This window comes from Pseudarthrobacter sp. MEB009 (genome assembly GCF_030208875.1).
Lineage (GTDB): Bacteria > Actinomycetota > Actinomycetes > Actinomycetales > Micrococcaceae > Arthrobacter.
This window is the reverse complement of sequence record NZ_JARVTC010000014.1, coordinates 113,251-170,921: the sequence shown is the minus strand read 5'-3', so window position 1 is coordinate 170,921 and position 57,671 is coordinate 113,251. Positions and strand designations below refer to the sequence as shown.

Genomic DNA, 57,671 nt, shown 5'->3' with positions numbered 1-57,671 from the left:
GCCGGCAGAGAAGGCCGCGCCTGTTGCGGCTTCGACGTCCGGCATCGCAGCCATCGCCTACACGGGCATCGGCCGTCCCTACGTCTGGGGCGGCACCAGCCCCAATGGCTGGGACTGCTCCGGATTCACCCAGTGGGTCTACGCCCAGGCCGGCATCAGCATTCCCCGCACGAATGCCTGGAACGCCATGACGCCCACGTCCAACCCGCAGCCGGGTGACCTGGTCATGCAGAATGGCGGCGCGCACGTTGGTATCTACGTCGGCAACGGCATGATGATCAGCGCGCTCAACCCCTCCCAGGGCACCCTGCTCCACGCAGTGGCAGCCACGGGCTCCTCCTCGTTCTACACGCTCGGCAAGTAGTTCCTGGGGCTTCGGCCCCGGGAACTTTTTCTTTGCTCGAAACCGCTTCACGCCAATCACCAAATCCCCGTTCTGGACGCGCCGGAATACCCCCAAGATGCCGGCGCGGCCAACGCCCCGGGCCTGCCCACCAGCAGGGCCCGGGACAACGAAAGAGAGAACTGATGACTACTCGTGCAATCGCACGGCATCGCGCCGAGGTCACCAAAACCAACTCGATCACCGTCATTGCCAAGGCTGTCGGCAGCAACGCCGGAGTCTTCGGACGCCAGGCTGCCGTCATCGCCGCAGCTTCCGGCCTGGTCCTCACCAGCGGAATCGCAGCCAACGCTGCAGACGCCAGCACCCAGCGTGAATCAGCGCCGCTGTCCGGCCTGGAAGTTGAATCGACGGTTGACGCCCCCATCTCCGCCGCTTCGACCATCGCCATCACCTTCGAGAAACCGGCCGTGACCACCACGCCGGCTCCCGTTGTTGAGCCCGAGCCCGAAGTTACCGTCCAGGAAGCCGAGCCCGCAGCGCCCGCCGCCGCAGCCCCTGCTGCGCAGCCTGCTGCGGCACCGAAGGTCACGGCCACCGTTGCCTCGGCTCCCGCTCCGGCGGCTGCACCCGCAGCCCAGGCCCCCGCCAGCGGCAAGGGCGCGGCTATCCTCTCCGCCGCCTACGCCCAGCTGGGTGTGGTCCAGGACTGCACCATGCTGGTCACCAACTCCCTCGCAGCAGTGGGCATCAACTTCCACGACTGGCCTGCAGGCTACCTCTCCCTGGGCCGCACCGTGAGTGCCGCCGAGGCTCAGCCCGGTGACCTGATCTACTACGCCAACGGCGGCTCGGGCATGGCCCACATCGCTGTCTACGCAGGCAACGGCCAGGCAGTTCACGGCGGCTTCAACGGCAACCAGACCATCGTGTTCAGTGCCAACGTGGGCTCCGGCCCCGTGTTTATCCGCGTCAGCTGATTCCAGCGGGTTCCCGGGAACCCCAGGCCCGGCCGGGGTCAACCGCCCAAAGGCCACACTCCGAAGGACCTCCGCACCACGGTGCGGGGGTCCTTCGTGCATCCGCCGCCAGGCCCTGCCATGTGATGCCGCCCCGCAGGGAGCTGCCGCAACGACACGGAACCGGTGAACTCCGGAATTAGTTGATAGCGCGTTTCGTTGTTTACTCTTGTCATGTCGATCCATAGCCCGGACACGCCGGGGGCAGCCGGCCCTCGTGCCCCTGACGGGTGCGGCCGGAGGTACGTGCATGCGCACTCTCGTTCTGAATGCTGGATATGAACCGCTGGCGGTTATCACCTTCCGCCGGGCGCTGGTGCTTGTGCTCACGGGCAAGGCAAGCGTTGTGGCCGAAGGCGACGATCCCGTCGTGGGTCCGCAGGAGATCCTGGGCAGGCCTTCCGTTATCCTGCTGAACCGCTACATCCGTCCCCGGTATAACCAGTCAACAGCGGTAAGCCGCCGGGGGGTGCTGCGCCGGGATGGACATGCCTGCGGTTACTGCGGCAAGGCAGCGCACACCATAGACCACATCCAGCCCAAATCACGCGGCGGAGCCGACTCGTGGGAGAACCTGGTGGCGGCCTGCCTGCGCTGCAACAACGTCAAGGGTGACCACACGCCCGGCGAAATGGGTTGGAAACTGCGGTTTGTGCCTGCCCCGCCCCGCGGCGCCATCTGGCAGATCAAGGAACTCGAAAAGCCGACCCCCGCCTGGGACCCCTTCCTGTTGCCGGAGCGCGCTGCCTGACCGCTGCCACGGCAGCACATACCGGCTGTGCGGGCGGAGCCGTCCGTGGCTAGGCTGGGGGAGTGGACGGTACCCCGGTTGAATTTGATGCTGTAATCCTTGCCGGCGGCAGGTCATCCCGGCTGGGCGGAACCCCCAAACAGGACCTGGTTCTTGGCGCTGCCAGCCTCCTGGACCGTGCCCTCGAAGCAGCCTCCGGCGCGGCCCGCAGGGTGGTGGTGGGGCCGGACCCCGGAACCCTGCCGGACGGTGTGCAGTCCTGCCGGGAGGAGCCGGCCTTTGCCGGGCCGGCAGCTGCCATCGCGGCCGGACTGGACGCCCTGGCCGGGTTGGAAGCCTTGGCCGGACCGCACGCACACGCCCCGGCCGCTTTTGTCCTGGTGCTTGCCTGCGATATGCCGCACGCCGCGGAAGCCGTTCGGGTGCTGTGCGCGGCGCTCCCCGATGCGGCGGACGCGGGAAAGCAGGGGGTGATCGCCCGGGCAGCCGACGGCACCAACCAGCCGCTGGCCGGCCTTTACAGCACAGATGGGCTAAAAAAGGCGGCCGCTGCCTTGGCCGCCGATGGCCGCCTGACGAACGGCTCGGTCCGGTCCCTCCTTGCTAGTCTTGACGTGCAGCCCGTCACCGTCCCGGCCGGCTCCACAGCAGATGTGGATACGTGGGACGACGCCGCCGCACTAGGAATTGCCGCTGAAGGTCAGGAACCACATACGGGCCCTGACGCCCGCGGCCGCAGCTACCTTGGAGGCAGCACGTGAAAAGCCAGGAAGAGACCCTCGAGGAATGGTGCCGGGCACTGTTGCAGGCTTACGAACTTGAGGGCTTCCACGTGGATGTGAACGCCGTCCTCTCGCTCGCCGGCGTAGCAGCGCACTCGGTGGTCCGCCCGGCCGCGCCCCTGACAACGTTTATTGCCGGTTACGCCGCAGGCCTGGCGTCGGCACCCGGCCAGGTCCAGGATCCGGCAGCCATGGACGCCGTCCTGGCCGTGGCCCGGGGGTTGGCCGTCGCCTATGCCGAGGACGCCGCCGGGACAGCCGGCGAATGACCGAAGCCCACCAGGAAACGCAGGAGCCCGAGCAAACGGAGCCGCCAACACGCCTTGCCCACACGTGGGAAGAGGCGCGGCAGGCCGCCTTCGACGCAGCCACACCGATTCCGGCCGGACCGGTGGCGCTGGACCTCGCCCTGGGCAGGCGCCTGGAACAGGACATTGTGGCCTTGCAGGACATGCCGCACTACGCCTCCTCGGCCATGGATGGCTGGGCGGTCAACGGCAGCGGGCCGTGGATCCTGGCGGAGCAAGGCACCCGGCTGGCGCCCCACCAGGCAAGCCCCATCGCCACGGGCGGACTCATCCCGCCCGGAGCCAAGGCAATCCTGCGCACCGAGGCCGCCGTGCTGACCAGCGACGAGGACGGCCTGCCCGTCCTCACCAGCGGCCGTGCGGCCCGGCCCGGCGAACCCCGGAACGGCCAGCACATCCGCAAGGCCGGTGAGGAAGCGCTGACCGGAGACGTCCTGGTGAAGGCCGGTGTGACACTGAACCCCGCGCACATCGCCCTGGCGGCCCTCGCCGGCCACGATACCCTGCAGGTGCAGGGCAAACCGCTGGTCAGGCTGCTCCTGACCGGGGGTGAGGTGGTCCACAACGGCGTGCCCGGACCGGGCAAGGTCCGCGACACTTTCGGCCCGCAACTGTCCGGGGCGGTGGCCATGCTCGGCGGCATGGACGGCGGCCGGCAACGGATCGGCGATGCCTACGACGACTGGCTGGGCGCCCTGGAGGACGACGTTCCGGAGGTGGCCGGTGCGGCGGACCTGCCGGCCGACGTCGTGATCACCACCGGAGGAACCGGGCTCTCCGGCACCGACCACCTCCGCAAAGCCGTTGCCGGGCTGGGCGGCCGGCTGCTGATCGACGGCATCGCGATGCGGCCCGGGCACCCGGTGGTGCTCGCCGAACTGCCCGACGGCCGCTTTATCCTGGGGCTGCCCGGCAACCCCCTGGCCGCCATGCTGGCGCTGTCCACCGTGGGCGGGCCGTTGCTGGCTGCGCTGGGGCACGCGCCGCTGCCGCCGGTGCAGGAGGTGCCGTGCGGAACCATGATCGAACCCGAGCCCGGGCGCACCCGGCTGATGCCGTTCCGGCTCGTATATGGGATGGCCTCACCCGCGCAGCACACCGGGCCCGGCATGATGCGCGGCCTCGCCGCCGCCGACGGCGTGCTGGTGGTGCCGCCGCACGGGGTCCAACTGGGCGAACCGGTCCCGGCCTTCGCCCTGCCCTGGGGTCCGGACCTGCCGGCCCCCGCCGACCCGGCCGCCAAGGCCAAAGCCAAACCCAGGACTGCCACCCGGCCAGCCAGGCCGGCGGCAAAACCAGCTGCGGCCGGCCCGGTGGACTGGAGCGCACTCCTTGGTTGAGCGCCGGCCGCCACGTTGGGATGATGGATCGATGAGCAGGACGGAGCAGACATGGGCAGGGTGACACAGCGCCGCAAGGTGCACAGGTATGTCCTGGACGGCTCAGCGGCTGCCCTCGAGTTCCCGGTGCGGCACAAGGAGGACATCCTGGCGGTGGAGGAACCGCTGGAGATCCGGCTGGGCGGCCTGAGCCACTCGGTCACCATGCGCACGCCGGGCGATGATTTTGACCTCGTGGCTGGTTTCCTGGTCTCCGAGGGCATCATCTGGGAGCCCGGACAGCTGCCGTCCCTGCGTTTCTGCGCCGGCGAAGACGAAAACGGTGTCCAGACCTTCAACGTGGTCGAAGCCCAGCTCCGCCCGGACGTCACCGTCCCGGACCACGGACGCCGGTCCTATACCTCCAGCGCCTGCGGAATCTGCGGCACCGACTCGGTGGATGCGGTGACCAGGTCCTCGCACTACAGCCCCGCCGGCGATCCGCTCACCGTGGCCGCGGAAGTCCTGGCGTCCCTGCCGGACCAGTTGAGGAAAGGGCAGGCCGTCTTCGAACGCACCGGCGGTGTGCACGCCGCCGGACTGTTCACCATAGACGGCGACGGCGGCGCCCGGCTGCTGTGCGTCCGGGAGGACGTGGGCCGGCACAACGCCGTGGACAAGGTGGTGGGGTGGGCCCTCCGGGAAGGCCTCCTTCCGCTGCGCGGGACGGTCCTGCAGGTCTCCGGCCGCGCCTCCTTTGAACTGGTCCAGAAAGCGGCCCTGGCAGGTATCCCGGTGCTGTCCGCCGTCAGTGCGCCGTCGTCCCTGGCAGTGGAGCTCGCGGAATCCAGCGGGCTGACCCTGGCCGGCTTCAGCCGGGGCACCAGCTTTAACGTCTATGCCGGGGCCGGCCGCATTGCCCCACCCGGCGCTGCTGTTCAGCCATCCTGAGGGCCCGGGAGCTGCAGCCCGGGCTACCCGCGGCCCGTGTGCCGGGGTAGCTATCACCGAAAGCACCCGGTAGATTTATCCATCGAATGGACATCTTGGTCCACTTCCCAGCGCTAAAGAGGACCCAGATTGCATGACGACCGCCGGATCACGGAAGTCCGCCTTGAGAGGTTCCTGCGTGAGCGCATCAACCCCGCCGTATACAGCCGCAGCCTGCCGCTGACGCTGACCAGCTGGGAGGTTCCGGACGAGCCGGTCCCCGCGCTGGAGGCCATGCGCCAGGAATTCCTTCCACAGGAGCACAACGCCGCCTGGGGCAAGCCGTGGGGGACCACCTGGCTGCGCGTGCAGGGCGAGGTCCCCGAAACGTGGGGCACCGGGCCTGGTACCGCCGTCGAGGTGGTGGTTGACCTTGGCTTCACCACCGAGGTGCCGGGGTTCCAGTGCGAGGGCATCGCCTGGCGGGCAGACGGCAGCATCATCAAGGCCATCTCGCCCCGCAACCAGTACATCCCGTTGAAGCTGCTGGGCAGCGGCATGGCGGTGGACTTCTACGTGGAGGCTGCAGCCAACCCCGATGTGGCGCAAGGGTGGACGTTTGCGGCCACTCCTTACGGCGACAAGGCGACGGCCGGAACGGCTCCGCAGTACCGGCTGGGACGCATCGCGATCGCCGAACTGCAGCAGGAGGTCTGGGAGCTGCAGCAGGACATCTTGACCCTGGCGGGCCTGATGGCGCAGCTGCCCCTTGAGCTTCCCCGCCGGCACGAAATACTCCGCGCCCTGGAACGCATGCTCGATCTGATGGATCCGGACGACATCGCCGGGACTGCCGCCGCCGGACGGGAGGTCCTGGCCAGGGTCCTGGCCCGGCCCGCGTACGGATCCGCGCACCAGCTGGTGGCCACCGGGCACGCGCACATCGATTCGGCCTGGCTGTGGCCGGTGCGGGAAACCATCCGCAAGTGTGCCAGGACGTTCTCCAACGTGGTGGCCCTGATGGACGAGGATCCGGACTTTGTGTTTGCGTGCTCCTCCGCCCAGCAGCTTTCCTGGATCAAGGAGTTCTACCCTGAACTTTTCGCCCGCATCCGGGAGAAGGTCCGTACGGGCCAGTTCGTTCCCGTGGGCGGCATGTGGGTGGAGTCGGACACCAACATGCCCGGCGGCGAGGCCATGGCCCGCCAGTTCCTCGAGGGCAAGAGCTTTTTCCTGGCCGAGTTCGGCGTCGAATGCCGGGAGGCCTGGCTGCCCGATTCCTTCGGCTACTCAGCCGCCCTGCCGCAGATCGTCAAGGAGGCAGGCAGCCGCTGGTTCCTGACCCAGAAAATTTCCTGGAACCAGACCAACAAGATGCCGCACCACACGTTCAACTGGGAGGGCATCGACGGCACCCGCTTGTTCACCCACTTCCCGCCGGTGGACACCTACAATTCCGAACTCAGCGGAGCGGACCTGGCCCACGCGGAACGCAATTACCGCGACCACGGCCGCGGCTCAGTCTCGCTGGTGCCGTTCGGCTACGGTGACGGCGGCGGCGGACCCACCCGGGAGATGCTTGCAGCCGCTGCCCGCACCGCTGACCTCGAAGGGTCCCCGAAGGTACGCCTGGGATCCGCGGAGAGCTTCTTCCAGCAGGCCGAGGACGACTACCAGGGCCTGCCCGTCTGGGTGGGGGAAATGTACCTTGAACTGCACCGCGGCACCTACACCAGCCAGGCCAACACCAAAAAAGGCAACCGGCGCAGTGAACACCTGCTGCGCGAAGCGGAACTCTGGTGCGCCACCGCAACGGTCCGGACCCATGGCGGCTTCGAGTATCCCGCAGCCGAGCTCAAGCGCCTCTGGCGCCTGGTGCTGCTGCAGCAGTTCCACGACATTCTGCCCGGCAGCTCGATCGCCTGGGTGCACCAGGATGCCGAACGCAACTACGCCGCCGTCGCGGCCGGGCTGGAGGCCGTCATCGCCGCAGCCGCTGCTGCGATGCTGGGCCAGGGCGGCCGGCAGTTCCTGCTGAACGCAGCACCGCACGCCAGGGACGGTGTGCCGGCCCTGGGCGCGGCCGAACGGTCGATCGTGCCCGTGCCGGCGACGGCCCAGGCCCAGGGCGGCAGTTACGTCCTGGATAACGGCGTTATCAGGGCAGAGCTGGACGGGGCGGGGTTACTGGTCTCCCTGGTGGACCATGCCAGCGGCCGTGAGGCCATCGCCCCCGGCCAGCCGGGTAACCTCCTGGAGCTGCACCGGGACACCCCCAATGAATGGGACGCCTGGGACATCGATGAGTTCTACCGCCGCAATGTCACACCGCTGACGGCTGCGGCGTCCGTCCGGGTGTCCACCCACGGGCCGGACGCCGGCGTGGTGGTGGAGCGGCTGGCCGGCACGTCCCCGGTAACGCAGCACATCACCCTTGCCCCGGGCAGCCCCGCGCTGTCCATCACCACCACGGTCGACTGGCAGGAGCGGGAGAAGCTGCTCAAACTCGGCTTCGGCCTGGACGTCCGGGCGGACCGTTCCGCCGCGGAGACGCAGTTCGGTCACGTTTTCCGGCCGACGCACACCAATACGTCCTGGGAAGCAGCGAAGTTTGAAGTCTGCGCCCACCGGTGGATCCACGTTGCCGAACCCGGCTACGGGGTGGCGGTCTCCAATTCGTCCACCTACGGCCACGACGTCACCAGGAACGTCAGGGCCGACGGCGGGACCACCACCACCGTCCGGCTGTCCCTGGTGCGGGCTCCGAAGTTCCCCGATCCCGAAGCGGACCGCGGCCGCCACGAGTTCACCGTCACCATCCGGCCCGGTGCCGCAATCGCCGACGCCGTCCAGGAAGGCTACCGGACCAACCTGGTGCCCCGGCTGGTCAGCGGGGCGGCGCCGGTGGAGCCGCTGGTGGCCGTGAGCAACGACGCTGTGGTGGTCGAAGCCGTGAAGCTTGCCGAGGACGGCTCAGGCGACGTGGTGGTGCGGCTGTACGAGTCGCTGGGCCGGCGCTCCACGGCCAGGATCACGGCAGGCTTCCCCTGCACCACGGTGCAGGCCGTCGATCTGTTGGAACGCCCCGTTGAGGCTCCCGGCGTGGATGCGGGCTCCGACGGCGCCGGCCTCCGGCTGCGGCCCTTCCAGCTGGTGACGCTGCGGTTCGTCCGGCAGCAGCTGCCCGCGTCCTGACTTTTTGCCTTGCCGCGCAGCCAACCGGAAGCGCGGCAAGGCAAAACAGCCTTAAACAGGCTGAGTGGGGGCGGTCCCCAACGGCCGCCACCACTCATCCCCCCAATGTGTGCGAAGGCCCCCGGGGCGAACGACGCTAAAGAAATTTATCCCCGTTCAGAAACGCGCTGCGCCCCACCTTCACACATTCATGATTGTTTCACATTCTAATGATTTTGTGAAAGGTCGGGAGATTACTTTTCGGTATATTTCCTGCGTCGGCAGCTTTTTCGCCGGGTCCAGACCTTTGCCGCCCAGATCAGCGCGAGGCCAAGAACGAAGCACAGGATGGCTGTGTAGTTGACCACAAAGGCCACGGCGTCGGAATTCGGCGGCAGGAACGGGAACAGCAGGGACAGCGCAGTGGCGATGGCGCCAAGGCCCAGGAGTGCAGCCGCAAAGCGCACCGGAACGGGCAGCCGGCCCAGCGCCGCCCGGACCATGGCCGGAAGCAGGACCAGGGCAACAAACGCGGGATAGGCCCGTCCTGCCGCCCCGTAGTACTCGGCCAGCATGGCGTGCCGCGCGTCCCTGTCGGAGACTGCCGAGAGACCCGCCGAGGAACCGGTGGTATCCATCAGCAGGAACACGCCCACCACCGCTACGGAGATGACCAGCAGGGCCGCCATCCCCACCCGGCCGGTCAAAAGCCGGTAGGCACCATCGGCGCCGAACCCACGGGTGGTCCGTACGCCGATAAAAAACACGGCTCCGAAAATGATGAAGCGCAGCGCCAGGTTGGTGAGGTTGATGCCGCCCAGGGCCGCATCAATCCACACGTATGGTGCTTCGATGCTGAGCAGGATGGCAAGGGTCATCAGCGCAAAGATGGAAAACAGCGACCTGTTTTCCCCCCGGAGGGCGCTGGGGATCCGGGCCAGGGCCACCAGCCCGCACACGGCCAGCGTTGTCCACTGAAGAATATCGATCATCCCAGGTTCTCCCAGATCTTTTCTGCCTGCTCGTGGTCCTGCTCCTGGCGCCGCAGCACCTTGCCGAGGGCCTGCAGCCGCTCGCCCGCCAAAACGGTCAGGTCGGCGTCGGACATGCCCTCCAGTGCTGCCTGCCGCGCCCCGGGTGGCCAGCCGGCCTCCTCCTCCGTAACCAGGCCCGTGGCAACCAGCCCCCCTGCCGGCCCCACCCCGGCCGCCTGTGAAGTGGCCAGGGCCAGCTCCGGCGTCAACCGGTTGGCGGTCAGCTGGGCTGAGTAGTTCTGCGGGGCGATGCCGGTGGCGGCTGAAACGCGGTGCCGCACCTCGCCGTCGTCAATGGCATCAACCCAGTTTTTAACCGAGGTGGCGTGCGGGGCCGGGCTGAGCGCCGGTGGCAGTCCGGCTGCTGCGCCCTCAGGCTCCACCGCGGTCCGCGACAGCACGGCCCGCAGCAGGTCGGGGGTGGAAATCTGGCTGACCAGTTCGCCCCGGGTGGGCAGCCGGGGCGGGCCGGCCAGCTCGCGGTACGCCTCGAAATCCGCGAGGGCCGCGACCGGGCCGATGTTGTAGGCGCGGCTGATGCTGACAAGGGTGCTTTCCGATACCTTGCCCCGGACCAGCTGCTGGGCGAGGGTGGTCCGCTTGATTCCGGAAACCCTGCAGACGTCGGCGGTGCTGGCGTTGGGCGCGATGCCTTGCAGCCAGCGCTGGAACGCCTTGGCGGGGAGTGGCATGGACAGCTCTCTGCAGAACGGACGGTGTACCCATTTTAGCCTGCCGGAATCTTCGGATTTTACGCAGGCCTCCGCTTCGACTATGCTTGAACGTCGAGCCCGCTGGTCCGTACACCCCCCAAGTCCGGACCAGCGGGTTCTTTTATGTCCTGCGGCCGCAATGCCTGAACCGCATGGCTTTTGCCGGCAGCTGCCAGGCAGGAATCCGGTTGCGGATGCGCCGGCGAAAGGACACACGGATGACTGCCACCCTGGTTGCCAAGGATGTTGCCGGCGGGCATGACCACCGCCAACTTTTCGCCAATCTTTCCTTGACCGTTGCCCCGGGAGATGTGGTGGGCGTGGTGGGTGCCAACGGCGCCGGGAAGTCCACCCTGCTGCGGCTCCTCGCCGGTGTGGACAAGCCGCAGGAGGGGACCGTCAGCCTGGCCCCCGCTGACGCCTTTGTGGGCTGGCTTCCCCAGGAACACGAACGGGTGTCCGGCGAAACAGTGGCAGGCTACATCGCGCGCCGGACAGGCTGCGCGCAGGCCACCATCGAGATGGAATCCACTGCCGAGGCCCTGGGTGCCGGCGCGCCCGGCGCCGACGATGACTACGCGCGCGCCTTCGACCGCTGGATGGCATCCGGTGCCGCGGACCTCGACGACCGCATTCCAGGGGTCCTGGCCGACCTTGGACTGACCGCTGGTGCTGACTCGGCCATGACCGGGCTGTCCGGCGGCCAGGCCGCACGGGTGGCGCTCGCCGCCCTGTTGCTGAGCCGCTTCGACGTCGTCCTTCTGGACGAGCCCACCAACGACCTGGACCTCGCAGGCCTGGCCAAGCTTGAGGCCTTCGTGACCGGCCTGCGCGGCGGAGTGGTCCTGGTCAGCCACGACCGCGAATTCCTGGCCCGCTGCGTCACCACCGTGGTGGAACTGGATCTGGCCCAGAACTCCGTGGCCGTCTACGACGGCGGCTACGACGCCTTCCTGGAGGAACGCGCGGTGGCCAAGCGCCACGCCCGCGAAAAGTACGAGGAATTCGCTGCCACCAAGGCCGATCTGGTGTCCCGGGCCCGGACCCAGCGCGAATGGAGCTCCCAAGGCGTCCGGAACGCCATGAAAAAGAGCCCCGACAACGACAAGATCCGCCGTGCGGCCAGCGTGGAGTCCTCGGAGAAGCAGGCCCAGAAGGTGCGGCAGATGGAATCCCGGATCGCCCGGCTGGACACCGTGGAGGAGCCGCGCAAGGAATGGCAGCTGCAGTTCACCATCGGCCAGGCCCCCCGGTCCAGCGCCGTTGTGGCGACCCTCCGCGACGCCGTGGTCCGACAGGGCAGCTTCACCCTGGGGCCCGTGAACCTCCAGCTCAACGCGGGGGAGCGGATCGGCATCACCGGACCCAACGGGGCTGGCAAGTCCACGCTCCTGCGCCTGCTCCTTGGCAGTATCGAACCGGACTCCGGCAACGCAGCCATGGGCGCCTCGGTGGCCGTGGGCGAAATTGACCAGGCCCGCGGCCTGCTGGCCGGGCACCTGCCCCTGGCAGACGCCGTCGAATCCGTCCTGGTGGACCTGACCGCCGCGGAGGTCCGCACCCTGCTGGCCAAGTTCGGGCTGAAGGCGGACCACACGGCACGTCCCGTGGACTCCCTCTCGCCCGGCGAACGGACCCGGGCGGCCCTGGCCCTGCTCCAGGCGCGCGGGGTGAACCTGCTGGTCCTGGACGAACCCACCAACCACCTTGACCTGCCGGCCATCGAGCAGCTCGAAGATGCCCTGGACAGCTACGACGGCGCCCTGCTGCTGGTGACGCACGACAGGCGGCTGCTGGAGAACGTCCGGTTGGATGTACGTTGGGACGTGGACAGCGGCAAGGTCACCGAGCAGCACACCGGCAGCAGTTCCTGAAACTGAAGCACCCCGGGGGAACCACCACCAATCTAGGCGCGGAGCAGCAACCATGAGCATGGAACGGGTAGCCTGGGGCTCCCTTTACAACATCACCCGGGCCAAGAGCGGTTCCCAGCCGTTCTCCAAGGCCACCCTGAAGCGGGTCCTCGCGTTTGCCCGGCCCTACCGCGGCAAGCTGCTGGCCTTTGTGCTGCTGTCCGTGGCCATGGCCTTCCTGGCCGTCGCCACCCCCGTCCTGGCAGGGCAGGTGGTGGACACCATCGTGGCCAAGGCCGGCATTGACGAGGTCATCCGGCTGGCCGTGCTGATCGCCGTCGTGGCAGTCGCGGAGGCAGGCCTGGGCCTGGTGACCCGCTGGCTGTCCTCGGTGATCGGTGAAGGCGTCATTGTTGACCTGCGCACCAGGGTCTTTGACCACGTGCAGAAGATGCCCATCGCGTTCTTTACCCGGACCCGGACCGGAGCCCTGGTCAGCCGCCTGAACAATGACGTGATCGGCGCCCAGTCCGCCTTCGCCGGAACCCTGTCCGGGGTGGTCAGCAACGTGGTGGCGCTCATCCTTACCCTCATCGTGATGCTGGGCACCTCCTGGCAGGTGACGGTGCTGGCCATGATCCTGCTGCCCATCTTCCTGGTCCCGGCCCGCCGGATGGGCTCGCGCCTTGCCGACCTGCGCCGGGAAGCGGCGGAGCACAACGCCGCGATGGGCACGCAGATGACCGAACGGTTCTCGGCCCCCGGCGCCACCCTGGTCAAGCTTTTTGGCCGGCCTGCCGACGAGTCCCGCGAGTTCGCCGTCCGCGCCGGCAGGGTGCGGGACATCGGCATCCGGACCGCCATGCTGCAGTTCACGTTTGTGACCGCCCTGACCCTGGTCTCGGCGCTGGCGCTGGCCCTGGTCTACGGAATGGGTGGCTGGCTGGCCATCGCTGGCCAGCTGGCACCCGGCGACGTGGTGGTGCTCGCGCTGCTCCTCACCCGGCTGTACGCCCCGCTGACGTCCCTGTCCAACGCACGGGTGGAGATCATGAGCGCGCTGGTCAGCTTCGAGCGGGTCTTCGAGATCCTGGACCTCAAGCCGTTGATCGCCGAGAAACCGGACGCCGCGGCGCTTCCCGCCGGTCCGGTGGCCGTGGAATTCGACGACGTCCGCTTCGCCTACCCGTCCGCCGACAAGGTCTCGCTGGCCTCCCTCGAAGAGGTTGCCACCCTGGACACCCGCGGCGGCGAGGAGGTCCTGCACGGCATCAGCTTCCGGGTGGAACCCGGCCAGACCGTTGCCCTGGTGGGCTCCTCCGGTGCCGGCAAGTCCACCATCGCCCAGTTGCTGACCAGGCTGTACGACGTGGATTCCGGCGCCGTCAGGCTGGGCGGCGGGGCAGCCGGCTCCGGGCTGGACGTCCGCGATGCCACCTTCGACTCGCTCCGGGACACCCTTGGCATGGTCACGCAGGACGGACACCTCTTCCACGAGAGCATCGCGTCCAACCTGCGGCTGGCCCGCCCCGGCGCCACGGAGGATGACATGTGGGAGGCCATCCGGCAGGCCCGGCTGGAAACGATGATCCGGTCCCTGCCGGACGGACTGGACACCGTGGTGGGGGAGCGCGGCTACCGGCTGTCCGGCGGCGAACGCCAGCGCCTCACCATCGCCCGGCTGCTGATAGCCCAGCCGCGCGTGGTGATCCTTGACGAGGCCACCGCAGCCCTGGACTCCACCAACGAGGCCGCGGTCCAGGCTGCGCTGGGTGCAGCCCTTGAAGGCCGTACCGCCGTTGTCATCGCCCACCGGCTGTCCACCATCCGCGCCGCCGACGCCATCCTGGTGGTGGAGGACGGCCGGATCGTGGAGCGGGGCACCCACACCGGCCTGCTCGCAGCCGACGGCCGGTACGCGGAGCTGTACCGGACCCAGTTCGCCGAAGCCACCGCAGTGGCGCAGGAAGCCGTCCCGGAGACGTAGCAGGTTACCGGGCCGGGCCCGCGGCCAGTGCCGGCAGGATGTGGTCCGTGAGCAGCGGGGCCAGGTCCGCGGGCCAGGCCGCGGCCAGGTCCAGCCAGCGGATTTCCGCGATCTCGGCGGACGGGCTGGCCTGCCAGGTTCCCGGCGCCAGGAACACGGTGGCTTCGATGTCCGTGTCCGCCTCATTCGCGGCGTCGGCGATCCACACGCCCATGGGCTGCAGGAGCGCCGGGTCGATACCGATGCCCACTTCCTCGCCCAGTTCCCGGGCAGCGGCCTGGACCGCCGTCTCGCCGGCTTCGGGCTTGCCGCCGGGATGCATAAACATGCCGGTGCCGCGTTTCCGGACGGTCAGGAGCCGGCCGGCAGGATCAAAAACGCAGACGGCGGACACCACAATGCGGTGCTTCATGCGTCCGTCCCCTGGCTGCGGTGCAGGCGCGAGGCGAGTTCCAGGTCCTTGCGGGGGCCGGTGATATCCCAGGTGTAACTGAACCGGTCAGCGTTTTCGTAGGTATACGCCACGCGGTATGCATCGGGGTCGCACCAATGGCTGGCCGCGTTGGCCTCCGGGGCAAAGCCCATCCGGTGGAAAGGCCTGCCGTCCGGGAAAAACACGTCCAGCGCGTCGGCCCGGCCGGCGGGGCGCAGGAGGTACTCCCGCGAGGCGGGGCCCACGAAGGAGGGCCAGCACATGGTGCCTTCTTCCCGGAGGGCCAGGCCGCCGTCGGGCGTGGGACTGAAGCGGACGACGCCGGCGAAGGTTCCGCGGGTGCCTGCTGCACGGTCCAGGAGGCCCCGTTCCACCACCCAGGTGCCGGGAACCAGGCGGGCCGGGCCACCCAGGAGGTAGGCGCGGAGATCAAACTCCGGAGGCAGTTCATTCAAGTGCCCTCGATTGGAATCGAACCAACGACACCGGCTTTAGGAGAGCCGTGCTCTATCCACTGAGCTACGAGGGCGGGCGTTCCGTGAACCGCGAGGCAGTCCGGCCGGACACGGATACAAGCATACAAGGTGCGGAGCCGTACTACGCTCAAGGCATGAATTCCGCCCCGTCCGCCGCGCCCGCCGCAGCCCTGGTTCCGGACACCGCCGCCACCCGCCAGTACGTGGGCGCGTGGGCGGTGCTGAGCGTCCTGCAGTATTTCGCCGCCGAAGCGGCGGTGATCGCCGCGTGGGCGGGACCCTTGCCCTATGACCTGCGGACCGGCTACATCAGCGACCTCGGCGCGCTGCACTGCGGTGTGTACGACGGGCGGGACGTCTGTTCGCCCCTGAACTGGCTGATGAACGCTTCCTTTGTGGTCCAGGGGCTGGGCATGGTGCTGGGCGCCATCCTGCTCACCTCCGGGCTGCTGTGCGTAGCGGCCCGGCCCGGGGCCCGCGTTGAGCCGGGCCGACGCGCACCCTGGCGGGCTGCCATCGCCGTGCGCCTGCTGACGGGCGCAGCCGGTGTGGGCACCGTGGTGGTAGGGCTGGTGCCCGAGGACGCAGGATCCGCGTGGCACTACATCGGCGCTGTGGTGTATTTCTTGGCCGGGGCGGCGGCCCTGCTGGTCCTGGGCGGACTGTGGCTGCGGAAAACAGCCATGGCCTGGTTCATCCTCGCCTGCGGCGCGGTGTCCCTTGCCGCGCTGGCGACGGGCGGACTTACCGGCATGGACGTGCCCGAGCCGGGAACCCTGGAACGGCTGATGGGCTATCCGGTGACAGTGGGCATTGCCACGGCAGGCCTGGTCATCGCGCGGCGGGTCCACCGCCAGCGCAAGCAGCTGCGGGGTTAGGCTGCGGTCTTGCGCTTCCGGGTCCGCAGCACCACTGCTGCACCACCGGCCAGCAGGCTGAGGACCAGCAGCACCCAGCCCGCCACGGTGAGAACCGAGGCGAGGGCCACCTGCCCGGGGTCGGCTGGTTCCGTGGCCAACATGCCGTCAATGGCCACGTTGGCCCAGAGCCGGACCACCACAAACAGCAGCGGCAGGGCCCAAAGCGCCCACCGGAGGGCCTTACGGGCAACGTTGGTGCCGATCAGCAGCAGCCACGTAAACCCGAAAATCAGGGGAAACAGGGTGCCGGCAGTCTTGTGGACGTAGTTCAACTGCCCGCGGGCGTCGTCATTCATCACACTGTGCAGCCGGTCGATGTACGCGGGATCAAAACCGCCCACCAGCGAGTCGGGCATCGCCAGGCCAACGGTCAGCTGGCGGAGCTGGTCCAGGGTCAGCAGGTGCACGTACCAGAACAGGAAAAGGCTGGCCACCACGCCCGCGATCAGGATCAGGTTGGTGTTGTTCTGCGCCTTCTCCGGCGTCCGGGAGGTGGTGGGGTTCAACACCGGCGGGAGCCGGTGTTGCGGCACCACCGCTTTGGATCCGTGCTTCCTGATGCGCTGGGCGGGGGTTTTGGCCATAACCCCATTATCCCGCCCCATAAACTGAAACCATGACCATTGGCAGGCACAGCGCCGTTGAACTTGACCCCGCATTGGACGATTACCAGCTGGCGGCAGCCCTGGTCCGGGAAGCCGGAAACCTTGCGTTGCTGATGCGGATGGCCGGGCTCCAGTCGCAGCAGAAGACCTCCGTCTCGGACGTGGTGACCGCAGCGGACCACGCCGCGGAGGCCTATGTGCTGGGGCAGCTGCAGCGCTGCCGGCCCCAGGACGGGATCCTGGGGGAGGAAGGCGCCTCCGTGCCGGGCACCAGCGGCCGGACCTGGGTGATCGACCCCGTGGACGGCACGTACAACTTCCTGCACGGCTCCACTTACTGGTGCTCCGCCATCGCGCTGAAGGACTCCTCCGACGTGGTGTTGGGCGCCATCTTCCAGCCTGAGGAGGACAAGTTGTGGCTGGGCGGCACTGCGCGCCCGGCCACCCTGAACGGCGAGGTCCTGACCGTGTTCCGGGACAACGGCGGACAGCGCAACGCCACGCCTGCAGCCGAACTCGGCGCCGCCACCTACATCCACCCCAACTGGCTGATGGACCCCATGTGCGCCATGCCCTGGCACGCTGCCGCCACCACCGCCGCTGCCCTCCGCATGCTGGGGTCCGGCTCCTGCGACCTGGGCCGCGTGGCCGACGGGCAGCTGGGGTGCTGGTTCCAGCACAGCTGCCCGGAGTGGGACTGGCTGCCCGGAAAGGCGATTGTCCGCGCGGCCGGCGGGGCCGTGGACACCGTCCGGGTCAACGGGCTGGAATGGTTTGTGGCAGGCGGAACGACGGCGGTCCGCGAGCTGCGTGCGGCCCTCGAGTCCGCGTCGGTGGCCTAGCCGGGGTCCCGTTCCGGCCGCGTCATCCACAGGCTGGAAGTAGGTGTCAGTCCCACCGCCTAGACTTGTAGGCACCATGGATATGTTGTTTGACCCCTACTCCGACGGACCTTTCAAGGCCGCCCCCGCAGCGTCAACCCGCACCAGGGCGGTCCCCGAAGGGACGTCCACGGTGGCCGGACCGGGCGGTAGCCTGTCCGCCGGAGACCGGCACAACGCCGGCGCCAACGCGGCCGGGCAGCGCCACGGACACCACGGCCTGGACCCAGCCAAGCTGCTGGAAGGGCTGAACCCGGAGCAGGACGAAGCCGTCAGGCACTCCGGGTCGGCGCTGCTGATCGTGGCTGGTGCCGGGTCCGGCAAAACCCGCGTGCTCAGCAACAGGATCGCCTACCTGATTGCCACGGGCCGGGCCCACCACGGCGAGATCCTGGCCATCACCTTCACCAACAAGGCTGCCGCCGAAATGCGCGAACGCATCGAAGTGCTGGTGGGCGGCCGCGCCAAGATCATGTGGATCTCCACGTTCCATTCCTCCTGCGTGCGGATCCTCCGGCAGGAGGCGGCCAACGTGGGCCTCAAATCCAACTTCTCCATCTACGACTCCGCGGATTCCCTCCGCCTGGTCACGCAGGTGTCCAAGGCGCACGACCTCGATCCCAAGAAGTTCGCGCCCAAAGCCATCCAGCACAAAATCTCCGCGCTGAAGAACGAACTCATCGACGCCGATTCGTATGCTTCCGACGCCAACCACAACGACCCCTTTGAACGTGCCGTTGCGGACGTCTACAAGGGCTACACGCAGCGGTTGCGCCAGGCCAACGCCATGGACTTCGATGACCTCATCGCCGAGACCGTCTTTATGTTCCGGGCATTCCCGGCGCTCGCCGACTCCTACCGCCGAAGGTTCCGGCATGTCCTGGTGGACGAATACCAGGACACCAACCACGCCCAGTATGCCCTGGTCCGGGAAATCGTGGGTGAGGGCCCGGGAGCGTCCGAACTCACCGTCGTCGGCGATTCCGACCAGTCCATCTACGCCTTCCGCGGCGCCGACATCCGCAACATCGTGGAGTTCGAGAAGGACTACCCGCAGGCCCGGACCATCAAGCTGGAGCAGAACTACCGCTCCACCCAGAACATCCTCAGCGCGGCCAACTCGGTGATCTCCCGCAACCCCAACCGGCCGGACAAAAAACTGTGGACCGCTGAAGGCGAAGGCCACAAAATCATCGGCTACGTGGGCGAAAACGAACACGCCGAGGCCCAGTTCATCGCCAAGGAGATCGACCGGCTCCAGGACGAGGACAACCTCCGCCCCGGCGATGTCGCCATTTTCTACCGCACCAACGCCCAGTCCCGGTCCATCGAGGATGTCCTGGTCAGGGTGGGCCTGCCGTACAAAGTGGTGGGCGGAACCCGCTTCTACGAGCGCAAGGAAATCAAGGACGCCCTGGCCTACCTCCGCGTCCTGGTGAACCCGGACGACGACGTCAACCTCCGCCGGGTGCTCAACGAACCCAAACGCGGCATCGGCGACCGCGCGGAAGGCGCGGTGGCGGCCCTCGCCAGCCGCGAACGCATCTCGTTCATGGCCGCAGCCCGCCGCGCCGAACAGGCCCCCGCCATGGCCACCCGCTCTGTCAACGCCGTGCTGGGGTTTGTGAAACTCCTGGACGACCTTGCCGAGGTGGCCGCCGGCTCCGGTGCCGCAGCAGCCCTCGAAGCTGTCCTGGAGCAGACCGGCTACCTGGCAACCCTGCGCGCCAGCACCGATCCGCAGGACGAGTCCAGGGTGGAAAACCTCGCCGAACTGGTGGCCGTGGTGCGCGAATACGAACAGGAAAATCCGGAAGGCTCCCTGGGCGCCTTCCTGGAACAGGTTTCCCTCGTGGCGGACGCGGACCAGATCCCGGACGCGCCCGGTGCCGACATCGACGCCGCCGTGGCCGAGGCCAAACGCCTGGGCGTGGTGACCCTCATGACCCTCCACACGGCCAAAGGGCTCGAGTTCCCGGTGGTCTTCCTGACCGGTATGGAGCACGGCCTCTTCCCGCACCAGCGCTCCGCCACCGACCCCAAGGAGTTGGCCGAGGAACGCCGGCTGGCCTACGTGGGCCTCACCCGGGCCCGCAAGCGCCTGTACGTGACCCGGTCGGAGGTCCGCAGCATGTGGGGCCAAAGCCAGTACAACCCCGCCAGCCAGTTCCTGGAGGAAATCCCCGCCGACCTCGTTGACTGGAAGCGGGAAGGAAGCAGCAGGCAATCCTTCGTCAGCGGCGGAGCCATCGGCTCGGGGCGCTACAACGGCTCGTTCTGGGGCGCCGGGACGTCCCGCGGGGCCGCCGCCGACTCTTCGGCAGGGTTCAATGCCGATGTTCCCGCGATCATCGCGAAAAACCGGGTGCAGCCGCAAAAGGAAGTCATCGCCGTCAGTGTGGGGGACAAGGTCAACCACACCAGCTTCGGCAACGGCACGGTCCTGGCCCTGGAAGGAACAGGGGATAAAACCGTTGCCAAGGTGAAGTTTGACGTCGGCGAGAAGCGGTTGCTGCTCCGCTACGCGCCACTGACCAAACTGGACGCGTAGGCTCCCCCGCCGCCGGGTTGGCAGCCTTGTCCGGCCGCGGAGGCAGCGCTATTCTTCAGGAACCTGCGCCGCCACAGCACTTCGGCGCAGGATTTCGGCTCACAACGGAGCGGGACGATGAAAGTCCTTTTTGCCAGCCAGGCGATTGACGGCCATTTCCACCCCATGACGGGCCTGGCAATGCGCCTCAAGGAGCGCGGGCACGACGTTCGCTGGTACACCGGTCCCGTCTTCACAGCGAAGCTGCGCGACCTGGGCATCCCCCTGCTCCCGTTCACACTGGCCATCGAACACCGGGCCGATAACCTTACGGAGCTTTACCCGGAGCGCGCCAGGCTGAAAGGCCCGCGGGCAATCGGCTTCGACGGGGAGAAGGTCTTCGCCAGCAACATCACCAATTTCTTCGAGGACATCAGCGGGATTCGCGCGGACTTTCCCTTCGACGTGGCTGTGGTGGATGCCACCATGTTCGTCCACCGCCTGCTTTCCCATCTGCTGGGCACCCCGGTGATCAATTTTGTGGCGGTTCCCAACCTGGAGAGCGATCCGTTGGTACCCCCGCTCTTTTTCGGCTTCCGGCCGCCAAGCAATCCCGTCGAACGGGTGGTGCAGGCCGCCGCAGGCCTGTTGTCCGACAACGTCATCCTGCGGCCGGCCAACCAGAGCTATCGCCGGCAACACGCCGCCTATGGCCAGCCGGTACCCCGGGAGGGACGGCTGACCGATGAACCGTACCGCTGTTCGGCCGCAATCATCCAGACCGGTACGGAGTCCTTTGACTTTCCCCGCCGGCGCGCGAACCCGAAGGTCAGGTACGTTGGCTCGCTGCTGCCGTACCGGGCCCCGCAGCCCGGTGCGGGGGAAGAAGACTGGCCCACCGGGTACGCCGCAACAGTGCTGGTCACGCAGGGGACCGTGGACAATGTGGACCCGGACAAGCTTATGGTGCCGGCCCTCGAAGCCCTCAAAGACCTTGGCATGCTGGTGATTGTTGCCACCGGCGGACGCGGAACCGAAGCCCTCCAGGCACGCTACCCGCAGCCCAACGTGGTGATCCGCCACTACGTCGATTTCCCGCGCGTCCTCGAATTCACTGACGTCTTCGTCTCCAACGGCGGATTCGGCGGCGTCCAGCTGAGCCTGTCCAAAGGCGTGCCCTTGGTGGTGGCCGGCATCAATGAAGGCAAAAGCGATGTCAACGCCCGGGTGGAATATGCGCGGGTTGGCATCAACCTCCGCACGGAACGGCCCGCACCTGCAGCCATTGCCGCAGCAGTCACCCGGATCCTCGGCGACCCGGGCTGGCGGCAGCGGGCCCTGTCAGTGCAGGAGCAACCCGCCGCGGCAGATCCAGCGGATGTGGCTGCGGACGTTGTGGAAAGTGCCGTTCCGCAAGCGGCTACCTGAGCGATTGTCCCGGGCCGACGGGCATCCCCTGGCCGCCGCGCCGGGCATAATGGAGGCCATGCGACGGACTGTCTTGGGGTTCCTGGCCGCACTGGTGCTGCTGGGGGTTTCGGCGTGCTCGATCACCACCGAGGATCCCGGCTACGCCCCGCCCGCTCCGCTGGCGCCCCTGGCGCAGCTGGAACAGGCGCCACTGACTGACCCGGAACCGTTCGGATCCGGGCAGGACGCCCTGACCTTCAGCACCGCTGACCGGACAGTGGCCTGCGCCCTCACCTCAGCCCGGGGCGAGCACCTCGACCTGCCCTACGAGCAGAACAACTACAGCGACGCCGCCAACAACAAACTCGCCATCGTCCCCGTGGCCCATTGCGAACTGGCCACCTATCCGGTGCCCCTGCCGGAGGACGTCAAGGACGACTGCGCCGGTACGGGCCTGGGGTACCTGGGTGGGGTCGCGCTGCTGTCCCCTGACAAGGCGGGCTACGGTGAATGCCGCTCCGGCGTCACACAGCTGGAGGCTGCCTACGGACCCCGCGGTTCCAAGGCCGGCGTGATGGCCGAACTGCCCGTCCTGGCGGACGGCCAAAACCTGGAACGGAACGGGCTGCGCTGCTCCGCCTACAACGGCGGGGTGGCGTGCGGAAACGTTTCGGCAGGCGTCGGATTCTTCGTTTCGCCCGGGAAATACGAGTTGATCCAGGCTCCCGCCGGTACCCCCTCTCCGGCGCCCGCCAAGCCCTGAAATTCCGCGTATTCACGCGGTTTTTCTACGTCCCATAGAATAGTGTGCTTCCTCACATAAGGGGTAGTCTGGAACGGCCCGGTCCCATCAAAGGACTAGAGTTCCCCATGGAGCATTACGCCGCGTGGCTTGTTTCCAACAGGCCGCCGGTGCGTGCATTCCGCAGCCCGGTCATCATCTGTGATGGTGCCCGACTGTACAGAAACTACTTCGACGTAGAAGGACACTAAACCGTGGACCTGTTTGAATACCAGGCGCGCGATATGTTCGAGGCGCACGGTGTACCCGTGCTTGCCGGCATCGTGGCGTACACCCCAGAAGAAGCAAAAGCAGCTGCCGAGAAAATCGGCGGCGTGACTGTTGTCAAAGCACAGGTCAAGGCCGGTGGCCGCGGTAAGGCCGGCGGCGTGAAGGTTGCCAAGACCGCCGATGAGGCGTTTGAGCACTCCACCAACATCCTGGGCATGGACATCAAGGGCCACACCGTCAACAAGGTGATGATTGCCCAGGGTGCCGACATTGCCGAGGAATTCTACTTCTCCGTCCTCCTGGACCGTGCCAACCGCAACTACCTGGCCATGTGCTCGGTTGAAGGCGGCATGGAAATCGAACAGCTCGCCGTCGAACGCCCTGACGCGCTGGCCAGGATCGCGGTCGATCCCGCTGTGGGCATCGACCAGGCCAAGGCCGACGAAATCGTCGCCGCTGCAGGCTTCTCAGAGGAACTGCGCGGCAAGGTCGCCGCGGTCATCCTCAAGCTCTGGGATGTCTTCAAGAAGGAAGACGCCACCCTGGTGGAGGTCAACCCGCTGGTCCGCACCGGCGCCGGCGACATCGTGGCACTGGACGGCAAGGTCTCGCTGGACGAGAACGCCGACTTCCGCCACCCCAAGCACGCCGCCCTTGAAGACAAGGACGCAGCGGATCCCCTCGAGGCCAAGGCCAAGGCCCAGGACCTCAACTACGTCAAGCTGGACGGCGAAGTGGGCATCATCGGCAACGGCGCAGGCCTGGTCATGTCCACCCTCGACGTGGTGGCCTACGCCGGCGAAAGCCACGGCAACGTCAAGCCCGCCAACTTCCTGGACATCGGCGGTGGAGCTTCCGCCGAGGTCATGGCCGCAGGCCTGGACGTCATCCTGGGCGACGAGCAGGTCAAGGCCGTCTTTGTGAACGTCTTCGGTGGCATCACCGCATGTGACGCCGTTGCCAAGGGCATCGTCGGCGCGCTGGCCGAACTGGGCGCCTCCGCCAACAAGCCGCTGGTGGTCCGCCTCGACGGCAACAACGTCGAAGAAGGCCGCCGCATCCTCACCGAGGCCAACCACCCGCTGGTAACCCTGGCCGCCACCATGGACGAGGGCGCCGACAAGGCCGCCGAACTCGCCAACGCAGCGAAGTAAGGGACGCGACAATGTCTATCTACCTCAATAAAGACTCCAAGGTCATCGTCCAGGGCATCACCGGCGGCGAAGGCACCAAGCACACCGCCCTGATGCTCAAGGCCGGCACCAACATTGTTGGCGGCGTCAACGCCCGCAAGGCCGGCACCACGGTCCTGCACGGCGAGAAGGAAATCACCGTCTTCGGCACCGTCAAGGAAGCCATCGCCGAAACTGGCGCAGACGTCTCCATCGTCTTCGTTCCGCCGGCATTCACCAAGGACGCCGTTGTTGAAGCCATCGAAGCCGGCATCGGCCTCGTAGTGGTCATCACCGAGGGTGTTCCCGTCCAGGACTCCGCAGAGTTCTGGGCCCTGGCCCAGTCCAAGGTGGACGCAGAAGGCAACCAGGTCACCCGCATCATCGGACCTAACTGCCCCGGCATCATCACCCCCGGCGAAGCCCTCGTGGGCATCACCCCGGCAAACATCACGGGCAAGGGCCCCATCGGCCTGGTATCCAAGTCCGGTACGTTGACCTACCAGATGATGTACGAACTGCGCGACCTGGGCTTCTCCACCGCCATCGGCATCGGCGGCGACCCCGTCATCGGCACCACGCACATCGACGCCCTGGCCGCGTTCGAAGCCGACCCCGAGACCAAGGCCATCGTGATGATCGGTGAAATCGGCGGCGACGCCGAAGAGCGCGCAGCCGATTACATCAAGGCCCACGTCACCAAGCCCGTTGTGGGCTACGTGGCCGGGTTCACCGCTCCCGAAGGCAAGACCATGGGCCACGCAGGCGCCATCGTCTCCGGCTCGGCCGGCACCGCCCAGGCCAAGAAGGAAGCCCTCGAGGCTGCCGGTGTGAAGGTTGGCAAGACGCCGTCCGAGACCGCCACGCTGCTGCGCGAAGTCTTCGCAGCCCTCTAGGTTCACAGCACCACGCGCGGGGCCACCTGCCGTCCTCTTGGACGGCAGGTGGCCCCGCGTTTTTGTTTAAGTACGACGGCGGTCCGGTCACCTTCCCAGCGGAGGTGACCGGACCGCCGTCGCACGCTGGTCTCCGTGCCGCTGGCGCCTAGACTTTTGCGCCGCTGAGCAGCTCGTCCAGGCGTTCGTAGCCTTCCGTCATGCCGCCCTCCATGCCGGACTGCGCCATGCCGTCGCGAGCCTCGAGGGACGGATAAACCGAATGGCACCTCAGTCGGGTACGGCCGTTCCCGAGGTCCTCAAACGTCATGAACTCGATGCTGACCACGTCAGGGTAGCCGCCGAATTCAAACGTTTGGATGGCGAACTCATTTTCCCTGACGGTATGGAAAACGCCGCTGAACTGGTACGCTATGCCGTCGGGCCCTGTGTGCAGGTAGCTGTAGCTGCCGCCGGTGCGGAAATCGTAGTGGTCGATTTTCATCTTGAGCCCGCGCGGCCCGAGCCACTGGGCAATCAGGTCCGGCTCCTTGTGCGCCCGGAAGACGTCGGCGACGGGGAAATCAAACTCCCGCTCGGAGTCGATGAAGGGCAGGCCTTCGGGGATGGTGAGGTTGAGTGGATTGCTCATGATGGTTCCTTCTCCTGGGTGCCGCGGCTGGCGGCGTTGGTTTGGAGTACGGCGTCCAGGCTGCGGAATTGCGCTTCGCGGACCAGCCTGTACTGGTCGATCCACGCGGTAAGCGCCTCGAGCCGTGCGGGATTCAGGTGGACGGGCCGCCGTTGGGCGTCCCTGCTGCGGGTGACAAGCTGCGCCTGCTCAAGCACCTGGATGTGCCGCGAAACTGCCTGCTTGGAAATGTCGAACGGTTCCGCGAGTTCGTTCACTGTGGCCGCCCCCCGGCTCAGCCGGGCGATGATGCCGCGCCGGACGGGATCCGCAAGGGCCATAAAGGCCGAGTCGAGAGCTTCGTCCCTGGCGTCCACTGGAACCTGCTTTCTAATCAACTGGTTTGTTTATCAACTATTTGATTGATTAAGAGTACGCCCGGCGGTGAACCATCGCAAGGGTTTCGAGCCTTGTGGCAATCATGGCAAGTTTGTTAGTATGTCAGTACAAACTTTGCTGAAGGAGAAAAAGTGCCACTGGTACGCATTGATGTTAATGAAGGACGCAGCCGCCAGGATCTGCAGCGGCTCAGCCGCGGGATCCACGACGCCATCCTTGGCGAGTACGGCATTCCGGAGCGGGACTATTTCCATATCCTGACCGAGCATCCTGCAGGCCAGATCGTTGCCCAGGATGCCGGCCTGGGCTTCGAGCGGACCGGGGGAGTGGTGATGATCCAGATCTTCACGCAGGGCGGCCGTTCGCAGGAGGCCAAGCAGCGGCTGTTCGCTGCAGTGGCCGGAAAACTCGCCACGGTGGGCGTCGCCGGTGAGGACGTTTTTATCGGCTATGTGGAAAATACGGCCGGCGACTGGTCGTTTGGATTCGGTCGCGCGCAGTATGTCACCGGCGAATTGGCGGTCCCGGCAAAGTAGCGCGCCGGCGGTTCCGGTGGACTTTTCCGGCCGCCGAAATGTTTGTTGTAAGCATGTCAGTACAAACCTTTGACAGGACATTCGATCTAAGGCAAAGTAGTGCGTGTGGCCCCCGCCACGGCCTGCCAGTTCCGGAGCTCCTGCAGTTTCAGAGGTCCAGAGTTTCACACCAGAAAGGTCCACGATTACCGTGACCCATGAGCTTCTTACGATCGGGCGCATCAGCGTTGATATCTACCCGAACGATATCGGGGTGGACCTGGAGGACGTTACGTCCTTCGGGAAGTACCTTGGTGGATCGCCGTCGAATGTGGCAGTTGCTGCTGCGCGGCATGGCCGGAAGGCCGGGGTGATCACCAGGACGGGCGATGACGCGTTCGGTAACTTCCTGCACCGTGAGCTGCATAAGTTCAATGTGGACGACGCCTTTGTCTCCCCGGTACCGGATCTTCCCACGGCCGTGACGTTCTGCGCGATCAAGCCGGCCACCGACGAGTTCCCACTGTACTTCTACGGCCGGTTCCCCACCGCGCCGGACCTCCAGATCGAAGCCTCCGGGCTCGACCTTGACGCCATCCGCGATGCCGGGATCTTCTGGTCCACGGTGACCGGCCTGTGCCAGGAGCCCAGCCGCAACGCCCACGCCGCCGCCCACGAAGCCCGCCCCCGCACAGGCCTGAAGGAGGGCCAGTTCACCATCCTGGACCTCGACTACCGGCCCATGTTCTGGGCATCTGAAGAAGAGGCCCGCTCGGAGGTCGCAAAGATCCTGCCGCACGCCACCGTGGCGATCGGCAACGACAAGGAATGCGCTGTCGCCGTGGGCGAGGGCACCCCGGATGAGCAGGCCGACCGGCTGCTCGCCGCCGGCGTCGAAATCGCCGTGGTCAAGCTTGGCCCGGAGGGCGTGATGGCAAAGACCCGCACGGAGCGTGTTGTCTCCGCCCCGGTTCCCGTGCAGACCGTAAACGGGCTCGGTGCCGGCGACTCGTTTGGCGGTGCCTTCTGCCACGGCCTGCTCTCCGGGTGGCCACTGGCTGAAGTCCTGGATTACGCCAACGCTGCCGGGGCCATCGTCGCCTCGCGGCTGTCCTGCGCCGATGCCATGCCGACGCCGGACGAGGTCACCTCGCTGCTGGCCGAACGCGGACGCCTGGTCCCCGGCCAGTTCTCCACTGAAGGAGCAACGCTGTGACCGTCACGTCCGTCACCACCACCGCCGTCGATGACGATCCCCGCCGCTACGCGCACCTGAGCACCCTCCGGCTGGAAGACCCGGACGGTGTAGCCCGGGCCGCCAAGTCCCGGCGCCGCCATCCCGGCCTGAAATACGGCCGGCAGAACTTCATCGTGGCAGCTGACCATCCGGCCCGCGGGGCCCTGGCCGTCGGTCCGGACCCGGTGGCCATGGCTGACCGCCGGCAGCTGCTGGACCGGCTCCAGATTGCCTTGGCCAACCCGGCCGTTGACGGGGTGCTGGCGTCCCCGGATATCATGGATGACCTGCTGCTCCTGGGCGCACTGGAGGGCAAACTCGTTTTCGGTTCCATGAACCGGGGCGGCCTGTCCGGGCTGGTCAATGAGCTGGATGACCGTTTCACCGGCCACACCGCTGCGGCGCTGGCGGCTCTGGGTGCTGATGGCGGGAAGATGCTGACCCGCATCTGCCTGGGCGACCCGGACACGGTGGTTACCCTCGAGGCCACGGCCAAGGCCATCGACTCCCTGGCCGAACGCAGACTCATCGCCATGGTGGAACCGTTTCTGTCGGTCCGCGACGGGCAGGGCCGGGTCCGCAACGACCTGTCTGCCGACGCCGTGGTCAAATCCGTTGGCATCGCGCAGGGCCTGGGCTCCACCAGCGCCTACACCTGGATGAAGCTGCCCGTTGTGGCCGACATGGAACGCGTGATGGCGGCCACCACGTTGCCCACCGTCCTGCTGGGCGGGGACCCTGCCGGGACCCAGGACGAGGTGTTTGCCACCTGGCAGGCAGCGCTGGCGTTGCCCGGCGTACAGGGCCTGACAGTGGGCCGCACCTTGCTCTACCCGCAGGACGGCGATGTGGCAGGCGCCGTTGCGGCCGCCGCTTCCCTCCTGCACCACACCACATCAGTCCACACCGCCGAAGCATCGGAGTAGGCCTTCATGGCAACCATCACAGGAACCGGGACAACAGGGTCCCGCCGGATGACGGTGGCGCAGGCCGTCGTCGAATACCTGTCCAAGCAGTACACCGTCGATTCCATCAACGGCGTGGACTACCGCGAACGCCTGATACCCGGAACGTTCGGCATTTTCGGGCACGGCAACGTGGCCGGTGTTGGGCAGGCGCTCAAGCAGTACCAGCACCTTGACCCGGCCATCATGCCCTACTACCAGGGCCGCAACGAGCAAGCCCAGGTCCACCAGGCAGTGGGCTACGCCCGGCACACCCGGCGCCGGCAGACGTTCGCCATCAGCACCTCGATCGGCCCCGGCTCCTCGAACCTGCTGACCGGCGCCGCCCTGGCCACCACCAACCGGCTCCCGGTCCTGCTGCTGCCGTCCGACACCTTCGCCACGCGCGCCGCCGACCCGGTCCTGCAGCAGCTCGAACAGCCCTACGCGTATGACCTCACCGTCAACGACGCCTTCCGGCCGCTGTCCAAGTTCTTCGACCGGGTGACCCGCCCGGAGCAGTTGTTCTCCGCGTTCCACCACGGCCTGCGCGTCCTGACCGACCCCGCCGAAACCGGCGCCGTCACCATCTCCCTGCCGCAGGATGTCCAGGCCGAGGCCTTCGACGTCCCGGAGGAGTTCCTGGCCGAACGCGAATGGCGGATCCGCCGCCCCGAAGCAGACGACGACGACATCCGCCGCGCCGTGGCGGCCATCCGCGCGGCCAAGCGCCCGCTGATCATCGCCGGCGGCGGCGTCCTGTACGCCTACGCCAACGAGGAACTCGCGAAGTTCGCCGAACTGACCGGCATCCCGGTGGGCAACACGCAGGCCGGGGTCGGCGTCCTGCCATGGGACCACAAGTTCTCCCTTGGCGCCATCGGCTCAACCGGTACGACGGCGGCAAACGCCATCGCTGCCGAAGCCGACCTGATCATCGGGATCGGAACCCGCTACGAGGACTTCACCACTGCATCCCGGACAGCCTTCGCGAACCCGGACGTCAGGTTCATCAACATCAACGTGGCAGCCATCGATGCGTACAAGCACGGCACGTCCCTGCCGATCGTCGCGGATGCCCGCAAGGCACTGGTCAAACTCAACGCAGCCCTGGGCGGCTACCGCGTGGGCGCCGACCTGGAAGCGCAGGTCGCAGCGGAGAAGAAACGCTGGGACGCCACCGTGGACGAAGCGTTCGCCCAGGACTACGCGCCGCTGGTCAGCCAGAACGCCATCATCGGCGCCACCAACAAGGCGATGGACCCCCAGGATGTGGTGATCTGCGCTGCCGGGTCACTGCCGGGGGACCTGCACAAGATGTGGCGGGTCCGTGACCCGTTCGGCTACCACGTGGAATACGCGTACTCCTGCATGGGCTACGAAATCCCCGGCGGCCTGGGCGTGAAGCGTGCCGCCCTGGCCGAAGCCGCGGCCGGCGGCGCGGACCGCGACGTGGTGGTCATGGTGGGCGACGGCTCCTACCTGATGATGCACACCGAACTCGTCACCGCCGTCGCCGAACGGATCAAGCTGATTGTGGTCCTGATCCAGAACCACGGCTACGCCTCCATCGGTTCCCTGTCCGAGTCCCTGGGGTCCCAGCGCTTCGGGACCCAGTACCGGGTCCTGGACAATGAGCAGCATTCGTTCGACGACGGCGAGATCCTGCCTGTTGACCTTGCCTTGAACGCCGAATCCCTGGGCGTGAAGGTCATCCGGATCGAGCCGGGCGAAAAGGTCATTGCCCAGCTCGAACAAGCCATCGGGGACGCCAAGGCCGCCCCCGAACGCGGCGGACCCATCCTGATCCACGTTGAGTCCGATCCGCTCCTGGACGCCCCATCCTCCGAGTCCTGGTGGGACGTTCCCGTATCCCAGGTCTCCGAACTGGACTCCACCAAAGCGGCCTTCCAGACCTACGTCGAGCACAAGAGCCGGCAACGCACATTCCTCGGCTGAACCCGGCCGGCAGCACTTCAGCATACGAACCTCCCACCACTCAAGGAAGAGTCCCATGACGCTCACCTCCACGCAGACCACCACCATCAACCACTTCATCAACGGCGCCCAGACCGCCGGCGTTGGCACCCGCACCCAGCCGGTCTACAACCCGGCCACCGGTGCCGTGTCCGGCGAACTCCGCCTGGCCAACCGTGCCGACCTGGACACCACCGTCGCCGCCGCCCGCAAGGCCGCGGACAGCTGGGGCGACATCTCCCTGGCCAAGCGCACCGCCGTGCTCTTCAAGTTCCGTGAGCTCGTCGCCGCGCACGTGGACGAACTCGCCGAACTGATCACGGCCGAACACGGCAAGGTCCTTTCCGACGCCAAAGGCGAGATCGGCCGCGGCCTGGAAGTCATCGAGTTCGCCTGCGGGATCCCCACCCTGCTCAAGGGCGACTATTCCGACCAGGTCTCCACCGGCATCGACGTCTTCTCTTTCCGCGAACCCCTCGGCGTGGTCGCCGGGATCACCCCGTTCAACTTCCCCGTGATGGTTCCGCTCTGGATGGCACCCATGGCCATTGCCACCGGTAACGCCTTTATCCTTAAGCCCTCCGAACGTGACCCCTCCGCCTCGATGCTCCTCGCGAAACTCTGGAAGGACGCCGGCCTTCCCGACGGGGTCTTCCAGGTCCTGCACGGCGACAAGGAAACCGTCGACGGCCTCCTGACCCACCCCGACGTGGACGGCATCTCCTTCGTCGGCTCCACCCCGATCGCCCAGTACGTCCACGAAACAGCGACCAGGCACGGCAAGCGCGTCCAGGCCCTCGGCGGGGCGAAGAACCACGCCATCATCATGCCCGACGCCGACCTTGACAACGCCGCCGACCACCTCGCTGCCGCTGCCTTCGGTTCCGCCGGGGAACGCTGCATGGCGATCTCCGTGGCCGTCGCCGTTGGCGACGCCGCCGACGCACTGGTCAGCAAGGTCCAGGAACGCGCCGAAGCCGTCAAGGTCAACAACGGCACCGCACCCGACGCCGAAATGGGCCCGGTCATCACCCCCGCCTCCCGGGAACGCATCATCCGGATCGTCACCGAAGCCGAAACCGCCGGCGCCGCCATGGTGGTGGATGGCCGCGACCTCGTTGTCCCCGGCCACGAAGAAGGCTTCTGGGTCGGCCCTACCGTGATCGACCACGTCAACACCGAAATGACCGCCTACAACGAGGAAATCTTCGGACCCGTCCTCGTGGTGGTCCGCGTCCCGGACCTCACCGCCGGCATCAACCTCATCAACGCCAACCCCTATGGCAACGGCACCGCGATTTTCACCTCCTCCGGCGCCCACGCCCGCACCTTCCAGCGCTCCGTGACCGTCGGCATGATCGGCATCAACGTGCCCCTGCCCGTCCCGGTGGCGTACCACTCCTTCGGCGGCTGGAAAGCCTCGCTCTTCGGCGACAAGCACATCTACGGTCCAGAAGGCGTCTCCTTCTACACCCGCGGAAAAGTCGTCACCTCCCGCTGGCCGGAACCCAAAACCGCCTCCGGCGCCTCCTACAACTTCCCCTCCAACTGACGCCCCGGCGCACGTCCCACCAGAGAAAGACACCGCTGTCATGACCGACGTAGAGAACAAACTGATCATCGGCACCGCGCCGGACTCCTGGGGTGTCTGGTTCGCGGATGACCCGCAGCAGACCCCCTGGGAACGTTTCCTGGACGAAGTAGCCGAGTCCGGCTACAAGTGGATCGAACTGGGCCCCTACGGCTACCTGCCCAACGACCCCACCCGCCTGGCGGAGGAGCTGAAGCAGCGCGACCTGAAGGTCACCGCCGGTACCGTTTTCACCGCCTTCCACCGCGGCCTTGACCAGTGGGAAACCGCCTGGGAGCCGGCCCGCAAGGTGGCGGAACTGACCGCTGCAATGGGTGGCGAGCACATCGTGGTCATCCCGGCCATGTGGCGCGACGACGTCACCGGCGAAGCCGTGGAAAGCGGCGAACTCACCGAAAAGGCCTGGGCCGACTTGTTCGCCGGGCACAACCGGCTGGGTAAGACCCTGCTGGAGGACTTCGGCCTGAACCAGCAGTTCCACTCGCACGCCGACTCCCACGTGGGCGCGCAGGCAGACATCGAACACCTGCTCGCCGCCACGGACGCCAAGTATTTGAACCTGTGCCTGGATACCGGCCACGCGGAATACTGCGGTGCCTCCAGCCTTGAACTGATCAAGAACTTCCCGGACCGGATCGGCTACCTGCACCTTAAGCAGATCAACCCGGAGATCCTCAAAAAGGTCAACGACGAGAACATGACGTGGGCAGCCGCCAACCTGGCCGGAGTGATGACCGAGCCGCCCAACGGGCTGCCGGACCTGCGCGCCGTCATCGAAGCCGTGGAAGCCCTGAACCGCCCCATTTTCGGGATCGTGGAACAGGACATGTACCCCGTGGCCTTCGATGTGCCGATGCCCATCGCCAAGCGCACCCGCAACTACCTGCTCTCGTGCGGTTCCCGCACCGTCGTGAACTGAACCCCTACTTACTCCGAAGGACAAAACAATGACTGAATCCCTGCGCGTAGCCGTCATCGGTGCCGGACGCATGGGCGCTGACCACATCCAGCGCCTCAACACCCGCATCCACGGCGCCGAAGTGGCCGCCGTCGTCGACGTTGACCTGGCCCGTGCCCAGGCAGCCATCGAAGGCATTCCCGGCGCCGTGGCCCTGGCCGATGCCGGGGAAGCGCTCAACAACGGCGACGTCAACGCCGTCCTGATCGCCACCCCCGGGTTCCTGCACGAGGACATCCTCCTCAAGGCCATCGCGAAGGACATCCCCATCCTCTGCGAAAAGCCGCTGACCCCCGACGCCGAATCCTCGCTGACGATCGTCGAAGCCGAAGTGGCGCTGGGCCACAAGCGCGTCCAGGTGGGCTTTATGCGCCGCTTCGACGCCGAGTACGCGTCCCTGGGCAAGATCATCCGCGACCACGAACTCGGTGAGCTGCTGATGCTGCACCACCAGCACCGCAACCCCACAACCCCGCCCGGCTTCACCAACGAGATGCTGATCAACGACTCCGTGGTGCACGAATTTGATGCCATCCGGTTCTTCACCGGCGAGGAAATCACCAGCGTCCAGGTCCGGATGGGCAAGGCCACCAAAAATGCCCCCGCCGGCCAGCACGATCCCCAGCACGTCCTGATCGAAACCGAATCAGGTGTCCTGGCCGACGTCGAAATCTACGTCAACGCCCGGTTCGGCTACGAAGTTGCCACCCAGGCGTCCTTCGAGGACGGCATCGTCAGCATCGGCGGGGACAAGGGACCCTACACCCGCAGCGCCGGGCGCTGGGGAGGCAACGTCACGCCCGGCTTCGAAGAGCGCTTCGGCGCCGCATACGACGTCGAAATCCAGGCCTGGGTGGACGCGGCACTTGAGGGCGGCATCGGCGGCCCCACCGCCTGGGACGGGTACGCGACGGCTGCCTGCTGCGAAGCCGGCGTCGAGGCGCAGAAGAACGGCGAAAAGGTTGCCGTCAAGCTCGCGGCCAAGCCGGACCTCTACAACTAGTCCTTCGACCGCCACGCCAACTGATCCACAATGGAGTGTTTTTGTGAAAATCGCCCTTGACCCCACGCCGTACCACCACTCGCACACCCTGCTTGAATTTCCGAAGGTGGTGGCGGACCTCGGCTACAAGTACCTGCAGATGACTCCGCACCAGGACCTGATTCCGTTTTACAACCACCCCAAAGCGGATGATGAACTGGTGGGCCAGCTCCGGAAGGCCTGCCGGGACGCGGACATTGAGATTGCCTCCGTGCTGCCGGTCCTGCGCTGGTCCGGGCCCGACGAGGACGCGCGGGAAGCCGCGGTGCGGTACTGGAAGCGTGCCATCCAGATCACCGTGGACCTCGGCGTCAGCACCATGAACACCGAGTTCAGCGGCCGGCCGGAAAAGGCCGAGGAATCCGAGAGGGCGTTTTACCGCTCCATGGAGGAACTGCTGCCGATCATCGAACGGGAAGGCATCGATCTGCTGATCGACCCACACCCGGACGACTTCGTTGAGGAAGGCCTGGCCGCGATCCGGGTGATCCGGGGCCTGAACTCCAAAAATGTGGGCCTGGTGTACGTGGCGTCGCACAGCTTCCACATGAAGGACGCGCCCCTGGAAATCATGCGGGCAGCGGGCGACAAGCTCCGCCTGGTCCACGTCGCCGACACCATGGACCACCACGCCTCGCACGGGCTGCGATACATCACCAACCCACCCGGAAACCCGGTCCGGGTGCACCAGCACCTTAAAGTGGGCGACGGCGACGTCAACTGGGACGAGTTCTTCGGCGGCCTGAAGGAAATCGGCTTCCTCGACCGGGACGATACCGTGATGGTCTCCAGTGTCTTTGCGGAGGACGACCACGCGGATGAGGTCTCCCGCTACCAGCTGGACACCATCAACCAGTACATCCAAAAGGTGAGCGTATGACGTCCCCCATCCCCGTGGAGACCACAACCAAACAGCCCGGCAACCACAAGCGGGCGCTCCGGACGGTCACCATCATCTCCACCTTCGGCGGCCTGCTGTTCGGCTACGACACCGGCGTGATCAACGGCGCGTTGCCATACATGCAGGAGGACCTGGGCCTGACGCCGCTGACCGAAGGGCTGGTCACCTCTTCCCTGCTGTTCGGCGCCGCCTTCGGTGCGCTGCTGGGCGGCCGGCTGGCGGACCGGAACGGCCGCCGCAAGATGATCATGGTCCTGGCCGTGGTATTCCTCATCGGCACCCTGGCCTGCACCTTCTCGCCCACCACCGAGGTGATGATCGCGGCCAGGTTCATCCTGGGCCTGGCGGTGGGCGGAGCGTCTGTCACGGTACCCGTCTACCTGGCCGAAGTCTCGCCAAGTGACCGGCGCGGGCGGATCGTCACGCAGAACGAGTTGATGATCGTCACGGGCCAGTTGCTGGCGTTCATCTTCAACGCCTACCTGGGTAACACCTTCGGGGAAGCCGGCGGCATCTGGCGCTGGATGCTGGTCATTGCCACCCTGCCCGCCATCGCGCTGTGGATCGGCATGAACTTTATGCCGGAAAGCCCACGCTGGCTGGCTTCCATGGGCAGCTTCGGGGAGACCCTCAGCGTGTTGCAGCGCATCAGGTCCCAAGCCGAGGCCCGGGCGGAGTTCGAAGAGGTCAAAGCCATGGCTGTGGAGGACTACAAGTCCAAAATGGGCACGTGGAAGGACCTGGGTATTCCCTGGCTGCGCCGCATCTTTTTTGTGGGCCTGGGCCTGGCAGTGATCCAGCAGATCACCGGCGTGAACTCCATCATGTATTACGGCACACAGATCCTGGCGCAGTCGGGCTTCGGCCGTGAAGCCGCGCTGACGGCGAACATCGCAAACGGCGTGATTTCGGTCCTTGCCACGTTTGTAGGCATCTGGTTGCTGGGCCGGGTGGGACGGCGCCGCATGCTGATCACCGGACAGATAGGAACCACCGCCGCCCTGGTCCTGATCGGAGTGTTCTCGCTGATCCTGCCTGAGGGTTCCGCCCGGGGCTTTGTTATCCTGGCCCTGACGGTGACGTTCCTGGCGTTCCAGCAGGGTGCCATTTCGCCCGTAACGTGGCTAATGCTCTCGGAGATCTTCCCGCTGAAGATCCGCGGCCTCGGCATGGGAGCCTCCGCTTTCCTCCTGTGGATCGTCAACTTCCTGGTGGGCTTCGGCTTCCCCCAACTCCTTGCCGCCATCGGCTTGTCCAACACGTTTTTTGTGTTTGCGGTCCTGGGGGTCGGTGCGATCGCATTTGCCGCCAGGTACGTTCCGGAAACCAAGGACAAGAGCCTCGAGGACCTGGAGCACTACTTCCGGAATCTTGTGGTGAAAGAGCGCCAGTAGCCCTTACGACTCTTTTTACAACGCAAAACGGCCGCCCGTCATCCGACGGGCGGCCGTTCTGCGTTCCGCGCCACATATGGGATAGAGCGCGCTAAAAGTATGCTTCCGAGGTCATTTTCTGCCTTCAAGCCAATTTGCTCACGTAAGTACATACTTATGTCAGTACAAACTCTTGACATGTGTGGTCCCAGTCACCATGATCAATGAAGACGGCAAGCGAACCGGTGCAAGGATGCGCCGGTCCAGCCGGAAAATCGAAGGAGATTTATCGTGAAGACGCTTTCCTGGCGTAAGGCGGCACTCATGGCTGCAGTTGTCCCCATGCTGGCCCTGAGCGCCTGTTCCAGCACCGGAGGCAAGCCGGTTGATGCGGGCAGCAATGCAGGCAGCGGCCAGGTGGCCACGACGGACCGGATCAAAATCGCACTGATCACCCACGCCGCCCCGGGTGATACCTTCTGGGACATTCTCCGCAAGGGCGCCGAAGAGGCTTCGGCAAAAGACAACGTGGAGCTGCTCTACACCTCGGACCCTGAAGGCGGCCGGCAGGCCCAGCTGATCCAGCAGGCCATCGACCAGAAGGTGGACGGCATCGCCGTGACACTGGCCAAACCGGATGCCCTCAAGGACGTCTTGAAGAAGGCCAAGGACGCGGGCATTCCCATCGTCAGCCTCAACTCCGGCGCCGACGTCTGGAAAAACCTCGGCGCGTTCACCCACTTCGGTTCGGACGAGAACCTCGCCGGCGCCGCTGTGGGAGACAAACTGAGCTCGCTGGGCGTCAAGCGACCTATCTGCGTCATCATGGAACAGGGCAACGTGGCGCTCGACTCCCGCTGCGCCGGCGTCAAGTCGAAGATCCCGGCCACGGAAAACCTCTTTGTCCAGGGCACGGACATGACCCAGGTTTCCTCCACTGTCACCGCCAAACTCCAGGCGACGCCGGACGCTGACGCCATCATCGGGCTGGGCGCCCCCTTCACCCTCACCATTGACAAGGCAGTGGAGGCGTTGAACCTCCAGGACAAGGTCAAGGTGGCTTCCTTCGACATGAACGGTGACCTGGCGCAGGCCATCATTGACGGCAAGGTGCAGTTCACCGTGGACCAGCAGCCGTGGCTGCAGGGCTACGGTGCCGTCGATGCACTCTGGCAGGCCAAGCGGGCCGGCATCCACGTCGGAGGCGGCCAGCCGGTACTGACCGGACCATCGATTGTTGACAAGGCAGCGGCTCCCGCCGTCCTCAAATTCGCCCAGGACGGCCTTCGCTAGAAGGAAACCTGCCGGGTTCCGGGGCTTCGGCCCAGGAACCCGGCTCCACTAGGAGAAACCCATGACCCAGTTAGCACTTAAACCCACACTCACCGACGAGCGCATCGCCAAGCGGAATCCGTTCCAGAGGATTTTGGGCAGGCCGGAGGTCGGCGCCCTGGTGGGGGCGATTGTCCTGTTTGTCTTCTTTGCCTCCGTATCCCAGACCTTCATCCAGCCGGCGTCCATCGCCACGATCCTCTACGGAAGCTCCACCATCGGCATCATGGCCGTGGGAGTCTCCCTGCTGATGATCGGCGGGGAGTTTGACCTGTCCACAGGCGTTGCAGTGATCAGTTCGGCACTGACCGCGTCGATGTTTTCCTGGTACTTCAGCGTCAACGTGTGGGTTGGCGTCCTGCTGGCCCTGGTTGTGTCCCTGGGTATCGGCTACATCAACGGGTGGATCCTGATGAAAACCAAACTGCCCAGCTTCATCGTGACGCTGGCGACGTTCCTGATGCTGACAGGCCTGAACCTGGGTCTGACCCGGCTGATCGGCGGGGGTGTGTCGTCCCCCTCAATTTCGACGATGGACGGGTTCGCGTCCGCGCAGGCCGTGTTTTCCTCCTCGGTGAACATTGGCGGGGTGGAAGTTAAAAACACTGTATTTATCTGGATTGTGCTGGTTGCGGTGGCGTCCTGGGTCCTGCTCCGCACCAAAGTGGGCAACTGGATCTTCGCCGTCGGGGGCGACGAAAACGCCGCCCGCGCCGTGGGTGTGCCGGTCAAAGCCACCAAGATCGGGCTGTTTATGGCCGTGGGATTCTGCGGCTGGGTGCTGGGCATGCACAATCTGTTCGCTTTCGACGCGGTGCAGTCCGGTGAGGGGGTGGGCAACGAGTTCCTCTACATCATCGCTGCGGTGATCGGCGGCTGCCTGCTGACCGGCGGGTATGGTTCGGCGGTCGGTGGCGCTGTTGGCGCGTTTATCTTCGGGATGGCGAATAAAGGCATCGTGTATGCGCAGTGGAACCCGGATTGGTTCAAGTTCTTCCTGGGGCTGATGCTGTTGCTGGCCACCATCGTGAACCTGATCGTCAAACGCCGTGCAGAGCTGAAGTAAGGACCCGGATCCATGAATGCCAACAAAATTGACCAGCAGACCCTGCTGCAGAACGAGCAGGACCCGCTCACGCACACCCCGGTGCACCTGTTGTCCCTTGACGCGGTAGGAAAAAACTACGGAAACATCGTGGCCCTTCGCGATGTCACGATGGCCGTGGACAACGGCCGGGTTACCTGCGTCCTGGGCGATAACGGTGCAGGCAAGTCAACGCTGATCAAGATCATCGCCGGCCTGCACCAGCACGACGCCGGGACATTGAAGATCATGGGGGAGGAGCGGAAGTTCACCTCCCCCCGGGATGCCCTGGACGCCGGGATCGCCACGGTCTACCAGGATCTTGCCGTGGTCCCATTGATGCCGATCTGGCGGAACTTCTTCCTCGGCTCGGAACTGACCAGCGGTTTTGGCCCCTTCAAAAGCCTGAACGTGCAACAGATGAAGGACATCACCAAAAAGGAACTCGCGGAGATGGGCATCGACCTGCGCGATGTTGAGCAGCCCATCGGTCAGCTTTCCGGCGGTGAACGCCAATGCGTGGCGATCGCCCGCGCCGTGTACTTCGGTGCGAAAGTCCTCATCCTCGACGAACCCACAGCGGCCCTGGGCGTCAAACAATCCGGTGTGGTGCTCCGCTACATCCTCCAGGCCCGCGACCGTGGGCTGGGTGTCATCTTCATTACCCACAACCCGCACCACGCGTTCCCCGTCGGAGACAGGTTCCTGCTCCTCAAGCGCGGCACCTCGATCGGCTACTACGACAAAAAAGACATCACCCTGGACGAACTCACCGCCCAGATGGCCGGCGGCGCCGAACTCGCCGAACTCGCCCACGAGCTCCAGCAGCTCGGCGGCCACAACGACATCGTCAAGGAAGTCCAGGCCGACGTCGCAGACGTCAACGAACACCGCTGACCGGACCAAAACGCACAAAAGACGGGACACAGTATGCCAATCCGCGTGGGCGTTATCGGCGCCGGCGTTATGGGCGCCGACCACATCCGGAACCTCTCCACCACCATCAGCGGGGCTGAAGTCACGTTTGTGGCCGACCTCGACGCGGTCCGCGCCGCGGAAGCTGCGCCGCCCACGGCGCGGACCACCACCGATCCCTCCGAGCTGATCAACTCCAGCGACGTGGACGCTGTGGTTGTGGCATCCCACGATTCCACCCACGCAGGCCTGGTGCTCGAATGCTTTGAGGCGATGACCCCGGTGCTCTGCGAAAAGCCGTTGGCCCCCACCCTGCTGGAAAGCCGGGACGTGGTGGCGGCAGACGACGACATTGTGGCAGCAACCGGTGCCTCGCTGCTGTCGCTGGGCTTTATGCGCCGGTTTGATCCGGGCTACGTCTTGCTTCGCGAGGCCGTGGCGGCCAGGTCGCAGGGCGAGCCGCTGATGGTCCGCTGCACCAGCCGGACCGCAGCGTCCGGGCCCGGCGCCAGCACCGAGTCGGCAATCACCAATTCGGCGATCCATGAACTTGACGTGATTCCCTGGCTGCTGGGCTCGCCGATCACTGAGGTGTCCTGGCAGGCAGGCCGCAGTTCCCGGCACAGCCCTGCCGGGCTGCGGGACCCCGCGCTGATGCTGATGCGCACCGGTGACGGGACCATGGTGACCCTGGAACTCTTCCTCAATGCGCAATACGGCTACACCACGGCATGCGAGGTCGTCTCGGAAGCCGGCACCCTGGCGCTGCCGGAACCGCCGGCCCTTGCCAGCCGCCAGGACGGCCGAACCAGCGCCGGCATCCCGGAAGACTGGCGTCCGCGGTTCGCCGATGCCTATCGGCTGCAGCTCCAGGCCTGGGTATCCGCGCTCCGCAGCGCAGAACCGCCCCCGCTTGCCACGGCCCGGGACGGCCTGAACGCGGCGCTCGTGGCCCAGGCCATGACCCGTTCCCTGCATAGCGACGGCGCCTTCACCAAGGTGTCGTATTGACCGGCCCGGCAGCACGCCGCAGGCGTCCCAAGAACGCCAAGGAGGCGACAGCATGAAAAAAATCGTTTTTGGCCTGGTAGGTGTAGGCCGGATCGGCGTTATGCACGCCACCAACATCGCCGGCCTCCAAGCCGACCTGAACCGTGAGGGAATTGCGTTGGAGCTCCGGCTGACGGACGTCGCGCAGGAACACGCCCGCGCGGTCGCCGACGGGTTGGGGGCAGAGTTTGTGCCGTCCGTGGCTGCCCTGGTCAGCTCGGGCATCCACGGGCTTGTCATCGCCACCGGCACCGGAACGCACCCGGAGCTGATCAAGGCCGGCGTGGACGCGGGCATCCCGGTTTTCTGCGAAAAGCCGGTGGCCATGAACGTCCCTGACTCGCTGCCGGTGCTGGATTACGTCCGGGAACAAGGCGGCGTGGTGCAGATTGGGCATCAGCGCCGCTTTGATGCAGGCTACCTCGCGGCGCGGCAAGCCTACCGGGACGGTGAGCTGGGCTGGATCCATTCCCTGCGCGCCGTGACCTGCGACATGGCGCCGCCGCCCGTTGATTTCCTTGCCACGTCCGGAGGGCTGTTCCGGGATGTCTCGGTCCACGACTTCGACATCCTGCGCTGGCTTACCGGCCGGGAGATCACCGAGGTTTACGCCAAGGGTTCCAACAACGGCGACCCCGCCATCGGGGCGGTGGGCGACGTGGACTCCGCGCTGACCATCGTGACGTTCGACGACGGCACCCTGGGCAGCGTCGCGGCCAGCCGCTACAACGGCGCAGGGCACGATGTCCGGTTGGAGATCCAAGGGTCAGCCGACTCAATGATGGTGGGACTGGATGGCCAGGCAGCACTGAAGTCTGCCGAAGCCGGCGTGGCTTTTCCCGCCGGTGAACCGCACCGAACCTTCGCCGACCGCTTCCATCAGGCATATCGCGCCGAAATGCTTGCGTTTGTGGACCTGGTCCTGGGCCGCAGGGAAAACCCCTGCACCCCCGAGGACGCTGTGGCCGCCTCCAGGGTGGCCGACGCAGCCCAGGAATCCCTGGCTACAGGGGCCCCGGTGCGGCTCGACACTTCCGCAGCCGTCCAGCTGTAACAGCGACACCAGCAGGCTCCCCCTAAGTCACGCTTAGGGGGAGTTTTGTGTGCCCGACGGGGACCCGGAGTGCAGCCGGGGGAGCGCGTCCACCAGCGGAGCCAGTTCCGGCACCGCCTGGGCTTCGCCGAGTGCCCGTTCCAGGGTTGCATCGTGGACGGGCCGTGCTTCGGCAAGGAGGCTGCTGCCGCTGCCGGTGAGCTCGGTGTAGATGCCCCGGCGGTCATCGTCGCACAGGATCCTGGTCAGGAGTCCCCGGTCCTCCAGCCGGTTCACCAAGCGGGTGGTGGCGCTGGGACTCAATGCCGTGGCCCGGGACAGCTGCTGCATCCGCATGTGCCAGCCGTCCTGGCGGCTCAGGGCGTCCAGGACGGTGAATTCGACAACGGACAGTTTCGATTCGGCCTGCAGGGATCGTTCCAGCTCACCTTCGATCAGGCCGTGCAGGGCCGCCAGCGTGCGCCACCCCTGCGCCCGGACCTCGACGGCGTCGTCCTTGATGCCCATGGTGTGCTCCTCGCTGCGGCCCGGAAGCTGCTGTTGTGCAGGCAAAAGTAGTTGCTTGCGCGGGATAGTTGCTTGTGCAACAATAAATACCGCGCCTGCAACTATCTTAGGCGCCTTTCCACCCAACGTACAGCTCAAAGGAGCACCGCCATGCCTGTTGGCTTGCTAGCACTCGCACTCGGAGGGTTCGGGATCGGACTCACCGAATTTGTCATCATGGGACTGCTGCCTGAGGTGGCGGCGGACTTTGCCGTCAGTGAAGCCGCAGCCGGCTGGTTCATCTCCGGCTATGCGCTGGCCGTGGTGGTGGGCGCCCTCGGACTCACAGCAGCGCTCTCGCGGTTCGACCGTAAACCGGTGCTGGCCGCCCTGCTGGTCCTGTTCATCGCCGGCAACCTGCTCTCCGCCACCGCGCCGGAATACTGGCCCATGATGGCAGGCCGGATCCTCGCGGCCCTTGCCCACGGCGCGTTCTTTGGCATCGGCGCGGTGGTGGCCGCGGACATGGTGGCCCCCACCCGGAAGGCGGCGGCCATCGCACTGATGTTCACCGGGCTGACCGCGGCCAACGTGCTTGGCGTTCCCTTCGGCACCCTGCTGGGCCAGGCTGCAGGGTGGCGGGCAACGTTCTGGTCCATCACAGGCATTGGGGTGATCGCCCTGGCCGGCATCCTGCTCCTGGTTCCCAAGACGTCAGGGGCACCGGCGGAAGCCGGCGGCCTCCGCGGGGAGCTGCAGGCCTTCCGTTCCGGCCAGGTCTGGCTGTCCATCCTGGTGACCATCCTCGGCTACGGCGGCATGTTCGGTGCCTTCACCTACATCGCCTACACGCTGACCGAGGTCTCAGGATTCGCCGCCAGCACCGTGCCGTGGCTCCTGATCGTCTTCGGAGTGGGCCTGTTTGTGGGAAACACTGTGGGCGGCCGGGCGGCCGACCGCAATGTGGACCGCACCCTTGTGGTGGTCCTGGCCGTCCTGTCCGTGGTGCTGGTGGCCTTCGCGCTGACGGCCGGCAACCAGGCACTGACCGTGGTGTCCCTGGTGCTGATGGGCGGCTTTGGCTTTGCCACGGTTCCCGGCCTGCAGATGCGCGTGATGAAGTACGCCAGCACTGCCCCCACCCTGGCCTCGGGCGCCAATATTGGCGCGTTCAACGTGGGCAACGCCCTGGGCGCTTGGCTGGGCGGGGTCACCATCAGCGCAGGGCTGGGCTACACCTCACCCATCTGGGCCGGCGCCGGCATCACCATCCTGGGGTTGGGCGTGATGGCGTTTGCAGCAGCCGCCGCCAAGCGGGGCAGCGCCAAGGGCGCGGGGGACAGTGCGGGGGAGGTTCGTGACGCCGGAGTAGTCGCCAGCGAAGCGGACGACGGCGGCCCGCACCAGGGAATCCCGCGCGACGCCGGCCAGCTGGCTGGCGGGGCCGCAGACCTGGCCGCAACCCGGCGCTGACCGGGTAGCCCGGCGGGCCCCGGCTTCAGCCTTTCTGCAGCTCGTCCGGCGGCAGCCCTCCCGGCAAAGGTTTCCCGGCGGCGGGATCCGACGAACGGCGTACCAGCAGTGCAGGCTCCAGCTTCCGGGACACGGCCGGAACGCCAACCCCGCCGGCACCATCGATCCGGTCGAGCATGGCCCGGGCCGCCAGCCGGCCGAGTTCGCCGGGGTGCTGGTCGATCGATGTCAGCCCGATCAGGGGTGACGCCGCCACCTCGATGTTGTCGCACCCCACCACTGCCATATCTTCCGGCACCCGCAGCCCCGCCCCCGCGAGTGCTTCCATTACGCCGATCGCCGTGAGGTCGTTGTGCGCGAAGACGGCCGTGGGCAGCTCGGCCCCGGTAGCCAGGAACTGCTCCATCACGGTCCGGCCACCGCGCTCGGTCATGTCGCTGTGGATCAACAGGGGCGGCAGGCCATGGTCCTTCATGGCGTGCAGGTACCCTTCGCGGCGGGCGGTGTAGGGGATCCACTCCGAGATGTCCACATGGGCGATCCGGCGGTGCCCCAACCCGTACAGGTGCTCCACGGCCATAACGCCGGACCGGAAGTCGTCTGTCATCACAGAGCCCACGCCCGGCAAGCCGAGGTCCCGGGTGATCACCACGGCATCCGTCCCGCGAAGCGCTGCTGCCAGTTCGTTCGCAGCACCCGTGTAGCCGGCCAGGATCACGCCGTCCACGCGGAGGTCAACAAAGTTCCTGACCGCTTCGATCTCGGTCCGGGGATCGGCGGATCCCACCGCCACCATCACCTGGTTGCCGCTGTCCACCAAGGCTTCGGTGATGCCGTCGTAGATGTCGGCAAAAACGGAGTTGTGCAGGTCAAGGAACAGCACTCCGAGCGTCCTGGTCCGGCGGCTGGCAAGCCGGCTGGCCAGCCTGTTCGGCGAATAGCCAAGGGCGCTGGCGCTGGCCTCAACCGCGGCCCGCCTGGCCGGCGAGACTTTGGGGGAATCCCGCATCACCAGCGAGACCAGGGCACGGCTTACCCCGGCGTCGCGCGCCACGTCCGCCATGGTCGCGGGCCGGCGGGCGCCGGAAGTCTCTTTCACAAGACTCCACTATGCCATTGCGGCCAGGTACCCCGCCGCGTCAGCAGGGGCATGGCAGGGTTCAGGCGCCGAACGGCAGCCGGGGGTCCACATCCTGCGCCGCCCAGCCCTGGCGGACCCAACCATGGTGCGGGTCATCACTGATGAGCCATTCCCGGACCGGGCCCGGACCGGCCATAACGTTGAGGTAATAGAGGTCGTAGCCGGGGGCAGCCATGGCCGGGCCGTGCCAGCCGTAAGGGACCAGCACCACGTCGCCGGTGCGGACCTCGGCGGAGACGTCGATGGGCCGCTCGTCCGAGGCGTAGACCCGCTGGTAGCCGATCGCGTCGGCGTCCGCCGGTGCTGCGGAGCCGGCCGCAACCCGGGTTTCGAAGTAGTAGATCTCCTCGAGGGACGTTTCGCCGTCCTTTTCCTCATCGTGCTTGTGCGGCGGGTAGGAGGACCAGTTGCCGGCGGGTGTGAGGACTTCGCAGACGATGAACCGGTCCGCTTCCAGGGCGGCGGGCGTGCCGAAGTTGTGCACCTGGCGTGAGCAGTTGCCGGCCCCGCGCAATTCCACGGGCGTTTCAGCCGCCGTCACCAGCCGCGTGGGGTAGCCGGCACCGGCGGGGGCTGTTGCCACGGCCACCCGGCCGCCGTCGGCCGAGGTAATGCTCACTTCCCGCGCCGTGCCGGAGTAAAGGACGTCGCTGGGGCCATGGAACACCGACCCGCGGCCGGCCAGGTCGTACTTGGTGCCGTCAACCGTGACGCTGAAGGCGCCGTTGAGGGGCACCACAATGCGTTCCTCGTCCGCCGCAGGGAGAACGACGGCGGTGCCCGCGGCCAGCGTCGCAACCTTCAGGCCAGTATGCGCCCAACCGGCAACGGGCAGGACGGAATCGGACGTGCCGATCGAAACGTCCCACGGGCCGTCGGCGGCGGTACCCAGGGGATAGACCCAGTTGGTCATGGGGATTGCTCCTAATAAATCAGCGCTGTACGAGTGTCATTTCGAAACTGTAGGAATCGGCGCGGTACACGTGGTGCCCGGTTTCAACCCGCCTGCCGGTGTCATCCACTGCGGTGCGTTCCATGGTCACCAGTGCGTGGCCGGCTTTGGTGTCCAGCATCGAGGCCTGGTATTCATTGGCGATCATGGCGCCGATCCGCTGGTTGGCCAGCCGGAAGTTGACGCCCCCGCGGCGCAGCACGGCGTAGAGGCCCTCAGCTGCCAGCAGGGCTTCGTCCATGCCCACAATGTCGTCGCGGACCCAGTTTTCCATCAGGGCCAGGGGTTTGCCCCCGACTTTCCGCAGCCTGGTGAAGTGGTAGACCTTGGAGCCGGCCGGCAGCTGGAGCGTGGCCAGGGTGGCTTCGTCCGCATCCACGTGGGAAAAGCTCAACACATCAGTGGTGGGCTTTTTGCCGTTGTTGGTGAGGTCATCAAACAGGCTGGACAGTTCCAGCGGCCGGCGGACCTGGCTGGAGACCACCTGGGTGCCGACGCCGCGTTTGCGGACCAGCAGGCCCGAGCGGACCAGTTCGTCCATGGCCTTGCGCATGGTGGGGCGCGAAAGGTTCAGTTGGGCTGCCAGGTCGATCTCGTTGTCCAGCCGGCTGCCCGGTTCGAGGATGCCGCTGTGGATGGCGGCCTCAATTCCCTGCACCACTTGGTGGTAGAGGGGCACGGGAGAGGAGCGGTCGATGCTGACACCCAGGTTGTTCGCCACGGTACGTTCCTGTTCCTTGGTTGCGGCCGGACGCCGTGCGGCGGTGGCTGCAGGCGGCTGCTTTGCCGGTATATGTTCTCTTGATAGGACATAGTTTCTTCCCTGATGGTAGCAGGGACGGACGGCGGGTCAAGGCCTGCCCTGGCGGTGACCAGGCAATTTGACCTGTCGTGACATCAGGACTTTTCCAGGACATGCCACCAGGGCGGGTTAGAGGTCCTTGCGGCAGGCAGCCTTGCTGAGTTCATACAGGCCGTTGCGGTCGCCGTCGGACAGGCCTTCCGGGGTGCCGATCTCCGGATACATCAGCTGGGCGGGGTCATCAACGTGGTCCAGGCCCATCACATGGCCCAGCTCATGCAGGATGACGGCGGTGGCGTATTTGTCGCCGTCAGGGTTGAGCAGTTCATCGGCGATCTGCGGGGCGTCAAGGTCCAGGCCTCCGGTCACAAAGGTCTTGGGGCCGCCGTCGAAACTGAAGTGGGTGCTGCCCCCGGTGCCGATCACGGGACCCTTCAGCTGCGGCGCCACCTCGGGGGTGGTCCACGCGATCAAAAGCGGTGCCCAGCGGGCGCCGTACCCGTCGGGTTGGAACGGCGGCCGCTGCGCCGACGGCTGCTCGTCAGTGGTGCCGTCGTAGACAAAAGAGATGCCGGTTGCTGCCGAAATGGTCTCGATGGCCCTCGGCACCAGCTCGGCCGCACCGTCGGGTTCGAGGTCCGTGTTGACCACATAGTGCAGAGGGCGGCAGGGGGAGTAGCCCACAGGTGTGCCGTCCCCGTTGACCAGCAGGAAATGGTAGGCATCGCTTCCGACGGCGGGCGGGGCCGGGGTGAGGAGCGGTTCGGCTGCCTCCTCGACGCCGGCAGGCGGGGCCGCAGTACTGACCTCTGCGGCCGGCGGGGCTTCGGCGTCGCCCGGCACGGCGCCTTCGCCCGGTCCCGCGCCCTGCCGGGTGCCGGGCCCGATCCGGAGGTCCAGGAACTGCTTGACCCGTGGATCGTCCAGCACCACTGCGGCCCCAAAAACGCCCGCCACGCAAAGCCCTGCGACCAGCACCAGCCGGTAGCGTGGTCGCGGCGTCCCGCTGCGGCCCGACGTGGGCTCCGCATGGCGTGGGGGCCGGCGCTGCATGGTCAGCCTTCCGTCGTTGGATGCACCAAAACTAGCCCACCACGGTGCCGAAGGCGAGCCCCAGGACGTAGGTGACGGCGGCGGCACCGAGCCCGATGCCCAGCTGGCGCAGCCCCCGGGTCAGCGGCGACGTCCCCGAAAGCAGTCCCACGATGCCACCGGTACCCAGCAGGGCAAGGCCCACCAGGGCGCCCGCCACAACCAGCGCAGCAACTCCGGTCAGGCCGAACAGGAACGGCAGGATGGGAATGATGGCCCCGGAGGCAAAGAAGCAGAAGCTGGAGAGGGCGGCGCCCCAAGCAGTGCCCACGGCCTCGTGTTGGTCCTCTTCCGCCGGCTCTTCCGGGTGCAGCGAAAGGCTCGGGTCGCAGTCGCAGGAGAGCTGTCCCATCCGCTCGGCCACCCGGTGTTGGGCTGCTTCCTGGGACATGCCGCGGGCCAGGTAGACCAGCAGGAGTTCGTTGTGTTCCAGGTCGAGCTTCGGTGCTGCAGCCAGGGTGACCTGGGTGGGCCGGGTGGCGTCAAGCAGTTCGCGCTGGGACCGGACGGAAATGAACTCGCCTGCACCCATGGACATGGCACCCGCAAGGAGCCCGGCGATGCCGCTGAGCAGCACCACGCTGCTGGCCACGCCGGATGCGGCCATGCCCATTACCAGCGAGAGGTTGCTGACCAGTCCGTCGTTGGCCCCGAAGACTGCAGCCCGGAAGGTGCCTGCCAGCCGGTTGCGGCCGCGGGTGGCCAGTCCGCGGACCACTTCCTCATGGATCTGTTCGTCAGCGGCCATGGCTTCGGTGGCGTTGGGGTCCTTGGCGTAGGGCGAGCGGCCCTCGGCCCGCTGGGCGAGTGCCAGGACAAAGACCGAACCGAAGTGGCGGGCCAGGAAGCCCAGCAGCTGGCTGCGGACCGATGCCGGCCGGGTGCGGCCCGCGTTGTCCCCGAGCAGGCCCAGCCAGTGCGCTTCGTGCCGGCCCTCCGCTTCGGCCAGGGCCAGCAGGATGGCCCGCTCCTCGCCCTGGCGGTTCTGGGCCAGGTCGCGGTAGACGGCGGCCTCGGCCCGTTCGTCGGCGAGGTACTGGCGCCAGCGCCTGATGTCGGCGGCCGACGGAACCGGGGTAACCGGGGTTTCCGGGGTGCCCGCGGGTCCGGCGGGGGCCGGTTGGTGATTGGGTGTGGCGTGCTGCGGCACGGAGGACTCCTGGGCTGGATGGGGCACGGTTTCGGCTCCATTGCCACGCCAGTTTACTGCGGATTTCCGCGGTTTTTCGGCTGGCAACCCTAGCTCCGGGGTTTCGGTCCGCCGTAACTTTTCCATCAGGTGGGGAAGCCGCCGGCACGCCAGCCGGGGACCCCTTGACCGCCCCCGGGCGTGGTGCTGAGATGAAATGGGCGGCGCGGCCGGCGCCCACCCGATGTGCCACACCGTCAATCAGTGGAGGTTCTGTGATGAGCACCAGCGGACAGCACCCGGACATGCCGCACCTCGACGCCGTGGAGGCGGACCCCGCTTACGACTATGCCGGGGAAACGCCCGCCGACGCCGCCCTGGACCCGGAAGATCCCTTCCCCGATGCGGAAGAGCCCGCGGTCCGGTCCCGGCCGGTCAACGACGCCGAAGACCGGGAGGTCCCGATGGACCCGGACGAAGTCCGCGGGGACGAGCAGGACTGACCCGGCAGGACTGCCACGTGCGGGACCAACCGGGCAGGACTGACGACGGCGGCACCTCCTTCCGCTGGGAAACAAAAGGAGGTGCCGCCGTCGTGCGACCCGGTATCAGGAGGTGGTGACCGCGTCTGCGGGCGCCGGCTCGCTGTCCTGGCCGGCGACGCGCCGCTGCCAGTTCCGCATAACGTGCGGGTCCGTGGGCCTCGTGGCCAGGGACACCACAACGTAGACGACTGCCGAGGCAACCAGCCCGTAGTAGATCGGCTCGTTGGCGTAGATGCCGTCCAGTGGAGCTTTGGCGTTGATTTCCAGGACGATCATGGTGCCGAGGGTGACCACCGAGCCGACGGCCATGGAGGCGGCGGCGGCGATCCCGGTGCCGCGCTTCCACACGAGGCCGCCGAGGATGGCCACCAGGAGCCCGCCCACCAGGATGTCGTACGCGATGGTGAGGGCCGCCACCACGTCCTTGGTGACGATGGCGATCACAATGGCGATGATGCCCAGGGTCAGGACCCAGATGCGGTTGGCCCGGACATCGTGCTCCGGGTTGTCGGTGTCGTCCGTGTTGATGTCCTTGCCGAACCAGCTGGCCACAAACGGCAGGACGTCGGCGCGGGCCACTGTCGCTGCGGCGATCAGGGCGCCGGAAGCGGTGGACATCATGGCTGCCACTGCGGCGGCCAGGACCAGTCCGCCGATGCCCACAGGGAGCAGGTTCTGGGCCACTTCCGCGTAGACGTCGTCCTTGGCGGCGATTTCGATGTTGGCGAGCGCCACGCTGGCGGCCATACCGATCAGGGCGCCGGCCACGCCGTAAAGGATGCAGTAGATGCCGGCGGTGGCACCGCCCCAGCGGGCAACGGTGGGGGTCTTGGCCGTGAAGACGCGCTGCCAGATGTCCTGGCCGATCAGCAGGCCCAGGGTGTACACCACGAAGTACGTGATGATGGTCTGGACACCGATGCCGTCGATCTGGAAGAAGCTCGCATCAACGCGGCTGCGGATGCCGTCCAGGCCGCCGGCGGCGTTCAGCGTGAAGGGCAGCATCAGGAAAAAAATGCCCACGGTCTTGATGACGAACTGGACCTGGTCCGCCAGGGTGATGGACCACATGCCGCCCACGGTGGAGTAGACCAGCACAATGGCGCCGCCGACGGCGATGGCCAAGGCCCGGTCCATGCCGAACAGCACCACAAAAATGGTGGCGTAGGCGCCGGTGGACGTGGCGCACAGCATCAGCGTGTACGCCAGCATCACGATGCCGGAGGCCTGGGTGGCCTTGCTGCCGTAGCGCAGGGTCAGCATCTGCGAGACCGTGTAGATCTTCAGCTTCTGGATGATGGGGGCAAAGAGCAGGCTCAGGAGCAGGACGCCCGCGCCGATGGCCACCACCAGCCACATGCCGGAGATGCCGAACTTGTAGCCCAGTCCCACGCCGCCCACGGTGGACGCACCGCCCAGGACCACCGCGGCCATGGTGCCGGTATAGAGGAATGGGCCGAGGCGGCGGCCGGCCACCAGGAAGTCGCTGTTGGACTTGGTGCGGGACTTGCCCCACCAGCCGAAGGCAAGCATGGCGAGTAGGTACACCACCACAATGGCGATGTTGATGACGTTTGCATCCATGTTGGCTCCTCGGAGCAGGTTGTTAAGCGGGCCGGGGCGGGGAAAGCCGGGGCGCCGCTGCTGGGGGTGCGGATGAGAGCGGAGTCGCAAATATTGCCTGATAGGCAACAAGTGTTTTCAAAAGCGTAGGCTGTGACGGCCGTAACAGTCAAGGGCGCCCTGAGGCGCCGTGGCGCGCCCGCCATGGAAGCGTCACAGTGGCAGCAGGCCATTAGTATTGCTCCAGAGTGGGGCCGGGTGGCCGGCCATGAAAGGTTCGTACATGAAGGCACTGCCAGTTGAACCGAGCAACGTTCCGGTGGCCATCGGCTCGAGGATCCGGGCGGCCCGGCAGTCCCAGCGGCTCACCATCGAACAGGTGGCCGATGCCACCGGCCTGACCAAGGGCTTCCTGAGCCGGGTTGAGCGCGACCTGACCTCCCCGTCGGTGGCCTCGCTGGTCACCCTGTGCCAGGTCCTGTCGATCTCCATCGGCGAGCTTTTTGCGGCCCCCGAGACGCACCTGACCAAGCGCAACGACGGGCCGCGGATTTCCTTGGGCGGCCAAGGCATCGTTGAGCGGCTCCTGACGGCCCGGTCCGAACGCCGCCTCCAGATCATCCAGGCCGTTATTGAGCCGCACGGCCGCGGCGAGTCCGAACTGTATGCCGTGGACTGCGACGTCGACGTGCTGCACGTGATCAGCGGCAGCATCCGGCTCATCCTGACCAATGAGGAATACGACCTCGATGCGGGGGACACCGTCACGTTCCCGGGCCGCGAGCCCCACACCTGGGTGAACCCCACCGACCAGCCGGTCGAGGTCCTCTGGGTGCTGGTCCCGGCGGCCAGCCGCTGAACAGGGACAACTCCGCGTAACGTGGTCGGGTGGACCCTAAGGATAGGCTAGCCTTAGTATGTGAACCCTAAGTCCAGCCCCGCGATCCCGCACGCCTTGAAGGGCGCCGGCATCACCGTTGCCTATGGCGGCACGGATGTTGTCCACGATGCGTCGCTGACCCTGGTGCCCGGCCAGGTCACCGCCCTGGTGGGCCCCAACGGCAGCGGCAAGTCAACCCTGCTGCGCACGCTGGCCCGCCTGCAGGACCCCAGGACCGGGACGCTGACCCTGGGCGGGAGCCCCGGTGACGAAGCCGCCGACGCACTCTCCCTCTCGGCGCGCGAGTTCGCCCGCCACGTGGCCCTCCTGACCCAAAGCCGGCCCACGCCCGCCGGCCTGAGCGTTCGCGACGTTGTCGAGTTCGGCCGCTACCCGCACCGCGGCCGCTGGGGCAAGGCCGATCCGGCCGGTGCCGCCGTCGTGAATAAGTGCCTGGCCCTGACCGGCACCGGCGGAGTGGCGGACCGCGGCGTTGACCAGCTCTCCGGCGGCCAGCTGCAGCGCGTCTGGCTGGCCAGCTGCCTGGCGCAGGAAACCGGCGTGCTGCTGCTGGACGAACCCACCACCTACCTGGACCTCCGCTACCAGGTGGAACTCCTGGACCTCATCCGGGACCTCGCCGACCAGCAGGACATCGCCGTGGGCGTGGTCCTGCACGATCTTGACCAGGCCGCGGCGCTCGCCGACCGGGTCGTATTACTGGGCCAGGGGCGTGTCATTGCGTCCGGCACACCAGCCTCCGTTCTCACCTCCGCGCTTCTGAGCGGGGTCTACGGAATCCGGATCGAGGTCGACACCGATCCAAGCACCGGCCGGTTGCGCACCCGCGCCATCGGCAAGCACCACACCCGTACCGAAAGACTGGTTACATCCCCATGAAGAAGCCAATCCTGGCCTCCGCCGCTGTTGCAGCGGCGCTGGCCCTCTCCGCCTGTGGAACCACGGAACCTGCCGACAACCCCTCGGCCTCCGGAGCCGGCATCGAGCTGACCGACGCCAGCGGCACCACCATCACCCTCGACGCCCCCGCCACCAAAGTGGTGGGCACCGAATGGAACGTCGTGGAAAACCTCGTCTCCCTCGGCGTTGACCCCGTAGGTGTTGCCGATGTCCCCGGCTACAGCGCCTGGGCCGCCGCCGTTCCCCTCGACAACGAGCCCAAGGACATCGGCACCCGCGGTGAGCCCAGCGTGGACACCGTCGCGTCCCTGGCGCCCGACCTGATCGTGGCCACCACCGACCTGCCTGCCGCCGCCGTCGAGCAGCTGCGCAAGATCGCCCCGGTCCTGCAGGTCCGCTCCGCCAACGGCGAAGGCCAGATCGCCCAGATGAACACCAACCTGGACCTGATCGCCAAGGCCACCGGCACGGAGGACAAAGCCACCGGGGTCAAGGCAGCATTCGACGACGCCGTGGCCAAGGGCCGCGAAACGCTCGCGGCCGCAGGGCTCGCCGGAGCCAAGGTCGCCTTCGCTGACGGCTACGCCCAGGGCAACCAGGTAGGCATCCGGCCCTACACCAAGGGCTCCCTGATCGGCGACGTCACCGCGGAACTGGGCCTCGACAATGCGTGGACCCTGGAAGGCGACAAGGACTATGGCCTGGCATCCACCGATGTCGAAGGCCTGACCAGCCTCAGCGACGTTGAATTCCTCTACATCACCAACAAGGTGGACGGCGACCCGTTCGCCGACGTCCTCGGCGCCAACCCGATCTGGCAGTCCCTGCCGTTCGTCACCGCCGGCAACGTCCACCGCCTGTCCGACGGCATCTGGATGTTCGGTGGCCCGGCGTCCATGACGGCCTACGTCGATGCTGCCATTACGGCCCTTACCAAGTGATCGCATGAGCGCCGCTGTTACCGCCGAGGCGCCCGTCCGGCTGCGCTCCGGCGGTAACGGGGCCGTGGCCGGGGTCCTGGCCGGCGCGCTGGCCCTGTGCGCAGCGCTCGCGTTGATCGACCTCACCCAGGGCACCGCGGCCGTTGGTCCGGTGGAACTCTGGAACGTGTTCCTGGGCTCGGCGGACCAGGATTCGGCCGCCGTGGTGATGGCCTCGCGGCTCCCGCGGATGCTGGCAGGCATCGTTGTGGGCCTGGCCCTGGGCGTGGCCGGCGCCGCCCTGCAGTCCATCAGCCGCAACGTCCTGGCCTCGCCGGACACGCTGGCGGTCAACGCCGGCGCCTACTTTGCCCTGGGCATCGCCTCCGTCACCGGCTTCAGCCTCCCGCTGCTGGCATCCTCTGCAGTGGCTTTTGTTGGCGGCCTGGCAGCCGCCGCAGTGGTCCTGGGCCTCTCGGGGCTGGGAACCGGTGCGCTGCGGCTGGTCCTGGCCGGCAGCGCCCTGGCCCTGGGCCTCGGCTCCATGACGTCCGCCCTGCTCCTGCTGTATCCGCAGGCCACCGAAGGCCTCTACCAGTGGGGCCAGGGCAGCATCAGCCAGGGCGGCACCTCCGGCGTGGTCCAGGTGGCGCCGCTGCTGGTGGTCGGCCTGGCCGGGCTGCTCCTGCTGGGCCGGCGCATGGACGCGCTGGGCCTGGGGGACGACGCCGCCCGGAGCCTGGGCGTCAACGTCCGGTCCACGCGGGTTGGCGCAGTCCTGCTCGCCGTCCTGTTGTCGGCCGCGGCCGTCACCCTGGCCGGGCCCATCGGTTTTGTGGGGCTGTGCGCGCCTGCCCTGGTCCGGCCCCTGGCCAACCGGGTCCAGCGGCTGGGCCGGGCTGTTTTTTTCCTGCCCCTTGCCGGCCTGATGGGCGCCAACCTGATCCTCGCCTCGGACGTTGCGCTCCGCGCGGTGGTGGGCGCCGACGCATCGGTGCGGGTGCCCACGGGCGTCATCACCTCGCTGGTGGGGGCCGTGTTCCTGATCGTCCTGGCTTTCCGGGCCAAGGACTCCGGGTCCGTGACCCCTACGGACCACCACCCCCTGCCGCCGCGCTGGCGGTACCTGCTGACGGTCGCCGTCCTGGCTGCTGTGGCCCTGGCTGTGCTGGCAGGCTCCCTGCTGCTGGGCGATGCCAAGCTGCTGCTCGGGGATGTCCTGAACTGGCTGGCGGGGGAGAGCGGCAAAATGGTGGGCTTTGTCCTGGATACCCGGGCGCCCCGCGTGGCCGCAGCCATGGCCGCGGGAGCGGCCCTGGCCCTGGCGGGAACGCTGATCCAGTCCATCACCCGCAACCCGCTGGCCGAACCGGGCCTGCTGGGAGTCTCCGGGGGCGCCGGACTGGCCGCAGTCCTGGTGGTCTCCACCGTCCCCCTGGTCAGCCCATGGGGAATTTCCCTGGCGGCGCTGGCCGGGGCGGCGCTCGCGGCGGCCCTGGTGTTCGGGCTGGCAGCCCGGGGCGGCTACCAGCAGAACCGGCTGGTGCTGATCGGGGTGGGCGTCTCCGCCGGCACCCTGGCCTTGGTCAGCCTGGTGATTGTGCTGACGGATCCGTTCAACGCCACCAAGGCCCTCACCTGGCTGGCCGGTTCCACCTACGGTCGCACCTTCCTGGACGTCCTTCCCCTGGCCGCCGGGCTGTTGGTCTTTGTGCCGATGGCGGCGTTCCGGCACCGTGAACTGGACATCCTGAGCCTGGACGAGGACACCCCGCGGCTGCTGGGCGTCCCGCTGGCACGCGCCCGGCTGCTGTTCCTGGTGGTCAGCGTGATCCTCACGGCGCTGTCCATTGCGGCGGTGGGGGCCGTGGGGTTTGTGGGGCTGATCGCGCCGCACGCCGCCCGGGCCCTGGTGGGCCGGCGCCACACGCGGGTCCTGTTCACGGCGATCCTGCTGGGCGCCATCCTGGTGGGAGCCGCGGACGTGCTGGGCCGGACCGTCATTGCCCCCGCCCAACTGGGCGCCGGGCTGCTCACTGCCGTACTGGGCACGCCGTACTTCATCTGGCTGCTGTGGCGCTCGCGGGCCCGGCAGGCCGGCTGACGACGCCGGAAAAATCCGGCCATGGCCGGGGTGGGTGCTGCGGCACCCGCCCCGGCCATTTCCGTTTCCGGGGCTGCCGTCGTCGGACGCTTAGCCAATTTTCTGTAAACACTTGATGCCCATTAGACAACTGTGGCGTATGATGGCAATCACATCAGTCCCCAACTCCGCGAAGGAGAGCCCCTCCCATGGAAGAGCTGCGCATCGAAGCCAACGGCAACCTTGGTCCCATCGATTCATCCCGAATTCCCCGCTACGCCGGCGCCGCGACCTATGCCCGGCTGCCACGGCTGGACCAAGTGGCCAAGGCTGATGTCACCGTTGTGGGTGTTCCCTTCGACTCCGGCGTCTCCTACCGCCCCGGTGCCCGGTTCGGCGCCAACCACGTCCGCGAGGCCAGCCGGCTGCTGCGCCCGTACAACCCGGCGTGGGACGTCAGCCCCTTCGAAAACATCCAGGTGGCGGACGCCGGCGACATGGCCGTCAACCCCTTCAACATCAACGAGGCCATCGAAACGGTCCAGCAGAACGCGCTCGACCTCACCGCCGGCGGCAGCAAGCTCGTCACCCTGGGCGGGGACCACACCATCGCCCTGCCCCTGCTGCGCGCGGCTGCCGAACGCGCCGGCGGGCCCATCGCCATGCTGCACTTCGATGCGCACCTGGACACCTGGGACACCTACTTCGGCGCCGAATACACCCACGGCACCCCGTTCCGCCGCGCCGTGGAGGAAGGCATCCTGGACACGGAAGCCATCAGCCACATCGGCACCCGCGGACCCCTCTACGGCAAAAAGGACCTCGACGACGACCACCGCTTCGGCTTCGGCATCGTTACCTCCGCAGACGTCTACTACCAGGGTGTCCTGGAAACGGTGGCCAAGGTCCGCGACCGGATCGGCAACCGCCCGCTCTACATCTCGGTGGACATCGACGTCCTGGATCCCGCGCACGCCCCCGGCACCGGCACGCCCGAGGCCGGCGGCATCACCAGCCGGGAGCTCCTGGAAATCATCCGCGGCTTCCGCGGCATGAACCTGGTGGGCGCGGACGTTGTCGAGGTCGCCCCGGCGTACGACCACGCCGAAATCACCGGCGTGGCCGCAAGCCACGTGGCTTTCGAGCTGGTGACCCTGATGGCGGACAACACCGTGGCCGGCAACCGGTTCGGCGCGGAATCCGGTTACGCGGCCCAGGCGCTTGGCCGCGAACCCCGCCAGCCTGCCGGCTTCGCTGCAGCCGGCAAGGAGTAAGGCAATGGCCGACGCCGGATCCACGCTTCCAGCCGCAGGTTCAACCCCCGCCGGGGTACCAGCCGCTGTGGCGGCTGACGCTGCCGGCGTGCCACCCGGTCCGGTGCGCAACGGCGGTGACCTGGTGGTGGAAACCCTCGAAGCGTTGGGCGCCAAAACCGTCTTTGGCATCCCGGGCCAGCACGCGCTGGGCCTGTTTGATGCCATGGGCCGCGGCAACCTGCACTTCGTTTCGTCCCGAGTGGAGAACAACTCGGCGTTCGCCGCCGACGGCTACTCCCGCGCCACCGGCGAGGTGGGGGTCCTGTTCCTCTCCACCGGGCCCGGCGCGCTGACGTCACTTGCCGGGCTCCAGGAGGCATACGCCACCGGAGTGCCCATGGTGGTTGTCGCCAGCCAGATTCCGTTGGAAGGGCTCGGCGCCCGCCGCAAGGGCATGCTGCACCAGCTCGATGACCAGAAGGCCTCAGCAGCCAACGTCACCAAAAGCCAGCGGCTGATCCAGCACGCGTCAGGCATCCCGTCCGCCATCCAGGATGCCTGGACCGAGGCGATCTCCTCCCCCCAGGGTCCGGTGTGGTTGGAAATCCCGCAGAACGTGCTGCTGGACCCCATCATGGTGCCGCCTGTGGAGGACGCATTGGCACTGGCAGCCGACAACCCGCCCCGCGTGGAGCTGGTCCGGGAAGCCGTTAAATGGCTGGAAGCTGCGGAACGGCCGGCCATCATCGCCGGCGGCGGGACGCGCCGCGGCCGGGCCGAGGCCACGCTGCTGTCCCTCGCCGAAAAACTGCAGGCTCCGGTGATCTGCACGCCGGGCGGCAACGGCGCCTTCCCCTGGAACCATGACTTGTCGCTGCAGTCCTGGATCGAGGACCGG

General features: G+C 66.9%; 53 protein-coding genes and 1 tRNA gene (2 of these 54 only partly in view). 39 read left to right on the top strand and 15 right to left on the bottom strand.

From position 1 onward, the window contains the following. The 8 genes from QRN07_RS15115 to QRN07_RS15080 form a co-directional block, all read left to right on the top strand. Positions 1–364, top strand: the 3' portion of a protein-coding gene (locus QRN07_RS15115; RefSeq protein WP_050686626.1) for a C40 family peptidase. 335 nt of this gene lie to the left of the window's left edge; only the last 364 of its 699 coding nucleotides appear in the window; its start codon lies off the left edge, out of view; its stop codon occupies positions 362–364. A gap of 164 nt (positions 365–528) precedes the next feature. Next, complete coding sequence (locus tag QRN07_RS15110) at positions 529–1,323, top strand: NlpC/P60 family protein (protein WP_050686628.1); 795 nt, start codon at positions 529–531, stop codon at positions 1,321–1,323. A 289-nt stretch (positions 1,324–1,612) separates the two neighbouring features. Continuing rightward, on the top strand, positions 1,613–2,113 hold the full coding sequence (locus QRN07_RS15105; RefSeq protein WP_050686630.1) for an HNH endonuclease: 501 nt from the start codon (positions 1,613–1,615) through the stop codon (positions 2,111–2,113). A gap of 62 nt (positions 2,114–2,175) precedes the next feature. Beyond that, positions 2,176–2,874 (top strand): molybdenum cofactor guanylyltransferase, encoded by a 699-nt coding sequence (gene mobA / locus QRN07_RS15100; protein WP_056596071.1) that lies wholly within the window; start codon positions 2,176–2,178, stop codon positions 2,872–2,874. Beyond that, the gene (locus QRN07_RS15095) at positions 2,871–3,164 is read left to right on the top strand and encodes a DUF6457 domain-containing protein (RefSeq protein ID WP_050686634.1); all 294 of its coding nucleotides are present in this window, start codon (positions 2,871–2,873) and stop codon (positions 3,162–3,164) included. Before mobA ends, QRN07_RS15095 begins: the two co-directional genes overlap by 4 nt. Continuing rightward, complete coding sequence (locus tag QRN07_RS15090) at positions 3,161–4,543, top strand: molybdopterin molybdotransferase MoeA (RefSeq protein ID WP_056596074.1); 1,383 nt, start codon at positions 3,161–3,163, stop codon at positions 4,541–4,543. The genes QRN07_RS15095 and QRN07_RS15090 overlap by 4 nt, the downstream gene beginning before the upstream one ends. Before the next feature lie 51 nt (positions 4,544–4,594). Beyond that, positions 4,595–5,473 (top strand): formate dehydrogenase accessory sulfurtransferase FdhD, encoded by an 879-nt coding sequence (fdhD, locus tag QRN07_RS15085; protein WP_056596077.1) that lies wholly within the window; start codon positions 4,595–4,597, stop codon positions 5,471–5,473. A 129-nt stretch (positions 5,474–5,602) separates the two neighbouring features. Beyond that, positions 5,603–8,647 (top strand): alpha-mannosidase, encoded by a 3,045-nt coding sequence (locus QRN07_RS15080; protein WP_285241451.1) that lies wholly within the window; start codon positions 5,603–5,605, stop codon positions 8,645–8,647. A gap of 233 nt (positions 8,648–8,880) precedes the next feature. On the opposite strand, the gene QRN07_RS15075 is transcribed toward QRN07_RS15080, so the two are convergent. Continuing rightward, positions 8,881–9,618 carry a hypothetical protein gene (locus QRN07_RS15075; RefSeq protein ID WP_056596082.1) on the bottom strand — a complete coding sequence of 246 codons (738 nt, stop codon included), beginning with the start codon at positions 9,616–9,618 and terminating at the stop codon, positions 8,881–8,883. Continuing rightward, the gene (locus tag QRN07_RS15070) at positions 9,615–10,352 is read right to left on the bottom strand and encodes a CsbD family protein (RefSeq protein ID WP_050686642.1); all 738 of its coding nucleotides are present in this window, start codon (positions 10,350–10,352) and stop codon (positions 9,615–9,617) included. The genes QRN07_RS15075 and QRN07_RS15070 overlap by 4 nt, the downstream gene beginning before the upstream one ends. Positions 10,353–10,591: 239 nt before the next feature. Between QRN07_RS15070 and QRN07_RS15065 the strand changes: the two genes are divergently transcribed. Both QRN07_RS15065 and QRN07_RS15060 read left to right on the top strand, forming a co-directional pair. Continuing rightward, the gene (locus tag QRN07_RS15065; protein ID WP_050686643.1) at positions 10,592–12,247 is read left to right on the top strand and encodes an ABC-F family ATP-binding cassette domain-containing protein; all 1,656 of its coding nucleotides are present in this window, start codon (positions 10,592–10,594) and stop codon (positions 12,245–12,247) included. 52 nt (positions 12,248–12,299) lie between these two features. Next, on the top strand, positions 12,300–14,213 hold the full coding sequence (locus QRN07_RS15060) for an ABC transporter ATP-binding protein (RefSeq protein ID WP_285241450.1): 1,914 nt from the start codon (positions 12,300–12,302) through the stop codon (positions 14,211–14,213). Positions 14,214–14,217: 4 nt separating this feature from the next. Here QRN07_RS15060 and QRN07_RS15055 read toward each other — a convergent pair whose 3' ends face one another. From QRN07_RS15055 to QRN07_RS15045, 3 genes are all read right to left on the bottom strand, one after another. Beyond that, the gene (locus QRN07_RS15055) at positions 14,218–14,625 is read right to left on the bottom strand and encodes an NUDIX hydrolase (protein ID WP_285241449.1); all 408 of its coding nucleotides are present in this window, start codon (positions 14,623–14,625) and stop codon (positions 14,218–14,220) included. Further along, complete coding sequence (locus QRN07_RS15050) at positions 14,622–15,101, bottom strand: DUF6314 family protein (protein WP_285241448.1); 480 nt, start codon at positions 15,099–15,101, stop codon at positions 14,622–14,624. Before QRN07_RS15050 ends, QRN07_RS15055 begins: the two co-directional genes overlap by 4 nt. Position 15,102: 1 nt before the next feature. Further along, positions 15,103–15,175: transfer RNA gene (locus QRN07_RS15045), tRNA-Arg, on the bottom strand. 81 nt (positions 15,176–15,256) lie between these two features. Between QRN07_RS15045 and QRN07_RS15040 the strand changes: the two genes are divergently transcribed. After that, complete coding sequence (locus QRN07_RS15040) at positions 15,257–16,000, top strand: DUF998 domain-containing protein (RefSeq protein ID WP_050683971.1); 744 nt, start codon at positions 15,257–15,259, stop codon at positions 15,998–16,000. Here the strand turns inward: QRN07_RS15040 and QRN07_RS15035 are convergent. Further along, on the bottom strand, positions 15,997–16,626 hold the full coding sequence (locus tag QRN07_RS15035; RefSeq protein ID WP_050683970.1) for a hypothetical protein: 630 nt from the start codon (positions 16,624–16,626) through the stop codon (positions 15,997–15,999). The two genes, QRN07_RS15040 and QRN07_RS15035, sit on opposite strands and share 4 nt — an antisense overlap. A gap of 32 nt (positions 16,627–16,658) precedes the next feature. Between QRN07_RS15035 and QRN07_RS15030 the strand changes: the two genes are divergently transcribed. The 6 genes from QRN07_RS15030 (at position 16,659) to sucD (ending at position 24,548) form a co-directional block, all read left to right on the top strand. Next, a complete protein-coding gene (locus QRN07_RS15030; RefSeq protein ID WP_050683969.1) occupies positions 16,659–17,489 on the top strand; it encodes an inositol monophosphatase family protein in 831 nt (276 codons plus the stop codon). Between the two features lie 82 nt (positions 17,490–17,571). Next, on the top strand, positions 17,572–20,079 hold the full coding sequence (pcrA, locus tag QRN07_RS15025; RefSeq protein WP_442853700.1) for a DNA helicase PcrA: 2,508 nt from the start codon (positions 17,572–17,574) through the stop codon (positions 20,077–20,079). Positions 20,080–20,196: 117 nt separating this feature from the next. Further along, positions 20,197–21,486: a glycosyltransferase gene (locus QRN07_RS15020; protein WP_285241447.1), complete on the top strand. Its 1,290-nt coding sequence runs from the start codon at positions 20,197–20,199 to the stop codon at positions 21,484–21,486. Positions 21,487–21,535: 49 nt separating this feature from the next. After that, positions 21,536–22,231, top strand: coding sequence for a hypothetical protein (locus tag QRN07_RS15015; RefSeq protein ID WP_050683987.1), 696 nt, complete (start codon positions 21,536–21,538; stop codon positions 22,229–22,231). A 233-nt stretch (positions 22,232–22,464) separates the two neighbouring features. Further along, positions 22,465–23,634, top strand: a complete 1,170-nt coding sequence (gene sucC / locus QRN07_RS15010) for an ADP-forming succinate--CoA ligase subunit beta (RefSeq protein ID WP_285241446.1) — start codon at positions 22,465–22,467, stop codon at positions 23,632–23,634. Positions 23,635–23,645: 11 nt separating this feature from the next. Next, complete coding sequence (sucD, locus tag QRN07_RS15005; RefSeq protein WP_050683964.1) at positions 23,646–24,548, top strand: succinate--CoA ligase subunit alpha; 903 nt, start codon at positions 23,646–23,648, stop codon at positions 24,546–24,548. A 148-nt stretch (positions 24,549–24,696) separates the two neighbouring features. Here the strand turns inward: sucD and QRN07_RS15000 are convergent, their stop codons facing one another. Next, positions 24,697–25,179 carry an SRPBCC family protein gene (locus tag QRN07_RS15000; RefSeq protein ID WP_285241445.1) on the bottom strand — a complete coding sequence of 161 codons (483 nt, stop codon included), beginning with the start codon at positions 25,177–25,179 and terminating at the stop codon, positions 24,697–24,699. Further along, positions 25,176–25,499 (bottom strand): ArsR/SmtB family transcription factor, encoded by a 324-nt coding sequence (locus QRN07_RS14995; protein ID WP_082178144.1) that lies wholly within the window; start codon positions 25,497–25,499, stop codon positions 25,176–25,178. The genes QRN07_RS15000 and QRN07_RS14995 overlap by 4 nt, the downstream gene beginning before the upstream one ends. Positions 25,500–25,688: 189 nt before the next feature. On the opposite strand from QRN07_RS14995, the gene QRN07_RS14990 reads away from it, so the two are divergent. The 14 genes from QRN07_RS14990 to QRN07_RS14925 all read left to right on the top strand — a co-directional run bounded on the left by QRN07_RS14990 (position 25,689) and on the right by QRN07_RS14925 (position 41,530). Beyond that, positions 25,689–26,093, top strand: coding sequence for a tautomerase family protein (locus QRN07_RS14990; protein ID WP_050683961.1), 405 nt, complete (start codon positions 25,689–25,691; stop codon positions 26,091–26,093). A gap of 190 nt (positions 26,094–26,283) precedes the next feature. Then, positions 26,284–27,288 carry a 5-dehydro-2-deoxygluconokinase gene (gene iolC, locus QRN07_RS14985; protein ID WP_285241444.1) on the top strand — a complete coding sequence of 335 codons (1,005 nt, stop codon included), beginning with the start codon at positions 26,284–26,286 and terminating at the stop codon, positions 27,286–27,288. After that, on the top strand, positions 27,285–28,235 hold the full coding sequence (locus QRN07_RS14980; protein WP_285241443.1) for a Cgl0159 family (beta/alpha)8-fold protein: 951 nt from the start codon (positions 27,285–27,287) through the stop codon (positions 28,233–28,235). Before iolC ends, QRN07_RS14980 begins: the two co-directional genes overlap by 4 nt. 48 nt (positions 28,236–28,283) lie before the next feature. Continuing rightward, a complete protein-coding gene (gene iolD, locus QRN07_RS14975) occupies positions 28,284–30,212 on the top strand; it encodes a 3D-(3,5/4)-trihydroxycyclohexane-1,2-dione acylhydrolase (decyclizing) (RefSeq protein ID WP_285241466.1) in 1,929 nt (642 codons plus the stop codon). Positions 30,213–30,267: 55 nt separating this feature from the next. After that, positions 30,268–31,782, top strand: coding sequence for a CoA-acylating methylmalonate-semialdehyde dehydrogenase (locus QRN07_RS14970; RefSeq protein ID WP_050683957.1), 1,515 nt, complete (start codon positions 30,268–30,270; stop codon positions 31,780–31,782). Between the two features lie 40 nt (positions 31,783–31,822). Then, positions 31,823–32,740 (top strand): sugar phosphate isomerase/epimerase family protein, encoded by a 918-nt coding sequence (locus QRN07_RS14965; RefSeq protein WP_050683956.1) that lies wholly within the window; start codon positions 31,823–31,825, stop codon positions 32,738–32,740. A gap of 28 nt (positions 32,741–32,768) precedes the next feature. Continuing rightward, positions 32,769–33,782 carry a Gfo/Idh/MocA family protein gene (locus QRN07_RS14960; RefSeq protein WP_285241442.1) on the top strand — a complete coding sequence of 338 codons (1,014 nt, stop codon included), beginning with the start codon at positions 32,769–32,771 and terminating at the stop codon, positions 33,780–33,782. Positions 33,783–33,825: 43 nt separating this feature from the next. After that, positions 33,826–34,701, top strand: a complete 876-nt coding sequence (locus QRN07_RS14955) for a sugar phosphate isomerase/epimerase family protein (RefSeq protein ID WP_050683954.1) — start codon at positions 33,826–33,828, stop codon at positions 34,699–34,701. Further along, positions 34,698–36,116 (top strand): sugar porter family MFS transporter, encoded by a 1,419-nt coding sequence (locus QRN07_RS14950; RefSeq protein WP_056596116.1) that lies wholly within the window; start codon positions 34,698–34,700, stop codon positions 36,114–36,116. The genes QRN07_RS14955 and QRN07_RS14950 overlap by 4 nt, the downstream gene beginning before the upstream one ends. Positions 36,117–36,386: 270 nt before the next feature. After that, positions 36,387–37,388 (top strand): substrate-binding domain-containing protein, encoded by a 1,002-nt coding sequence (locus tag QRN07_RS14945; protein ID WP_285241441.1) that lies wholly within the window; start codon positions 36,387–36,389, stop codon positions 37,386–37,388. 61 nt (positions 37,389–37,449) lie between these two features. Next, positions 37,450–38,493: an ABC transporter permease gene (locus QRN07_RS14940; protein WP_285241440.1), complete on the top strand. Its 1,044-nt coding sequence runs from the start codon at positions 37,450–37,452 to the stop codon at positions 38,491–38,493. Between the two features lie 12 nt (positions 38,494–38,505). After that, positions 38,506–39,408 carry an ATP-binding cassette domain-containing protein gene (locus QRN07_RS14935; RefSeq protein WP_050683951.1) on the top strand — a complete coding sequence of 301 codons (903 nt, stop codon included), beginning with the start codon at positions 38,506–38,508 and terminating at the stop codon, positions 39,406–39,408. Between the two features lie 33 nt (positions 39,409–39,441). Further along, complete coding sequence (locus tag QRN07_RS14930; protein WP_285241439.1) at positions 39,442–40,437, top strand: Gfo/Idh/MocA family oxidoreductase; 996 nt, start codon at positions 39,442–39,444, stop codon at positions 40,435–40,437. A 52-nt stretch (positions 40,438–40,489) separates the two neighbouring features. Then, positions 40,490–41,530 (top strand): Gfo/Idh/MocA family protein, encoded by a 1,041-nt coding sequence (locus tag QRN07_RS14925; RefSeq protein ID WP_285241438.1) that lies wholly within the window; start codon positions 40,490–40,492, stop codon positions 41,528–41,530. 33 nt (positions 41,531–41,563) lie between these two features. Here QRN07_RS14925 and QRN07_RS14920 read toward each other — a convergent pair whose 3' ends face one another. After that, positions 41,564–42,037: a MarR family winged helix-turn-helix transcriptional regulator gene (locus QRN07_RS14920; RefSeq protein WP_050683948.1), complete on the bottom strand. Its 474-nt coding sequence runs from the start codon at positions 42,035–42,037 to the stop codon at positions 41,564–41,566. Between the two features lie 150 nt (positions 42,038–42,187). On the opposite strand from QRN07_RS14920, the gene QRN07_RS14915 reads away from it, so the two are divergent. Further along, positions 42,188–43,489 carry an MFS transporter gene (locus QRN07_RS14915; RefSeq protein ID WP_285241437.1) on the top strand — a complete coding sequence of 434 codons (1,302 nt, stop codon included), beginning with the start codon at positions 42,188–42,190 and terminating at the stop codon, positions 43,487–43,489. Between the two features lie 25 nt (positions 43,490–43,514). Here the strand turns inward: QRN07_RS14915 and QRN07_RS14910 are convergent, their stop codons facing one another. The 5 genes from QRN07_RS14910 to QRN07_RS14890 form a co-directional block, all read right to left on the bottom strand. Beyond that, the gene (locus tag QRN07_RS14910; protein WP_056596128.1) at positions 43,515–44,588 is read right to left on the bottom strand and encodes a LacI family DNA-binding transcriptional regulator; all 1,074 of its coding nucleotides are present in this window, start codon (positions 44,586–44,588) and stop codon (positions 43,515–43,517) included. Between the two features lie 61 nt (positions 44,589–44,649). After that, positions 44,650–45,543, bottom strand: a complete 894-nt coding sequence (gene iolB, locus QRN07_RS14905) for a 5-deoxy-glucuronate isomerase (RefSeq protein ID WP_050683946.1) — start codon at positions 45,541–45,543, stop codon at positions 44,650–44,652. Between the two features lie 19 nt (positions 45,544–45,562). Then, positions 45,563–46,303: a GntR family transcriptional regulator gene (locus QRN07_RS14900; protein WP_050683945.1), complete on the bottom strand. Its 741-nt coding sequence runs from the start codon at positions 46,301–46,303 to the stop codon at positions 45,563–45,565. Positions 46,304–46,513: 210 nt separating this feature from the next. After that, a complete protein-coding gene (locus QRN07_RS14895; RefSeq protein ID WP_050683944.1) occupies positions 46,514–47,437 on the bottom strand; it encodes a matrixin family metalloprotease in 924 nt (307 codons plus the stop codon). Between the two features lie 31 nt (positions 47,438–47,468). After that, positions 47,469–48,653 (bottom strand): VIT1/CCC1 transporter family protein, encoded by a 1,185-nt coding sequence (locus QRN07_RS14890; RefSeq protein WP_442853699.1) that lies wholly within the window; start codon positions 48,651–48,653, stop codon positions 47,469–47,471. 230 nt (positions 48,654–48,883) lie between these two features. Between QRN07_RS14890 and QRN07_RS14885 the strand changes: the two genes are divergently transcribed. Continuing rightward, positions 48,884–49,108, top strand: a complete 225-nt coding sequence (locus QRN07_RS14885; protein ID WP_050683943.1) for a hypothetical protein — start codon at positions 48,884–48,886, stop codon at positions 49,106–49,108. Positions 49,109–49,213: 105 nt separating this feature from the next. On the opposite strand, the gene QRN07_RS14880 is transcribed toward QRN07_RS14885, so the two are convergent. Further along, positions 49,214–50,734, bottom strand: coding sequence for a sodium:solute symporter family protein (locus QRN07_RS14880; RefSeq protein WP_285241436.1), 1,521 nt, complete (start codon positions 50,732–50,734; stop codon positions 49,214–49,216). A gap of 262 nt (positions 50,735–50,996) precedes the next feature. Between QRN07_RS14880 and QRN07_RS14875 the strand changes: the two genes are divergently transcribed. From QRN07_RS14875 to QRN07_RS14850, 6 genes are all read left to right on the top strand, one after another. Further along, on the top strand, positions 50,997–51,572 hold the full coding sequence (locus QRN07_RS14875) for a cupin domain-containing protein (protein WP_050683941.1): 576 nt from the start codon (positions 50,997–50,999) through the stop codon (positions 51,570–51,572). A 60-nt stretch (positions 51,573–51,632) separates the two neighbouring features. Beyond that, complete coding sequence (locus tag QRN07_RS14870) at positions 51,633–52,493, top strand: ABC transporter ATP-binding protein (RefSeq protein WP_197273499.1); 861 nt, start codon at positions 51,633–51,635, stop codon at positions 52,491–52,493. Then, entirely contained in the window at positions 52,490–53,455 is a 966-nt protein-coding gene (locus QRN07_RS14865; RefSeq protein ID WP_285241435.1) for an iron-siderophore ABC transporter substrate-binding protein, read from the top strand. The genes QRN07_RS14870 and QRN07_RS14865 overlap by 4 nt, the downstream gene beginning before the upstream one ends. Before the next feature lie 4 nt (positions 53,456–53,459). After that, positions 53,460–55,538: an iron ABC transporter permease gene (locus tag QRN07_RS14860; RefSeq protein ID WP_285241434.1), complete on the top strand. Its 2,079-nt coding sequence runs from the start codon at positions 53,460–53,462 to the stop codon at positions 55,536–55,538. Between the two features lie 188 nt (positions 55,539–55,726). Further along, positions 55,727–56,791: an agmatinase gene (gene speB, locus QRN07_RS14855; protein WP_285241433.1), complete on the top strand. Its 1,065-nt coding sequence runs from the start codon at positions 55,727–55,729 to the stop codon at positions 56,789–56,791. 4 nt (positions 56,792–56,795) lie between these two features. Then, on the top strand, positions 56,796–57,671 hold the 5' portion of the coding sequence (locus QRN07_RS14850) for a thiamine pyrophosphate-binding protein (protein WP_231685989.1). 870 nt of this gene lie beyond the right edge of the window; the window shows 876 of its 1,746 coding nt (coding positions 1–876); it begins with the start codon at positions 56,796–56,798; its stop codon lies off the right edge, out of view.

Coding starts and splice junctions, on each gene's coding strand:
- QRN07_RS15110 (WP_050686628.1), top strand. CDS start 529: ATGACTACTCGTGCAATCGCACGGCATCGCGCCGAGGTCACCAAAACC.
- QRN07_RS15105 (WP_050686630.1), top strand. CDS start 1,613: ATGCGCACTCTCGTTCTGAATGCTGGATATGAACCGCTGGCGGTTATC.
- QRN07_RS15090 (WP_056596074.1), top strand. CDS start 3,161: ATGACCGAAGCCCACCAGGAAACGCAGGAGCCCGAGCAAACGGAGCCG.
- fdhD (WP_056596077.1), top strand. CDS start 4,595: ATGGGCAGGGTGACACAGCGCCGCAAGGTGCACAGGTATGTCCTGGAC.
- QRN07_RS15075 (WP_056596082.1), bottom strand. CDS start 9,618: ATGATCGATATTCTTCAGTGGACAACGCTGGCCGTGTGCGGGCTGGTG.
- QRN07_RS15070 (WP_050686642.1), bottom strand. CDS start 10,352: ATGCCACTCCCCGCCAAGGCGTTCCAGCGCTGGCTGCAAGGCATCGCG.
- QRN07_RS15065 (WP_050686643.1), top strand. CDS start 10,592: ATGACTGCCACCCTGGTTGCCAAGGATGTTGCCGGCGGGCATGACCAC.
- QRN07_RS15060 (WP_285241450.1), top strand. CDS start 12,300: ATGAGCATGGAACGGGTAGCCTGGGGCTCCCTTTACAACATCACCCGG.
- QRN07_RS15055 (WP_285241449.1), bottom strand. CDS start 14,625: ATGAAGCACCGCATTGTGGTGTCCGCCGTCTGCGTTTTTGATCCTGCC.
- QRN07_RS15040 (WP_050683971.1), top strand. CDS start 15,257: ATGAATTCCGCCCCGTCCGCCGCGCCCGCCGCAGCCCTGGTTCCGGAC.
- QRN07_RS15035 (WP_050683970.1), bottom strand. CDS start 16,626: ATGGCCAAAACCCCCGCCCAGCGCATCAGGAAGCACGGATCCAAAGCG.
- QRN07_RS15030 (WP_050683969.1), top strand. CDS start 16,659: ATGACCATTGGCAGGCACAGCGCCGTTGAACTTGACCCCGCATTGGAC.
- pcrA (WP_442853700.1), top strand. CDS start 17,572: ATGTTGTTTGACCCCTACTCCGACGGACCTTTCAAGGCCGCCCCCGCA.
- QRN07_RS15020 (WP_285241447.1), top strand. CDS start 20,197: ATGAAAGTCCTTTTTGCCAGCCAGGCGATTGACGGCCATTTCCACCCC.
- QRN07_RS15015 (WP_050683987.1), top strand. CDS start 21,536: ATGGAGGCCATGCGACGGACTGTCTTGGGGTTCCTGGCCGCACTGGTG.
- sucD (WP_050683964.1), top strand. CDS start 23,646: ATGTCTATCTACCTCAATAAAGACTCCAAGGTCATCGTCCAGGGCATC.
- QRN07_RS15000 (WP_285241445.1), bottom strand. CDS start 25,179: ATGAGCAATCCACTCAACCTCACCATCCCCGAAGGCCTGCCCTTCATC.
- QRN07_RS14995 (WP_082178144.1), bottom strand. CDS start 25,499: ATGGCCCTTGCGGATCCCGTCCGGCGCGGCATCATCGCCCGGCTGAGC.
- iolD (WP_285241466.1), top strand. CDS start 28,284: ATGACGGTGGCGCAGGCCGTCGTCGAATACCTGTCCAAGCAGTACACC.
- QRN07_RS14970 (WP_050683957.1), top strand. CDS start 30,268: ATGACGCTCACCTCCACGCAGACCACCACCATCAACCACTTCATCAAC.
- QRN07_RS14965 (WP_050683956.1), top strand. CDS start 31,823: ATGACCGACGTAGAGAACAAACTGATCATCGGCACCGCGCCGGACTCC.
- QRN07_RS14960 (WP_285241442.1), top strand. CDS start 32,769: ATGACTGAATCCCTGCGCGTAGCCGTCATCGGTGCCGGACGCATGGGC.
- QRN07_RS14950 (WP_056596116.1), top strand. CDS start 34,698: ATGACGTCCCCCATCCCCGTGGAGACCACAACCAAACAGCCCGGCAAC.
- QRN07_RS14940 (WP_285241440.1), top strand. CDS start 37,450: ATGACCCAGTTAGCACTTAAACCCACACTCACCGACGAGCGCATCGCC.
- QRN07_RS14935 (WP_050683951.1), top strand. CDS start 38,506: ATGAATGCCAACAAAATTGACCAGCAGACCCTGCTGCAGAACGAGCAG.
- QRN07_RS14930 (WP_285241439.1), top strand. CDS start 39,442: ATGCCAATCCGCGTGGGCGTTATCGGCGCCGGCGTTATGGGCGCCGAC.
- QRN07_RS14925 (WP_285241438.1), top strand. CDS start 40,490: ATGAAAAAAATCGTTTTTGGCCTGGTAGGTGTAGGCCGGATCGGCGTT.
- QRN07_RS14920 (WP_050683948.1), bottom strand. CDS start 42,037: ATGGGCATCAAGGACGACGCCGTCGAGGTCCGGGCGCAGGGGTGGCGC.
- QRN07_RS14915 (WP_285241437.1), top strand. CDS start 42,188: ATGCCTGTTGGCTTGCTAGCACTCGCACTCGGAGGGTTCGGGATCGGA.
- iolB (WP_050683946.1), bottom strand. CDS start 45,543: ATGACCAACTGGGTCTATCCCCTGGGTACCGCCGCCGACGGCCCGTGG.
- QRN07_RS14895 (WP_050683944.1), bottom strand. CDS start 47,437: ATGCAGCGCCGGCCCCCACGCCATGCGGAGCCCACGTCGGGCCGCAGC.
- QRN07_RS14885 (WP_050683943.1), top strand. CDS start 48,884: ATGAGCACCAGCGGACAGCACCCGGACATGCCGCACCTCGACGCCGTG.
- QRN07_RS14880 (WP_285241436.1), bottom strand. CDS start 50,734: ATGGATGCAAACGTCATCAACATCGCCATTGTGGTGGTGTACCTACTC.
- QRN07_RS14875 (WP_050683941.1), top strand. CDS start 50,997: ATGAAGGCACTGCCAGTTGAACCGAGCAACGTTCCGGTGGCCATCGGC.
- QRN07_RS14865 (WP_285241435.1), top strand. CDS start 52,490: ATGAAGAAGCCAATCCTGGCCTCCGCCGCTGTTGCAGCGGCGCTGGCC.
- QRN07_RS14860 (WP_285241434.1), top strand. CDS start 53,460: ATGAGCGCCGCTGTTACCGCCGAGGCGCCCGTCCGGCTGCGCTCCGGC.
- speB (WP_285241433.1), top strand. CDS start 55,727: ATGGAAGAGCTGCGCATCGAAGCCAACGGCAACCTTGGTCCCATCGAT.